Annotated in this window: 43 protein-coding genes, 1 pseudogene and 1 riboswitch (1 of these 45 only partly in view); of the genes and pseudogenes, 16 read left to right on the plus strand and 28 right to left on the minus strand. The window is 70.0% G+C overall.

Annotated features, from left to right (window positions below; all coding sequences use genetic code 11):
• The 3 genes from ABT254_RS13260 to ABT254_RS13270 all read left to right on the plus strand — a co-directional run.
• Positions 1-339: the 3' end of a cupredoxin domain-containing protein gene (locus ABT254_RS13260; RefSeq protein ID WP_351467928.1), read on the plus strand. 675 nt of this gene lie to the left of the window's left edge; 339 of the gene's 1,014 nt are visible here — the last part of the coding sequence; its start codon lies beyond the left edge, outside the window; the stop codon is at positions 337-339.
• Positions 340-459: 120 nt separating this feature from the next.
• On the plus strand, positions 460-975 hold the full coding sequence (locus tag ABT254_RS13265) for a hypothetical protein (RefSeq protein WP_351467931.1): 516 nt from the start codon (positions 460-462) through the stop codon (positions 973-975).
• Positions 963-1,646, plus strand: coding sequence for a cupredoxin domain-containing protein (locus ABT254_RS13270; protein ID WP_351467934.1), 684 nt, complete (start codon positions 963-965; stop codon positions 1,644-1,646). Before ABT254_RS13265 ends, ABT254_RS13270 begins: the two co-directional genes overlap by 13 nt.
• 19 nt (positions 1,647-1,665) lie before the next feature.
• On the opposite strand, the gene ABT254_RS13275 is transcribed toward ABT254_RS13270, so the two are convergent.
• On the minus strand, positions 1,666-2,076 hold the full coding sequence (locus ABT254_RS13275; protein ID WP_351467937.1) for a hypothetical protein: 411 nt from the start codon (positions 2,074-2,076) through the stop codon (positions 1,666-1,668).
• Positions 2,077-2,272: 196 nt separating this feature from the next.
• Here ABT254_RS13275 and ABT254_RS13280 point away from each other — a divergent pair, with 196 nt between their 5' ends.
• The 4 genes from ABT254_RS13280 to ABT254_RS13295 all read left to right on the plus strand — a co-directional run bounded on the left by ABT254_RS13280 (position 2,273) and on the right by ABT254_RS13295 (position 6,582).
• Complete coding sequence (locus ABT254_RS13280) at positions 2,273-2,710, plus strand: Fur family transcriptional regulator (RefSeq protein WP_351467940.1); 438 nt, start codon at positions 2,273-2,275, stop codon at positions 2,708-2,710.
• Between the two features lie 24 nt (positions 2,711-2,734).
• A complete protein-coding gene (gene katG, locus ABT254_RS13285) occupies positions 2,735-4,930 on the plus strand; it encodes a catalase/peroxidase HPI (protein ID WP_351467943.1) in 2,196 nt (731 codons plus the stop codon).
• A gap of 196 nt (positions 4,931-5,126) precedes the next feature.
• On the plus strand, positions 5,127-5,573 hold the full coding sequence (locus ABT254_RS13290) for a hypothetical protein (RefSeq protein ID WP_351467946.1): 447 nt from the start codon (positions 5,127-5,129) through the stop codon (positions 5,571-5,573).
• Positions 5,574-5,703: 130 nt separating this feature from the next.
• A complete protein-coding gene (locus tag ABT254_RS13295; protein ID WP_351467949.1) occupies positions 5,704-6,582 on the plus strand; it encodes a DUF8832 domain-containing protein in 879 nt (292 codons plus the stop codon).
• 300 nt (positions 6,583-6,882) lie between these two features.
• Here the strand turns inward: ABT254_RS13295 and ABT254_RS13300 are convergent, their stop codons facing one another.
• The 3 genes from ABT254_RS13300 to ABT254_RS13310 form a co-directional block, all read right to left on the minus strand.
• Complete coding sequence (locus tag ABT254_RS13300) at positions 6,883-7,158, minus strand: hypothetical protein (protein ID WP_351467952.1); 276 nt, start codon at positions 7,156-7,158, stop codon at positions 6,883-6,885.
• A 782-nt stretch (positions 7,159-7,940) separates the two neighbouring features.
• Positions 7,941-8,336, minus strand: coding sequence for a hypothetical protein (locus ABT254_RS13305; RefSeq protein WP_351467954.1), 396 nt, complete (start codon positions 8,334-8,336; stop codon positions 7,941-7,943).
• Positions 8,336-9,673, minus strand: a complete 1,338-nt coding sequence (locus ABT254_RS13310; RefSeq protein ID WP_351467957.1) for an AbeC-like domain-containing protein — start codon at positions 9,671-9,673, stop codon at positions 8,336-8,338. The genes ABT254_RS13305 and ABT254_RS13310 overlap by 1 nt, the downstream gene beginning before the upstream one ends.
• A gap of 801 nt (positions 9,674-10,474) precedes the next feature.
• On the opposite strand from ABT254_RS13310, the gene ABT254_RS13315 reads away from it, so the two are divergent.
• The gene (locus ABT254_RS13315; protein WP_351467959.1) at positions 10,475-13,051 is read left to right on the plus strand and encodes an ATP/GTP-binding protein; all 2,577 of its coding nucleotides are present in this window, start codon (positions 10,475-10,477) and stop codon (positions 13,049-13,051) included.
• Between the two features lie 633 nt (positions 13,052-13,684).
• Here ABT254_RS13315 and ABT254_RS13320 read toward each other — a convergent pair.
• The 3 genes and pseudogenes from ABT254_RS13320 to ABT254_RS13330 all read right to left on the minus strand — a co-directional run bounded on the left by ABT254_RS13320 (position 13,685) and on the right by ABT254_RS13330 (position 15,061).
• On the minus strand, positions 13,685-14,098 hold the full coding sequence (locus tag ABT254_RS13320; RefSeq protein ID WP_351467961.1) for a hypothetical protein: 414 nt from the start codon (positions 14,096-14,098) through the stop codon (positions 13,685-13,687).
• Between the two features lie 382 nt (positions 14,099-14,480).
• Positions 14,481-14,651 (minus strand): annotated as a pseudogene (locus ABT254_RS13325) (FAD-dependent oxidoreductase); the annotation flags it as partial.
• Positions 14,648-15,061, minus strand: a complete 414-nt coding sequence (locus ABT254_RS13330) for an arsenate reductase ArsC (protein ID WP_351467964.1) — start codon at positions 15,059-15,061, stop codon at positions 14,648-14,650. The pseudogene ABT254_RS13325 and the gene ABT254_RS13330, both read right to left, overlap by 4 nt.
• A 91-nt stretch (positions 15,062-15,152) precedes the next feature.
• Between ABT254_RS13330 and ABT254_RS13335 the strand changes: the two genes are divergently transcribed.
• Positions 15,153-15,461 (plus strand): ArsR/SmtB family transcription factor, encoded by a 309-nt coding sequence (locus ABT254_RS13335; RefSeq protein ID WP_351467967.1) that lies wholly within the window; start codon positions 15,153-15,155, stop codon positions 15,459-15,461.
• Positions 15,458-16,246, plus strand: coding sequence for an aquaporin (locus ABT254_RS13340; protein ID WP_351467970.1), 789 nt, complete (start codon positions 15,458-15,460; stop codon positions 16,244-16,246). The genes ABT254_RS13335 and ABT254_RS13340 overlap by 4 nt, the downstream gene beginning before the upstream one ends.
• A gap of 16 nt (positions 16,247-16,262) precedes the next feature.
• Here ABT254_RS13340 and ABT254_RS13345 read toward each other — a convergent pair whose 3' ends face one another.
• From ABT254_RS13345 to ABT254_RS13355, 3 genes are all read right to left on the minus strand, one after another.
• Positions 16,263-17,360, minus strand: coding sequence for a magnesium and cobalt transport protein CorA (locus ABT254_RS13345; RefSeq protein WP_351467972.1), 1,098 nt, complete (start codon positions 17,358-17,360; stop codon positions 16,263-16,265).
• Between the two features lie 270 nt (positions 17,361-17,630).
• Positions 17,631-17,809: riboswitch (M-box (ykoK) riboswitch) on the plus strand.
• 304 nt (positions 17,810-18,113) lie between these two features.
• Positions 18,114-18,362 (minus strand): hypothetical protein, encoded by a 249-nt coding sequence (locus tag ABT254_RS13350; protein WP_351467975.1) that lies wholly within the window; start codon positions 18,360-18,362, stop codon positions 18,114-18,116.
• 91 nt (positions 18,363-18,453) lie between these two features.
• Positions 18,454-18,768, minus strand: a complete 315-nt coding sequence (locus tag ABT254_RS13355; RefSeq protein WP_351467978.1) for a hypothetical protein — start codon at positions 18,766-18,768, stop codon at positions 18,454-18,456.
• A gap of 64 nt (positions 18,769-18,832) precedes the next feature.
• Between ABT254_RS13355 and ABT254_RS13360 the strand changes: the two genes are divergently transcribed.
• Both ABT254_RS13360 and ABT254_RS13365 read left to right on the plus strand, forming a co-directional pair.
• Positions 18,833-19,498 (plus strand): magnesium transporter MgtE N-terminal domain-containing protein, encoded by a 666-nt coding sequence (locus ABT254_RS13360; protein WP_351467981.1) that lies wholly within the window; start codon positions 18,833-18,835, stop codon positions 19,496-19,498.
• On the plus strand, positions 19,495-20,790 hold the full coding sequence (locus tag ABT254_RS13365) for an NRAMP family divalent metal transporter (RefSeq protein ID WP_351467984.1): 1,296 nt from the start codon (positions 19,495-19,497) through the stop codon (positions 20,788-20,790). Before ABT254_RS13360 ends, ABT254_RS13365 begins: the two co-directional genes overlap by 4 nt.
• A 169-nt stretch (positions 20,791-20,959) precedes the next feature.
• Here ABT254_RS13365 and ABT254_RS13370 read toward each other — a convergent pair whose 3' ends face one another.
• Together ABT254_RS13370 and ABT254_RS13375 are read right to left on the minus strand one after the other, a co-directional pair.
• Positions 20,960-21,499: a DinB family protein gene (locus ABT254_RS13370; RefSeq protein ID WP_351467987.1), complete on the minus strand. Its 540-nt coding sequence runs from the start codon at positions 21,497-21,499 to the stop codon at positions 20,960-20,962.
• Positions 21,500-21,534: 35 nt separating this feature from the next.
• Positions 21,535-21,903: an ArsR/SmtB family transcription factor gene (locus ABT254_RS13375; protein WP_351467990.1), complete on the minus strand. Its 369-nt coding sequence runs from the start codon at positions 21,901-21,903 to the stop codon at positions 21,535-21,537.
• 180 nt (positions 21,904-22,083) lie between these two features.
• On the opposite strand from ABT254_RS13375, the gene ABT254_RS13380 reads away from it, so the two are divergent.
• The gene (locus tag ABT254_RS13380) at positions 22,084-23,466 is read left to right on the plus strand and encodes an NAD(P)-binding domain-containing protein (RefSeq protein ID WP_351467992.1); all 1,383 of its coding nucleotides are present in this window, start codon (positions 22,084-22,086) and stop codon (positions 23,464-23,466) included.
• A gap of 68 nt (positions 23,467-23,534) precedes the next feature.
• Here the strand turns inward: ABT254_RS13380 and ABT254_RS13385 are convergent, their stop codons facing one another.
• From ABT254_RS13385 to ABT254_RS13405, 5 genes are all read right to left on the minus strand, one after another.
• Positions 23,535-24,257, minus strand: coding sequence for a cation efflux transmembrane domain-containing protein (locus tag ABT254_RS13385; protein WP_502971970.1), 723 nt, complete (start codon positions 24,255-24,257; stop codon positions 23,535-23,537).
• Entirely contained in the window at positions 24,248-24,583 is a 336-nt protein-coding gene (locus tag ABT254_RS13390; RefSeq protein WP_351467998.1) for an ArsR/SmtB family transcription factor, read from the minus strand. Before ABT254_RS13390 ends, ABT254_RS13385 begins: the two co-directional genes overlap by 10 nt.
• Before the next feature lie 306 nt (positions 24,584-24,889).
• Complete coding sequence (locus ABT254_RS13395; protein WP_351468000.1) at positions 24,890-25,297, minus strand: hypothetical protein; 408 nt, start codon at positions 25,295-25,297, stop codon at positions 24,890-24,892.
• Between the two features lie 266 nt (positions 25,298-25,563).
• On the minus strand, positions 25,564-26,898 hold the full coding sequence (gene lysA, locus ABT254_RS13400; RefSeq protein WP_351468003.1) for a diaminopimelate decarboxylase: 1,335 nt from the start codon (positions 26,896-26,898) through the stop codon (positions 25,564-25,566).
• A 14-nt stretch (positions 26,899-26,912) separates the two neighbouring features.
• Entirely contained in the window at positions 26,913-27,248 is a 336-nt protein-coding gene (locus tag ABT254_RS13405) for an SAV_915 family protein (protein ID WP_351468006.1), read from the minus strand.
• A 276-nt stretch (positions 27,249-27,524) separates the two neighbouring features.
• Between ABT254_RS13405 and ABT254_RS13410 the strand changes: the two genes are divergently transcribed.
• Entirely contained in the window at positions 27,525-28,091 is a 567-nt protein-coding gene (locus tag ABT254_RS13410; RefSeq protein ID WP_351468009.1) for a universal stress protein, read from the plus strand.
• 5 nt (positions 28,092-28,096) lie between these two features.
• On the opposite strand, the gene ABT254_RS13415 is transcribed toward ABT254_RS13410, so the two are convergent.
• The 8 genes from ABT254_RS13415 to ABT254_RS13450 all read right to left on the minus strand — a co-directional run bounded on the left by ABT254_RS13415 (position 28,097) and on the right by ABT254_RS13450 (position 38,122).
• Complete coding sequence (locus tag ABT254_RS13415) at positions 28,097-30,640, minus strand: DUF4118 domain-containing protein (RefSeq protein WP_351468012.1); 2,544 nt, start codon at positions 30,638-30,640, stop codon at positions 28,097-28,099.
• Between the two features lies 1 nt (position 30,641).
• Positions 30,642-31,325 carry a response regulator gene (locus tag ABT254_RS13420; protein ID WP_351468015.1) on the minus strand — a complete coding sequence of 228 codons (684 nt, stop codon included), beginning with the start codon at positions 31,323-31,325 and terminating at the stop codon, positions 30,642-30,644.
• Between the two features lie 132 nt (positions 31,326-31,457).
• Positions 31,458-32,126, minus strand: coding sequence for a potassium-transporting ATPase subunit C (locus ABT254_RS13425; protein WP_351468018.1), 669 nt, complete (start codon positions 32,124-32,126; stop codon positions 31,458-31,460).
• A gap of 5 nt (positions 32,127-32,131) precedes the next feature.
• On the minus strand, positions 32,132-34,264 hold the full coding sequence (gene kdpB / locus ABT254_RS13430) for a potassium-transporting ATPase subunit KdpB (RefSeq protein ID WP_351468021.1): 2,133 nt from the start codon (positions 34,262-34,264) through the stop codon (positions 32,132-32,134).
• Entirely contained in the window at positions 34,261-35,925 is a 1,665-nt protein-coding gene (gene kdpA, locus ABT254_RS13435; RefSeq protein ID WP_351468024.1) for a potassium-transporting ATPase subunit KdpA, read from the minus strand. The genes kdpB and kdpA overlap by 4 nt, the downstream gene beginning before the upstream one ends.
• Before the next feature lie 8 nt (positions 35,926-35,933).
• Complete coding sequence (kdpF, locus tag ABT254_RS13440) at positions 35,934-36,023, minus strand: K(+)-transporting ATPase subunit F (RefSeq protein WP_016434100.1); 90 nt, start codon at positions 36,021-36,023, stop codon at positions 35,934-35,936.
• Positions 36,020-36,265 carry a hypothetical protein gene (locus ABT254_RS13445; protein WP_351468027.1) on the minus strand — a complete coding sequence of 82 codons (246 nt, stop codon included), beginning with the start codon at positions 36,263-36,265 and terminating at the stop codon, positions 36,020-36,022. Before ABT254_RS13445 ends, kdpF begins: the two co-directional genes overlap by 4 nt.
• Before the next feature lie 15 nt (positions 36,266-36,280).
• The gene (locus ABT254_RS13450) at positions 36,281-38,122 is read right to left on the minus strand and encodes an APC family permease (RefSeq protein WP_351468030.1); all 1,842 of its coding nucleotides are present in this window, start codon (positions 38,120-38,122) and stop codon (positions 36,281-36,283) included.
• Between the two features lie 283 nt (positions 38,123-38,405).
• Between ABT254_RS13450 and ABT254_RS13455 the strand changes: the two genes are divergently transcribed.
• Positions 38,406-38,972: a hypothetical protein gene (locus ABT254_RS13455; protein WP_351468033.1), complete on the plus strand. Its 567-nt coding sequence runs from the start codon at positions 38,406-38,408 to the stop codon at positions 38,970-38,972.
• A gap of 3 nt (positions 38,973-38,975) precedes the next feature.
• Here the strand turns inward: ABT254_RS13455 and ABT254_RS13460 are convergent, their stop codons facing one another.
• Together ABT254_RS13460 and ABT254_RS13465 are read right to left on the minus strand one after the other, a co-directional pair.
• Positions 38,976-39,779 (minus strand): DUF4118 domain-containing protein, encoded by an 804-nt coding sequence (locus tag ABT254_RS13460; protein WP_351468036.1) that lies wholly within the window; start codon positions 39,777-39,779, stop codon positions 38,976-38,978.
• A complete protein-coding gene (locus ABT254_RS13465; protein ID WP_351468039.1) occupies positions 39,779-42,274 on the minus strand; it encodes an ATP-binding protein in 2,496 nt (831 codons plus the stop codon). Before ABT254_RS13465 ends, ABT254_RS13460 begins: the two co-directional genes overlap by 1 nt.
• Positions 42,275-42,509: 235 nt before the next feature.
• Here ABT254_RS13465 and ABT254_RS13470 point away from each other — a divergent pair, with 235 nt between their 5' ends.
• Positions 42,510-44,087, plus strand: a complete 1,578-nt coding sequence (locus ABT254_RS13470) for a Na+/H+ antiporter (protein ID WP_351468042.1) — start codon at positions 42,510-42,512, stop codon at positions 44,085-44,087.
• On the opposite strand, the gene ABT254_RS13475 is transcribed toward ABT254_RS13470, so the two are convergent.
• Positions 44,084-45,454: a GlnX family signal transduction membrane protein gene (locus ABT254_RS13475; RefSeq protein WP_351468045.1), complete on the minus strand. Its 1,371-nt coding sequence runs from the start codon at positions 45,452-45,454 to the stop codon at positions 44,084-44,086. The genes ABT254_RS13470 and ABT254_RS13475 overlap by 4 nt on opposite strands.
• Between the last annotated feature and the right edge of the window lie 717 nt (positions 45,455-46,171).

The raw sequence follows: 46,171 nt of genomic DNA on the forward strand, positions 1-46,171 counted from the left end.
CAGCAGGTCCTGCTGCCGATCCTGCAGCACATCAACAAGGCCCACCTGGAGCAGTCCCCGGGCCAGCAGGTCCAGGACGCGCTCAAGCTGGACAGCTACCTCAAGATGCACACCGTCTGGCTGGAGTCGATCCTCACCCCCGCGGTGAACGGCACCGGGAGCGTCGCCGACGACACCCTCGGGGTGCTCCTGCAGCACATCAACAAGGCGCATCTGGAGGAGTCCCCGGGCCAGCAGCTCGCGGACATCCTCAACCCCGACGCCTACGTGAAGATGCACACGGTCTGGGCCGAGCACCTGCTCGCGCCGACCGAGAACTACGTCACCAACTCCTGCTGAACCAACTCCTGTTGGCTTCCCCCAGCAGGACGCGGCGGGCCGGCCGAGTCGCAGTCGGCCGGCCCGCCGCTCGCTCCATTCTCCCCGCCCCTCACTCCGCTCGCCCATCGAGGTGCCGAGATGACCACCGAGACCCGTCCCACCGCCGTCCTGCCCCCGCCCCTCCCGGGCCCCGACTGGCTGCCCGACCCCGGCACCTACGGGGCCGCCCCGGACCGCTGCATCGTCGAACTGACCGCTCGCTTCGGCCCGTTGACCACCCTGCGCCGCCGGCTCACCGCCCTGGACGCGACCCTCACCGTGGCGCCCGACTCCGACGACTGCGTGCTGAGCCTGGAGGTGGCCGGCCGGCCGCTGGGCGGCAGGGTGCTCACCTTCGTCAGTACCAGCCTCACTCCCACGGACGAGGCCACCCGGCTGCACGTCCCCGGCGAACTGGCCCTGGCCGGTGATCCGGCCCCGGCCCTCTTCGGCTTCCGTGTCGTCGAGCGCACCGCCGACCGGCTCCTGGTCCTCGGCACGCTCCGGCTGCCGTACCGCCCGCTGCGCCGTGCGACCGGTCTCACCCTGCCCCGCATCCGTCCCGCAGACCGCATCCGGCTGCTCGTAGCCGCGGAGTTCACATGCCCCGTCTGACCGCCCTCCTCGGCGCCCTCTTCCTGGCGGGTGCCGCGCTCGTCCTGCCCGCCCCCGCGGTGCAGGCGGCCGCCGGCCACCAGGTCCTCATGTCCGGCTACGCTTTCTCGCCCCGCACCCTGACCATCACCGCCGGGGACACGGTCACCTGGACCAACCAGGACCAGGCGCCGCATGACGTCGAGACCACCTCCGGCCCCGCCTCCGTCCACTCCCCGATGCTCAACAAGGGCGGCAGCTGGAGCCACACGTTCACCACGCCGGGGACCTACGGCTACCTCTGCACCGTGCATCCGGGCATGACGGCCCGGCTCGTCGTGGAACCGGCCGCCGCGCCGGCGCCCACCGTCCATCAGCACCAGCACCCGACGGCCGCCGCACCCGCCACCCGGTCCGCCGGCGCGATGCCGTCGTCCATGCACAAGGGCCACAGCGCCGAGGCCGCCGCCCCCGGAAGCGCCAGGACGCCGTCCCCCTCCCCCACGGCCGCAACGTCCGCCCCCGCGGTGGCTCAGCCCGCCGTGGACGAGGCCGCCTCGGCCAGCCGTCCCCTCAGCCCCCTCCTTCTCCTCACCGGCGTCGTCGCGGGCGTGGCCGTCCTGTGCCTGCTCCTGGTCGGGTCACGCTCGGCCGCCGCCGCGTCCCGGAACGAGGGGCCGGGTACGAGCTGACCTCGCATCGGGCCGGGCCTCACGCCCGGCGCAGCACCACCAGCACGACCAGCAGCACGGTCGCGCCCGCGCTCGTCCCGTGGGCGACGACCGCCGTCAGCGGAAAGTGCCGCTCGGCGGTCCGTCCGCCCCGGGAGTGCCGTCCCGAGCTGGGCAACCAGCGCAGCAGCATCATGAACCCGAACGCGGCGACCACCAGCACCACGGCACAGGCCGCCCAGGCCGTGCCCCGGACCGCGCCCGCGAGGTAGGCCGTCCAGCAGACCAGACCGGTGACGGCCAGCACGACATGCCCCACGACGAGCCACAGCGGCAGCCGCGTCACCCCCGGCGTGCGCTGCCGCAGGCCGCCGTGGCGGATCCACACCGAGGCCAGATAGCCGCCGAGCCCCGCGGTCAGCAGCCACGCACACAGAACGAAGACACCCACGCGCTCCAGCACAGCGCAGCGAACCGGCGCAGGCCGGACATCCATTCACTGATTCACCCGTAGGCGTGAACAGTGGTGCGAATCCCTTGCCGGCCCTTGATCTGCGGGGATTCCCCGGGACGTCATCGACCGGCCACCAAACCTGTCTCGTTCGTTTTCTTGAATCATTCGTGTTTGTGCGGGTAGCTTGGGTCGCATGACTTCACCCCAGACTCCGACCACCGCCGAGGAGCTGCGCGGTGCCGGCCTGCGGGTGACGGCCGCCCGCGTCGCGCTGCTCGAGACCGTCCGCGAGGGTGACCACCTCGGCGTCGAGGCGATCGCCTCGGGTGTGCGGGACCGCGTGGGCCACATATCCCTGCAAGCCGTGTACGAGGCGCTGCACGCGCTGACCACGGCCGGACTCGTACGTCGCATCGAGCCGCCGGGCAGCCCGGCCCGGTTCGAGGGCAGGGTCGGGGACAACCACCACCACCTGGTGTGCCGCTCGTGCGGTGCCGTCCTGGACGTCGACTGCGCGGTCGGTCATGCCCCCTGTCTCACCGCTTCGGACGACCGTGGCTTCGCGATCGACGAGGCCGAGGTCATCTACTGGGGCCTGTGCCCCGACTGTTCCACCGCTCGCACGGCCTGAGCACCAAACTCCGGAAGGATTCCCATGTCTGAGAACAACGCCGCTGAAGCGAAGTGCCCGGTGGCGCACGATCGCGCTCTGCACCCGACCCAGGGCGGCGGCAACCGCCAGTGGTGGCCGGAGCGGCTCAACCTGAAGATCCTTGCCAAGAACCCTGCCGTGGCGAACCCCCTCGGTGAGGAGTTCGACTACGCCGAGGCGTTCAAGAGCCTCGACCTGCCGGCCGTGAAGCAGGACATCGCCGAGATCCTGACGGACTCCAAGGACTGGTGGCCGGCCGACTTCGGGCACTACGGCCCCTTCATGATCCGTATGGCCTGGCACAGCGCGGGCACCTACCGCATCAGCGACGGCCGCGGCGGCGCGGGCGCCGGTCAGCAGCGCTTCGCCCCGCTGAACAGCTGGCCGGACAACGGCAACCTGGACAAGGCCCGCCGGCTGCTGTGGCCGGTGAAGAAGAAGTACGGCAAGAGCTTGTCCTGGGCCGACCTCATGATCCTCGCGGGCAACGTGGCGCTGGAGTCCATGGGCTTCAAGACCTTCGGCTTCGGCGGTGGCCGTGAGGACGTATGGGAGTCGGAGGAGGACGTCTACTGGGGCCCCGAGAAGGTCTGGCTCGACGACCAGCGCTACACCGGCGACCGTGAGCTGGAGAGCCCGCTCGGCGCGGTCCAGATGGGTCTGATCTACGTCAACCCGGAGGGCCCGAACGGCAACCCGGACCCGATCGCCGCGGCCCGCGACATCCGCGAGACCTTCCGCCGCATGGCGATGGACGACGAGGAGACCGTCGCCCTCATCGCCGGTGGCCACACCTTCGGCAAGACCCACGGCGCGGGCCCGGCCGACCACGTCGGCGCCGACCCCGAGGCCGCCCCGATCGAGGACCAGGGCCTCGGCTGGAAGAGCACCTACGGCACCGGCAAGGGCGGCGACGCGATCACCTCCGGCCTGGAGGTCACCTGGACCGCCACGCCGACCCGGTGGAGCAACGGGTTCTTCAAGAACCTCTTCGAGTACGAGTACGAGCTCACCGAGAGCCCGGCCGGCGCGAAGCAGTGGGTCGCCAAGGACGCCGAGGCGATCATCCCCGACGCCCACGACGCGTCGAAGAAGAAGCTCCCGACGATGCTCACCACCGACCTGTCGCTGCGCTTCGACCCGGTCTACGAGCAGATCTCGCGTCGCTTCTACGAGAACCCCGACCAGTTCGCGGACGCCTTCGCGCGCGCCTGGTACAAGCTGACCCACCGTGACATGGGCCCGAAGTCGCTGTACCTCGGCCCGGAGGTCCCGGAGGAGACCCTGCTGTGGCAGGACCCGCTGCCGGAGGCGGAGGGCGAGCCCATCGACGCCGCCGACGTCGCGGCGCTCAAGGCCAAGCTGCTCGACTCGGGGCTGTCGGTCTCGCAGCTGGTGTCCACCGCGTGGGCGTCGGCCTCGACGTACCGCAACAGCGACAAGCGCGGCGGTGCCAACGGCGCCCGTATCCGGCTGCAGCCGCAGGCCGGCTGGGAGGTCAACGAGCCCGACCAGCTGGCTCAGGTGCTGCGTGTCCTCGAGGGCGTCCAGGCGGAGTTCAACGCGAACTCCGGCGCAAAGAAGGTCTCCCTGGCCGACCTGATCGTCCTCGGTGGTGCCGCCGCCGTGGAGAAGGCCGCCAAGGACGCCGGTCACGACATCGAGGTGCCCTTCACCCCGGGCCGTGTGGACGCCACGGAGGAGCACACCGACGCGGAGTCCTTCGCCGCGCTGGAGCCCACCGCCGACGGCTTCCGCAACTACCTGGGCAAGGGCAACCGCCTGCCGGCCGAGTACCTGCTGCTCGACAAGGCCAACCTGCTGGGCCTGAGCGCCCCCGAGCTGACCGTCCTCGTCGGCGGTCTGCGCGTCCTCGGCGCCAACTACCAGCAGACCGCGCACGGCGTCTTCACGGACACCCCGGGCAAGCTGACGAACGACTTCTTCGTCAACCTGCTCGACCTGGGCCACACGTGGACGCCGGTCTCCGAGGACCAGACGGTCTTCGAGTGCCGTGACGACGCGACCGGCGAGGTCAAGTGGACCGGTACCCGTGCCGACCTGGTCTTCGGCTCGAACTCCGAGCTGCGTGCGCTCGCCGAGGTCTACGCGGCCGACGACGCGAAGGAGAAGTTCGTGAACGACTTCGTCGCGGCGTGGGTCAAGGTGTCGAACGCGGACCGCTTCGACATCGCCTGATCCGCACGGTGACCGGGCTCGGTCACTGAGCCCGGTCACCGAGCAGGCCACTGACGTCCGGGCCGTCCCGCGAGGGGCGGCCCGGACGTCGCCTTTTCGGCCAGCACTGACCCTTTTACGCCAATACGTCACCGCTTGCGCCGTGCCCGCCCCGCCGCATGACGGCGCAGTGCGCGCGCCTGCGTAAGGTGAACCCGTGATTGCCACGCAGCCCGCCCCGAGCACGGCCGGGGCCCGCCACCGCAGAGTGGTGCGGCCGGCCGTGCTGGTCGCGGTGCTGCTCGGGCTGTTCCTCATGCACGGCGGCCCGGCCGCGGCCGGCGGCGGCTGCCACGGGGGCATGGCGAACACGGGGGTGACGCAAACGGCCCCGGACACGATGGCGGCGCACTCGGCCGACCACTCCAGGACCGCGGGCGACAAGGCGACCACGCGCGCCGACGAGACCATGCGAGGCGCGCTGTGCCTGGCCACCCCGCCCCGCTCGGCGATCCCGCTGCCGCCGCTCGCCGTGGCCGCCCTGATTCTCCCGGCTGCCGCCCTCTTGCCACGGGCCCCGCGGGCGTACATGGGCACCCGGCGCAGGGGACCACCCACGGGCGGACGCGCACTACTCCTCCAGGCGTGCGTCGCACAGACGTGACGAGACCCCCGGACACCGGCTCACCGCCGCCGTCCGGCACAGGTCCCGTTCGTCACTCGCGCCACATCGCGGCGCCCACCTGGAAAGACCCTTCATGTCCCAGCGCTCTCGAACGTCCCGCCGCCTTCTCATGACGGCTGCCACCACCTCGGTACTCGCCCTGGGTCTGGCCGCCTGCGGCTCGGACTCCGGCCACGGCTCGTCCATGCCCGGCATGAACCACGGCAACGCGCCGTCCTCCTCCGCACCGGCCGACGCCATGGAGTCGATGCCCGGGATGGACACCGCCGCCACCGGCAACGGCCTGGCCGCTGCCCGGGACGGCTACCGCATGACCTCCCCCACCACCGGCCTCCCCGCCGGCCGGTCGGCCGACTACCGCTTCACCGTCACCGGCCCGGACGGCAAGCCGGTCACCGGCTTCACCGTCGACCAGACCAAGCGGATGCACTTCTACGCCATCCGCAACGACCTCACCGGCTTCCAGCACCTGCACCCGGCCATGGCGAAGAACGGCACCTGGACCGCGCCACTCGCCGCGCTGAGGCCGGGCACCTGGCGGCTCTACACCTCGTTCACGCCGGCCACCGGCTCCGGCAAGGGCAAGGACCTCGTCCTCAGCCGCACCGTGAAGGTGTCCGGCATGCCGATGACCACGTCGCTGCCCAGGGCGTCCGGCACCACCACAGTCGACGGCTACACGATCGCGGTGAAGGGCGATCTGAAGGCCGGCACGGCCCGCCGGCTGACCGCCACCGTCACCAAGAACGGCGAGCCGGTCACCGACCTCCAGCCCTACCTGGACACCTACGCCCACCTCACCGCCTTCCACCAGGGCGACCTCTCCTTCGCCCACCTCCACCCGGAGACCAGGGCGGACGGCGACCACGGCGGGCCCGCGCTCACCTTCCACGCCGAGTTCACCCAGTCCGGAAACTGGCGGCTCTTCCTCCAGTTCCAGACCGACGGCAAGCTGCACACCGCAGCGCTCACCCTCCACGTGAACTGACCGCCGAAGGCCGGGCCGTCCCCCTGCTGGAGGGACGGCCCGGCCCAGGAACGAGCGCCTCGCCCAACGGTCCTCACGACGCAGGCGGCCCCAACCCCGCCACAGAAACACCAGATCAGGGGCCTGATCCACTGTCGTGGATCAGGCCCCTGACTGGTTTGCGGGCCCGGTCAGTACCGCCCGCCAGACACCGGTGTGCTTCCATCAGCGGACCAACCCACGGACCGTCTGCCACAGCCCGTGCTCCACCGGTTGGTCTCGCCCCTGGTCCGCACCCGCCTGCCCGGTCTAGGACACGACCTAGAAGGCTCTGTCGTTGCAACCCATGGACGAGCCGATGTGAGAGTTCTGCCCACCCGCGTTGCCCTCGCCGTTCAGCGCGTTGCCCAGGGCGCCGTTGAGGACGCCGACCTGGCCGAGGACGTCGACATTCAGGTCGTGCGACCTGCAGTGGGCGCTCTGCAGGACGTTGCCGCCGTGCCCGTCGCCCCCGTCGGCAGTGGCGGTGCCGGCGTTCAGGAGTCCGACGCCACCAAGGGCGACGGCCAGGACGACAGCCTTGCGAAGCTTGCGCATGACATCTCCGATGGAGTGAGGTGGGTGCGATCCGTGAGGGATCGACTTCGTACAGTTACCAGACGATAGTATGAAGAATGGCGATATGGCTGTTATGACGCGCCGGGGTTCGTGATCACCTGAGGAAGCGTCCCGGATCCCCTGAAGAAGCGCCCCGGACAACCGCATGGCCTTCCGGCACCGCACACTGATCCTCCGTCAGATCGCCCACGGGTTGACCTCGTACGGCCTGGGCAAGCCCGGCATTCAGCCGAGCACCGGGCGGTTGCGGCGAGTGTTCGACGATCACGGCCGGTCAACTGCCGCTCAATTCCTGGTGGGCTGAGGTCATGAGTGAGGGAGAGAAGATGTTTCCAACTTGTGCGGCTGAGCGACCTTGAGAACGAAGTCGTCATCACTGTCCTCTCACCTGTGGGCTCCCCTTACTCGGAGGCGCGGATCGAGGTGACCAGCACGTTCGTCAAAGGGGGCGTTCGCAGAACATCGGTTCTTGAAATGAGGAGCTACGTCCGGGTGATATCCGGAAGCGGCAATTGACACCTCGCCGAGCGACCGAGCATTTCGGCTCAGCTGAGTCGAAACCCCATCGGTCGCCCGCGGTGGGCTGCCCGTTGTGCGTCTGTCACTCACGGTCGAGGACGATGGGCTGGCAGGATGACCGCCGACATGGGCTCCGCCCACCTGGTCCTGTGCCAACCCGAGCCCGCGATCTGGATCGGCCGCAGTCGGCACCCGGATCGGCTGATCCCGTATCCGTCGTGCCTCCCGCATGGTTCAACGCCTCAGCTCAGCCATCCCGCAATGGCGTTGGCGAGGGCATTACCGCCATGCTGAACCACGGTTCCCGCCACCAGGGCGGGAAGTGCCTGGGCGATCCCTCGAAGTACGCCGGCCTGTGCGTCGGGTGCAGCCAGCGAGGTGTCGACGGTGTCCGCCATGGCACGCAGGACCGCCGCGTTGGCCAGGCCCGCCTCGTTGCGCTCCACATCGGCGCGGAACGAGGCGAGGAGATCTCGTACAGCCTCCGTGTCGACTGCGACCTGGGCAGACGCGGACTGATATACGTGCGAGATGCTCTGCCCCACGACGTTCTGATTCGGGGCGTTGTTGTTGCCACCGATGCTGATGCCCGAGCCGTGTCCCTGCTCCGGTTCGGGGCGACGCCGTCCCACCATCATCACTTGCCTCCCTGGTTGCCGTTGCTCTGGCCGACGCCGCGGATGTCGCTGCCCGCGACGTTCTGGATGGGCGCGTTGTTGTCGCCGTACACCTGGATGTTGGTGATGACCGCGGCCACCTGACGCTCGTACGGGTCGGTGTCCACGCCCAGTTCGTCGAGGTACTCGGCGACGGTCCGGAAGATGCAGGTCTGCATCAGCACGACGTGCCGTTTGGCGTCGTCGCTCTGGTGCATGTCGGTAACTTCTTCAGTGGAGTATCGATCTCGCAGGCTGACCGGATCCTTCTCCTCAGCGCGGCCGTCCTCGGCTTGCTCGCCGCGCCCAAGCCGCGTAACGAATAACCACAGCGCGAGGGGGCCCGCAGCAGCGTCCAGGAGCGACTGCGTTACGACCCAGCCGAGGAGCCGTGTGCCGCGCTTGGCGAGGGGCGTGTCGGTCACCCGCAGCTCGTTGTACAGAGGAGTCATCACGTGAGGCCGCACGGTGAGGCGTAGTTCGCCCGCCTCCAGAGCAGCGTGCACGAACACGCTGACCACGACCTGCCCGTCCCAGCTGACGCACTGCGCCCGCAGATACAACCGGTCCGGCACGCTGGACGGCGACTTGCGTCCCCGGCCTCTCAGGTCCGGCAGCTCCAGCTTCGCCGCGCGGGTGCGCCGCAGCCAGAGCGCCGACGGCAACCCCTTCACCTCCGTGACGGAGAACCCGGGCAGCGGATCAGTGATCTCCCGGGCCCCGCGCCCCAGCTCCCGCAGCGCCGCGCCCATCCGCCGCAACAGGTCTGCCTCTCCGAACGACTTGACCGAGACCTCCGGGTCCTTCGGCTTCAAAGGGATGTCGATGTCGGCAGATCCCCACACGTCACGCCCGGCGCCCACGAAGTTTTCGGGCTCGTCGTAGGGCAGCTCCCGCCTCGCCTGTTCGTTGCCCAGGCGCGCCATCCGGCGTGCGCCCTTCGGAGCGGCCCAGGGCAGCCGATCAGACGACACGCCATCCCGGACGAGCCGGGCCAGCGCCGCCCGCGCCGCGAGGCGGTCACCAACACACACCAACGCGGCCCCGACCAGCAGCGCGAACGGCAATACGAGAAGCCCGATCCGCAGGGCGACGACCTCGCCACCGACCGGCTCGTACGGGACAACCGCGAGCACCCATGGAATGCACAGCACGAGATACGCCCCCCGGGGCGAACTGGCCAGCCGCGACTTTCTTCCCTTGCGTATCGCCCGGTACGCAGCCCACCGCATCAAGAGAGCCACTAGGACGACCACAACCCAGACGACGGCCGCCCGCGGCGCCGCGTACATCACGAGGGCAGCCAGGAACAGCACCATCGACCGTCGTGCCCACCGACGTCGCCGGGCACGCAGACTGTGTGCCATCACTGGTATGAGGTCGAATCCGTATGACGGGACAGGCAGCGGCGGCCCGTGCAGCACGTGATCCACTGCCCACTGCGCCACAGGCTCACCCAGCGGCGGGCAGTCGTCACTGCCCTCCAGGTAGATGCGTCTGCGAGTGCTGCGTCGAGGCTTGTTCGGCTTCTTGCCCTTGCCCCGGAACTTGCGCCACCACGCCTTGACCTCTCCCACTCGGTCAGAACGCGCGTAGACGGCTTGGCACAGCAACCTGGTCACCTCGGAAGAGGTTGGGTCCACCTCACTGGCACGGTCCGCACCAGAGTTCGTGGGGTCGACCTGAATCGGCACCGCCGGCCCCTCGACCCCCCCCTCCCGCCCGCCCCTGGGCCCGCAGCCCCCACCCCAACGCCATGCCGCCCCCGTTCGCAGATCCGGCGGGCATCATCACGGTGAAGTTGGAGAACCACCAGGTCGCAAACGCGACAATGCGCTCAACCTGCAAGTAGAGAGCAGGGATTGACCGAAATCCGCTCCCTCAGAAGGGGGCTGCTGATGAGGTTCCAGTGCTCAACTACGGTGTTCCAGACGCCGCGGCTTGCCTACCATGCCTGAATGCGCGCTTGTCAGCCTGCCCTCAAGGGAGCATAGATTGGCTCCAGTTGATCGTCAGGGGGAGCAGTGGCAGGGCGGGATCTTCGAACGCTGTTCAGCTCGAACGACCGGAGCATCGCCGCCAATGAGGCGTTCACGAACCGGCAGGCACAGTGGCAAGCAGTGACGACCGGCCTCACCGAGCACGTACGGCACATGATCCGTGCGGACTTCGATGTGGAGGACCTGGAGGCTCCCCGCCGCAACGTCCTCGTGTTCCACGGGGTGGGCGGGATCGGTAAGTCCACGCTCTCCCGCAAGATCGAGGCGTCGCTCGCCAACAGCAAGCACCGGCCCGTGCAATGGGAATCGTCGTCCCACCCCGAGGAGCGGACGCTGCCGGTCCGCATCGACCTCGCGCGCGCCGCGGGTATGAACTTCGAGCGCGTCATCCTCACCATCCGCCTCGCCGTCGCCACGCTCGGCCGGCCGATGCCCGCCTTCGACCTCGCTCTGCGCCGCTACTGGGAGCACAACCACCCGGGCGAACCGATCGAGGACTACCTGCGCCGGGGCGGGCTGCTGAGCCGCTTCAGCGCCGCGGCCGCCCTGCCACAGCAAATGGAGTCCGCCCTCAGCGACGTCGCCCAGGCCCTGCTCCTGCCCGGCACCGTCGGGAACGCACTCGGTCACGGGGCCGGAGCGCTCATTAAGGCGTTACGCGAACGGCACCAGTCCGTACGCGCCCTCGCCGGCTGCTCCCGTCTGGCCGATCTCCTGGAAGCCGAGCCCGACCTGGACGCCCTCAGCTTCTACCCGCACCTTCTCGCCTGGGACCTGGCCCAAATCCCGGCCGCCAAGAGCGCACTACCCGTGATCCTGCTGGACACCTTCGAGGACACCGGCGACCGCACCAACCGTGACTTCGAGCGCCTGCTCCAGCGCATTGTGTGGCTGATGCCCAACGCGTTCTTCGTCGTCACCGGACGCAACCGCCTTCAGTGGGCGGAGACGAGCCTCGAAGGGCAACTCGACTGGACCGGGCCAAACGCCTGGCCCGGCCTCGTCCCCGAAACAGCACACGCCGGGTCGGGCGCATCCGGCCGCCAGATCCTGATCGGCGACTTCTCCCCTGAAGACTGCGAGGAGTACCTGGCCCGCAGGCTCAACCGCGACGGGCAGCCAGTCATCGACGAACCGATCCGCCGGATCATCGCCGAGCGCTCCCACGGTCTGCCGCTGTACCTGGACCTGTCGGTCATGCGCTACCTGGAGCTTCGGCGCATCGGCAGTCAGCCACAGGTCGCGGACTTCGAGCACGACTTCCCGGTCCTGATCGCCCGGACCCTCAGAGACCTGACGTCCGAGGAACGCCATGTACTTCGCTCGGTCAGCCTGCTCAGCTCGTTCTCCGTGCCCCTGGCCACCCAGGCCGCCGGCATGCAGCACGACGCGCCTGCTCTACGGCTGACCCAGCGCCCCTTCATCAGGGAGTCCCCCTCCGGGGTGTGGCCCTTCCATGTCCACGACCTGATCCGCGCCGCGATTCGCCATGCGGACGACGGCAGTGACGACCGCTGGTCGGAGCAGGACTGGCAGCGTGCGGCCCAACGCGCCTTCCACGCTCTGGAAGCGCAGTGGCGCCAGAACCTGCGACGGGATCGCGCCTTCCTGGTCGGGTGCCTCCAGCAAGGGCTGCTCCTCGCACGGGACTTCGATCTCGATCTCGGCTGGCTCGCCGATGCGGCATTCCAGTACGTAGGGGACTCGATCTGGGAACCGCTGGTGCTCCCCGCCGCCGATACCGCGTCGGCGAGGAGCGTGCGGACTGCTGCGGATGCCCTGGTGGAAACGCTCAGTGCCATCGCCCGGCGCCAGCATGAACACCGTGAACGCACCGTCAGTCGGCTCGCCGCCGTCCTTGCATCGGGGTTGCTCCCTGATGGCCTGCTCGAACTGCCCGCGTATTACCAGGCGAAGGCCCAGCGAGACCTCGGACTGACCCACGATTCTCGCCAAGGCATGCAGCGTGTCGCATCCGCCGGCGGTCGGCTCGCTTCCGCCGCTCGACGGGGCCTGGCGCATCTGAGCCGAGTGTCCGGAGATTTCCCTGCGACGGTGGAGGCTGCCGGAAGTCTGGGCTGGGCTGGACGGCACCATCGGGTGCTTGGGGACGTGTGGTGGGTGCAGGGAGACATGGAGCGGGCGGCAGCCGCCTATCTGGCGGCCCGGAGCGACGCCGAAGAACACGGTGTGGTCGGCGAGACCGCCGTGGCCCAGGCACATCTCGCCTTCGCCGTATCCTTCGTCGACCCGCTTCGAGCCGACGACGAACTCGACCTCGCGGACCGGCTACTGTCGCCCCTCAGCCTGCGCTCGAACGAGATGACGGCTCGCATCGCCACACTCGTGCGCGATGCAGGATTCGCCCCAGACCTTCCTGACCGGGCGGCCGTCCAGCTCGCAGAAATCGGCGTCTCCGGCATCTCCTACGCCACAGCCAAACTGCAACTGGCCCTGTGCTTCCACCACGCAGTCCTGGATGCCCAGGACAACCTCGCGGCTGGCATTGCCCGCTTGCGCGAGCTCACACAAAACGGCTACTACGCCTACTACGTCGAGATCGCGCACTTCATGGGCGACCTCCCGCTCCCCCCGAACACCGTACGAGCACGGTGGATCGACGGAGAACGACAGACCCGCCGGCGCTGGCGCAATCTTGTTGCGACACGTCGCAATCACCTCGGAACGGCCCACTAACGAGCTCGTGGCTTGGCATTGGGCCTCCTCGCTGCGGCGCGAGCAGAATTCGCGTTGGCAGCCGCGTTAAGACGGGCCAGACGCGCACGTTGCGATACTTCGCCCCCATAAGAGGACCAGCCGTACAGAGACGCAAGGAGTTCGGCTGTAACAGCTGCCGCTGCCGTCATACCAGCCATGGCCCTGGACATTGATGCAGGGGGCCTGGCAACCAACCGACCTCGGCTTTGTGCAGCCGTGATGGCGCATTGCTCCGACCAGACCTCGAATACCTGAGAGAGGCGGGCGAAGAAGGCGGCGGCCGCAGCCAGGCAAATATAGAAGGCGACGAGCCCTACGCCAATGCGTGCAGCGATACCCGGAGTCGGTTCATGGTCGGTCCAAGGCCACCCCATGACCGCATAGACGACCGCCAGACCGGCTGAAGCAGCAATCCATGCAGACCCAAACAGAGATTCCAGGCGGTCCTCGTAGTCATCCTCCTCCTCGCCCTCCTGCTCGGGCCGGCGCTTCGTCGGCGCCGGTTTGCCGGACGTCTTCTTCCCGTAGGGCGGGAGAAAGACCTGCCAGAGGCCACCGTGGACGTCGCCGCCCACAAACGTGCCGGAGCCATGGTTGTGCTGCTCCCGGTGCTCAACGTCCGCCATCTGACGCCCCGCCGTAGTTGAACGTCATCCCACCGTGGACGTCACCACCGATGAACGTTCCAGAGCCCGTGTTGTGCTGGTTCCAGATCTTCGAGGTCGGCGGGGTGGGCACCGCGAGTTCGTCCACCTCGCTCATAGCCTCGCGGTGCTCGGCAAGGTATTGGGCGATGAGCTGTGCCCAGGCGGTCGCTGCCAGCGCCTGAGCGTCTGAAGAGGGCGAGGTGAGCTGTGCGGCGGTGTCATCCACTGCTTGGGCAGCCGCTCTCTGTTGATCCGGAGCGGCCCTGCGGAAGAAGTGCGCGACTTTCAAGCGCATCTTCTCAGCGCCCGACGTGGCTATGGCCGCGACGAGCGTGCCGGCCGCACCGGTGGCCACGGCCATTAATTCGGCGTCGTACATGATCGAGATGTCTCCCCGTTCGTGGTGGCGTGCCGCAGCAACCTACCGGGCACCACTAACACTCCGAGGGGACAATCCGCATACACAGGCTCCGAGAGACCACGCAGCCGGCCCGGCGACACCAGCTCCTGATCGGCACGTCGCGGGGACTCGAACGCGGCGCCTGACCAGGATGAACACCAGGCACCTTGGTCTCAGTTCTGGTCTCATTCACCCCCGTCCGGCGCCGTCCAAGAGCGCCGCGACCACCCACTCCGCCCCAGGTCAGAACACCCCCGTCCCCCACCGAACCCCCGGACGAAGACTTGGAAAGCGTGTTGGGGGCAACCCCTCACGAGTTCGAATCTCGTGTCCTCCGGCTCCGCCCATCAGGGCAAACGCAGCCGGGGAAGTTCTCCACCTCGGTCGTCTGCACCAGCGCGCCGCCGGCCGTGACCGCGCCCTCGAAGACCAGCGGCTTCAGCGAGGCGCGGGCGGTGTAGAGGGCGGCGGTGTAGCCGGCGGGACCGGAGCCGATGACGATGACGCTGCGTACGTCCCCCGCGGTGCTCATGCCTGGGGCTCCGGCGCGATCTCCTTGATCAGGCCATCGACCAGCACCTTGATCTCGTCCCGGATCGGGCGGACGGCCTCGACGCCCTGGCCCGCCGGGTCCTCCAGCTGCCAGTCCAGGTAGCGCTTGCCGGGGAAGACGGGGCAGGTGTCGCCGCAGCCCATGGTGATGCAGACGTCCGACTCCTTGACCGCGTCGACGGTGAGCATCTTCGGCACCTCGGCGGAGATGTCGATGCCGACCTCGGCCATGGCCTCGACGGCGGCCGGGTTGACGTTGGCGCCCGGGTTGGAGCCGGCGGAGCGGACCTCGACGCGGTCCCCGGCCAGGTGGGTCAGCCACGCGGCGGCCATCTGCGAACGGCCGGCGTTGTGGACACAGACGAACAGCACGGAGGGCTTGGCGGACATCAGAGGTCTCTCTTGTCTCACGAAGACATCAGGCGTGAATGACATCAGCACCTGGTGGTATCAGTCACCACTGATGTGACAGTATCAGCCCATGATGACGTCAGTCGACACTGATCTGATCCGGGTTCTGGCCGACCCGCTCAGGCTCCAGATCGTGACCCTCCTCGCCAAAGAGACGCTGTGCACCACCCACCTCGTGGAGGAGACCGGTGCCCGGCAGACCAACCTCTCCAACCACCTGAAGGTGCTGCGCGAGGCCGGGGTCGTCGAGACGGAACCATGCGGCCGCTACACCTACTACCGGCTCAAGCCCGACGTCATCGCCCAACTCGCCGGTCAGTTCGCCGACCTGGCCGAATCCGCTCGCGCCGCCGCAGAGAACAAGAGGGTCTGCCCATGACCGCCGCCGAAGCCACCACCGCCGCGGAGTCCCACCCTGCCGCGCCTGCGTCTGAGTCCGCGGCTCCCGCGCCGGGTGCCACCCCGGCACGCACCCCGCTGGTCGCCCGTGCCGCCGCCGAGCTCATAGGCACCGCCCTGCTGGTGGCCGTCGTGGTCGGCTCCGGCATCCAGGCCACCGAACTGACCAAGGACGTCGGCCTGCAGCTGCTGGCCAACTCCACGGCCACCGTCTTCGGCCTCGGCATCCTCATCCTCCTGCTCGGCCCGGTCTCCGGCGCCCACTTCAACCCCGTGGTCACGCTGGCCGAGTGGTGGACCATGCGCCGCGGCGGCGCCGGTGTCACGCCGCGCCAGGTGGCCGTCTACGTGCCCGCGCAGATCGTGGGAGCCATCGCGGGCGCGATCCTGGCGGACGCGATGTTCGGCGAGCCGCTGGTTAAGTGGTCCACGCATGACCGCTCGGCGGGCCATCTGCTCCTCGGCGAGGTCGTCGCGACGGCCGGCCTGATCCTGCTGATCTTCGGCCTGGCCCGGGCGAACCAACTGCGCTTCGCGCCTGTCGCGGTCGCCTCCTACATCGGCGCCGCCTACTGGTTCACCTCGTCCACGTCCTTCGCCAACCCGGCGGTGACGATCGGCCGCGCGTTCACCGACACCTTCGCGGGCATCGCCCCCGGCTCCCTGCTGGGCTTCATCGGCATGCAACTCGTCGGCGGGGTGGTCGGACTGGCCCTGGTGGCCCTCATCTTCATGCCGGGGCGTGCGGCCGACTCCGAGGTTTGATGCCCGAAGCTGTGGCTTACAGCCAGCCGTTGCGCTTGAAGCCTCGGTGGAGGAGAAAGCAGGCGGTGGCGATGACGGAGAGGACGAGCGGGTAGCCGAAGGTCCAGCGCAGTTCGGGCATGTGGTCGAAGTTCATGCCGTAGACGCCGCACACCATGGTGGGTACGGCGATGATCGCCGCCCAGGCGGTGATCTTGCGCGCGTCGTCGTTCTGGGCGACGGCGACCTGGGCGAGGTGGGCCTGGAGGATGGAGTCGAGCAGGGCGTCGAAGCCGGTGATCTGCTCGGTGACGCGGGCGAGGTGGTCGGCGACGTCGCGGAAGTAGGCGCGTATCGCGGGGTCGATGGTGCGGGGCGGAGTGGTGACGAGCGCGTCCAGGGGGCGGCCGAGCGGGACCACGGCCCGCTTGAGTTCCAGGAGTTCGCGCTTGAGCTGGTAGATGCGGCCGGCGTCCGCCGTCTTCGCGCCCTGCGGGGAGAAGACCTCCGTCTCGACCGCGTCGATGTCGTTCTGGACGGCGTCGGCGACGCTCACGTAGTCGTCGACGACGTGGTCGGCGATGGCGTGCAGCACCGCGGAGGGGCCCTTGGCCAGCTGTTGCGGCTCGGCTTCCAGGTCCTCGCGCAAGGGGCCGAGGGAGCCGTGGCGGCCGTGCCGGACGGTGACGACGAAGTCGGGGCCGGTGAAGACCATGATCTCGCCGGTGTCGACGACCTCGCTGGTGGCGGTGAGCTGCTCGTGCTCGACGTAGGTGACCGTCTTGAAGACCGCGAACAGGACGTCGTCGTAACGCTCCAGCTTGGGCCGCTGGTGGGCCTGTACCGCGTCCTCGACGGCGAGCGGATGCAGGTCGAACAGCTCGGCGACCCGCGCGAACTCCGTATCGCTGGGCTCGTGCAGGCCCAGCCAGACGAAGCCGTCACGGTGCCTACGGACCCGGGCAACGGATTTCTCGACCGTGGGGGCGGTGTCCTGGCGGACGCCCGCGCGGTAGATGACGCAGTTGACGACCGAGGATCCGAGCGGGGAGCGGGCCGGGTGGCTGAGGTCCACGCGGCGGCGGTTGCGCCGCGTGAGGCGGGCCACTTTGCGCAGGTTGCCGACCATCGACATGCGGGACTCTCCTTTCCCCTGGTCCGGCCAGTGTGCCAGCCGGATGGAACAGGTCAGAGCCGGTACCCGTGGGCGGCGCTTATTCCATGGGCTGACGGGCCGGAGAGCGCCGCATCCCCGGTGTGAGCTCGGTATGAGTCCGGTGTGACGACGGCGGCTCCGCCGACTGCGCGGGCCGCGACGGCTGGTCGGGCGGGCGTCGCAGCGGGCCGCGACGGTAAGTGCGGGTTGGTGGCGGGGACGGCGGCGGGCGTATGCTCTGCGTTGTTTGAGGCACCTCGTTCGGTGAGGCGTCTTCACGGACACAGGCCACTGACCCGACGACGTCGAGAGACGCCCAGGTTCAGGACACCTCTCCCCGGCCTAAGGGGTGAGGCCAAGTGGCTTCCCGCCCAAGAGGGCGAGATTACGCCGTGGAGTGCCAAAGCTCTGACGAGTTGGGGTGTACCAGGAGCATCGCGTCCTGGTCCGCTCCTTGCCGAGTCGTGGTGACACCCATGGGTGTCCCGGCCGGAGGGAGGCGAGAGATGGACAGTAGTCCGGGCCATAGTCGGCCCCATTCCGCGTTGCCGTCGTTCTTGCCGTCCAGCCGCGGCACGAGGCAGCCGATCGCTCCCTGACCATTCCAGTCGTCCGGCACCGTCGCCGGCCGCCCGTCACGCCTGCCCAAATGCAGTGTCGTGCGCGGATTTTCCCTGGTCAGGGCTGATGGCGCTGCCCGCTGCCGCCTTGTGCCCCGCCGACTCGTCGGGGCTAGGGGGTGTTCACCTTGGCCACCAACACTCTGCTCATGTCCACCACCGCCCGCCTGCGCGGCCGCCGCGTCCAGCTGGAACGCCGGGCCACCGCCTCCAAGGCCGTACGAGCCTCCCTGGTCTCGCTGGCCGGGCTGATCGGCGGCCCGGTCACCAACCAGGCCGGGGAGGAAGTCGGCCGGGTCGTCGACGTCGTCGCCCGGCTGTACGGCGCCGAGCCGTATCCGCCGGTGACCGGCCTGGTCATCCGGGTCGGCCGGCGTCACGCCTTCCTGCCCGCCGACACGGTCGAGAAGGTCCACGCCGGGCGGATCGCGCTCCGCACCGCTCGCCTGGACCTACGCGAATACGGGCGCCGCCCGGGTGAGGTGCTGCTCGCCCGCGACGTGCTCGACCACCAGCTCGTCGACGTCGACGGAGTGCAGGTCACCCGCGCCGCCGACCTGTACCTGGCCCCGCTGGCCGACCGCGTCGTGCTGGTCGGCGTGGACGTCAGCCTTCCCACCCTGCTGCGCCGTCTCGGCCCGCGCCGCTGGCAGGTTCGCCCGACCCCGGAGCGGGTGCTGGACTGGCAGTCCGTCGCCCCCTTCGCCGAGCACGCCACCGACGGGCCCGCCCAGGTCCAACTGCGCGCCTCGCGCCAGGGGTTGCACCAGCTGCGCCCCGGCCGACCTGGCCGACCTTCTGGAAGACCTCGGCCGCGCCGAGCGCCAGCAGTTGCTGCACATGCTGGAACCCGCCGCCGCGGCGGACGCGCTCGAGGAGATGGAACCGGCCGAGCTGGAGAACCTGCTGCGCGAGGCCGAACCCGAGCACGCGGCCCAGCTGGTGGAGGCGATGGAGCCGGACGAGGCGGTGGATGCGCTGCGCGACCTGCACGACGACGAGCGCGAGCGCCTGCTGGACCGTATGCCCACCGCACGGGCCGGGCACCTGCGCCGCCTGCTTGCCTACCCGGAGGGCACCGCCGGCGGCGCCATGACCACGCTCCTGGTCACCGCCCGCAGCGAGCAGAGCATCACCGAGGTGCGGGCGGTGCTGGCCGCCCAGGCCGAGCACCGCACCGAGATCGACGCGATCGCCGTGGTGGACGACGACGGGCGGCTGGTCGCCGACGTCGCCCTGTTCGACCTGGCGGTGGCCGAGGACGCCACCAAGGTCGGCGAACTGACAGGCTGGCTGGCCCAGTTCGGCCCGCCGGTGACCGTGCATCCGGACACCCGGCTGTCTGAGGCGGCCGAGCAGTTGGTGGCCGCGCGTGTGTCCTCCCTCCTGGTCGTCGACGACACCGGCCGCCCGCTGGGCCGCATCCTCGCCGACGACGTCCTCGACACCCTGCTGCCCGAGCGCGGGCGCCTGCACTTCCGGAGGTTCCTGCAGTGACCACCCGCGACCTCGACACCTCCACGGCCGCGCCCGCCACTGCCCCCGTCTCCCGACGCCGGGGGCTGGGCCGCCTCGCGGTGATCGCCGCGATCGCCGGTCCCGGGCTGGTCGCCGCGAACGCCGGCAACGACGCCGCCGGCATCGCCACCTACGCCTCCGCCGGCTCCCAATTCACCTACGGCACGCTGTTCTTCATGGTGCTGGTCACCATCGCCCTGGTCATGGTCCAGGAGATGGCCGTACGCCTCGGCGCCCACACCGGCAAAGGGCTCGGCGCCCTGATCCGCGAACAGTTCAGCCTCCGCCTGACCGCGCTCGCGGTGTTCTGCCTGCTGCTGGCCAACACCGGCCTGGTCGTCTCCGAGTTCGCGGGCATCGGCGCCGCCTTCGAACTCCTCGGCGTGCCCAAGTGGGCGGTCATCCCGCCGGCCGCGATCCTGCTCTGGTCGCTCGTCCTCTTCGGCTCCTACCGATGGGCCGAGCGCATCTTCCTGATCATGTCGCTGGCGTTCTTCGCCTATCCCATCGCGATGATCCTCGGCCACCCGCACTGGGCCGATGTCGGCCACCACCTCGTCATCCCGCACATGGAGCCCAGCAAGGACTTCATCCTGCTCGCGGTCGCCCTGATCGGCACCACCGTCAGCCCCTACATGCAGTTCTACGCCGCCGCAGGCGTCGTGGACAGGGGCGCGAAGCCGGAGGACTACAAGCTCATCCGCGCGGACGCCGTGCTCGGCGCGGTGTTCGCCTGCATCATCAGCCTGACCATCATCATCGCTACCGCATCGGCCATCGGCGGCACCGGCCCGCTCAACTCCGCCGCCCAGGCGGCCGAGGCCCTCAAACCGGTCGCCGGCCAGAACGCCGAACTCCTCTTCGCCCTGGGCCTGATCGGCGCCTCCGCCCTCGCCGGCGCGGTCGTGCCCCTCTCGGCCAGCTATGCCATAGGAGAGGCGGCAGGCGTGGAACGCTCCGTCTCCCGCAGCTTCCGCGACGCACCCCTGTTCCTGGGCCTGTTCACCGCGCAGATCGTCCTCGGTGCGGCCGTCGCGATGACCCCGGTCGACGTCATCCAACTCCTCATCGGCACCCAGGTCCTGCAGGGCCTGATCAACCCCGTCGTCCTGGTCTACCTGCTCGTACTCACCAACCGCCGCTCCGTGCTCGGCACGGCGGCCAACGGGCCCCGCTACCGCATCGCCGCCACCGCCGTGGTCGTCGGCGTCGGCAGCATGTCCACGATCCTGCTCATCCAGACCGTCCTCGGCTGGTTCGGCCTCGGCTGACCCGGCCCCAGTACACGAAGAGAAGGTTCCACGATGAAGAAGTACGGGCCCTACCTCGTGGCCGCCGCGCTGCTCACCTGGATCACCACCCTGGTCGTACTGATCGCCCTCGACCCTCAGCCCGTTCCCTGACAGCGCGCTCCGGCCGGCAGGACTGGCACTTCCCGTGTCAGCGGTGCTCGTCGGCCAGGGTGAGCTGTCGGCGGTGGAAGTCGAAGTGCCGGGTCGGGTAGCGGTAGAGGTCCGCGATGGTCATGACGTCGTGGAAGAACGGGTCCCAGCGGGTCGGATAGTGCATGCCGAGCGCGAGATCGGGCTCCCGTTCGGCGTCGAGGCGGCGGTGCAGTGAGGCGATCACGCGGTCGAAGGCCCAACCCATCCGGCGGCGTCCGAACACGCGCGCCCCGCCGACCGGGCCCAGGTAGTTGACGACGTCGAAGGGCCTGGTGCCGGTGTTCAGAAGTCGGGCGAAGCCCCGGCTGACGCCAAGCGGGAGTCGTCCGAAGATCCGCAGCAGGACCAGCAGCGGGCGGATCAGGATGTAGCCGAACAGCATGTGGAACAGCATCTGTTCGTTGGTCCAGCGGGTGCCGTCGGTGGGCCCGCGCAGGTCGGCCCCGGTGGCGTCGTCGAGGAGTCGGTGGAACGTCGCACGGGTGCGCTCCAGTTCCTCGTGGATCGCCTGACGGTCAACAACTGCGTTGCTCATCGGACTCACCCCTGCCCGCGGCCCGTCCAGTCGGTTCAGCCCAGGCCGCTGAGCATCTGCCCCATCGCGGCCACCACCGATGGCTCCACCCGGTAGTACACCCAGGTGCCGCGCCGTTCGGAGGTGAGCAGCCCGGCCTCCTTCAACTTCTTCAGGTGGTGGGAGACCGTCGGCTGGGAGACCCCGACGTCGGAGATATCGCACACGCACGCTTCGCCACCCTCGTGCGAGGCGACCAGCGAGAACAGCCGCAACCGGACCGGATCGCCGAGTGCCTTGAACTTCCGGGCGGTCTTCTCGGCCTCGTCGGCGGTCAGCGGTCGCTCGGTGAGCGGAGGGCAGCACGGCACCACGACATCGGGGACCTCGGGTTCCAGGAGTGGCAGCGCCGTCGTATTCGACATGCATCTATGTTGACATACGTCGAACCAGAATGGCGAGGGGCGGTTCACCCCAGGCGAGGGGCGCACGGCCAGGCGACCCTCGCCTGGGAATTCGATGAATGTCTATGTTGACGCTTGTCGATTCAGGTGCCATCCTGGCCGCACAAGACATCGACAAACGTCGAAACAAAGGGGATCCTCGTGGCTGCGTCCACTAACAGCGTGCTCACCACCGACCAGCTGCCCGTCGTGGTCATCGGAGCCGGCCCGATCGGACTGGCCGCCGCCGCCCATCTCGTCGAGCGCGGCATCGAACCCCTGGTCCTGGAGGCCGGCCCGGCAGCTGGCAGCGCCGTACGCGATTGGTCCCACGTCCGTCTCTTCTCGACCTGGGGCGAGCTCATCGACCCGGCCGCCGAGAAGCTCCTCGCTCCGACCGGCTGGGTCCGCCCGGACGCCTCCGGCTACCCGACCGGCGGCGACTGGGCCGAGCGCTACCTCCAGCCGCTCGCAGACGTCCTCGGCGAAACGGTCCGCTACGGCACGACGGTCACCGGTGTCGCCCGCACCGGCCGAGACCGCATCGTCGACGCCGGCCGCGACGAGCAGCCCTTCACCGTGCACCTCCAGTCCGCCGACGGCCACGAGGAGCGGATCACCGCCCGTGCCGTCATCGACGCCTCCGGCACCTGGTCCATCCCGAGCCCGATGGGCGCCGACGGCCTGCCCGCCCTCGGCGAGAAGTCGGCCGCCGACCGCATCTCCTACCGCGTCCCGGACCTGAAGGACCCGGCCGTACGGGCCCGTTACGCGGGCAAGCGCACCGCCGTCGTCGGCTCCGGAGCCTCCGCCTTCACCGCCCTCGCCCTCCTCGCCGACCTCGCGAAGGAGGAGGACGGCACGCACGCGGTGTGGATCCTGCGGCGCGGCATCGGCGCGAACACGTACGGCGGCGGCGAGGCCGACCAGCTCCCCGCCCGAGGCGCCCTGGGCCTGCGCGCCAAGGAAGCCGTCGAGGCCGGCCACGCGAGCGCCGCCATCGGCTTCCGCACCCAGGCCGTGGAACGCGACCGCAACGGCCGGCTCGTCCTCATCGCCGAAGGCGGCCGCCGCCTCGACCCGGTCGACGAGGTCATCGTCCTGACCGGCTTCCGCCCCGACCTGTCTTTCCTCTCCGAACTCCGCCTCGGCCTCGACGAACGCCTCCAGGCCCCCACCGCCCTGGCCCCGCTGATCGACCCGAACGTCCACTCCTGCGGCACCGTCTACCCGCACGGCGTGAACGAGCTCTCCCACCCCGAGCAGGGCGTCTACCTGGTCGGCATGAAGTCCTACGGCCGCGCCCCGACCTTCCTCGCCATGACCGGCTACGAGCAGGTCCGCTCCATCACCGCCGCCATCGCGGGCGACCAGGAGGCCGCCGAACGCGTCGAACTCACCCTCCCTGAGACCGGAGTCTGCGGCGGCGCGGGCCTGTTCGACGCCCCCGACGCCGCCCAGAGCGGTGAAGGCGGCGGCTGCTGCGCCGCCCCGGCCACTCTGCAGATCGACATCGGTGCCCCTGCCACCTCTGGTGGCTGCTGAACGCCCCATCCGCCCAAGGCGGTTCGCAGTCATACGGAGGATCAGGGCCCCTCCGCTTCTACGGACAGTCAGTTGCAGCAATCGCAGCCTGAGCGGCAGCCGCACGCGGCAGCCGCCTCAGCGTCGACGGCCGGGCCCCCTACCGAGGAGGGCGCGCAACAACCCTTGCCCTGCCAGGCGTCACGGCCTTCCTTCGTGGCAACGGCGGCAATGACGAGGGCGGCGATGGGGTCGGCCCAGGACCAGCCGAGGGTGGCATTGAGGACCAGGCCGACCAGGAGCACGGCCGAGAGGTACGTGCACAGCAGGGTCTGCTTGGAGTCGGCGACCGCGCTGGCGGAACCGAGTTCACGGCCCGCGCGGTGTTGAGCTGTTGACAGGAACGGCATGACCGCGAGAGAGAGGGCGGCGAGCACGATGCCGGGAATGGAGCGCTCCGCCTCCCCTGTGCCTGTGAGCGCGCGGACGGCATCGACAGCGACGTAGGCGGCGAGCGCAAAGAAGGACAGCGCGATGATCCGCAGGGTTGTCTTCTCTCGCGCCTCGCGCACTGCGTGCTCACGGGCGGAGAACTGCCAGGCCACCGCGGCAGCGGAGGAGACCTCGATGACCGAGTCCAGGCCGAAGCCGACCAGGGCGGTGGAGGAGGCGAGCGTGCCGGCGGTGATGGCGACGATCGCCTCGACGACGTTGTAGGAGATGGTCGCCGCGGCCAGAAGACGTATCCGGCGGGCGAGCGCATCCCGGCGGGCCGGGGACGGGCCGAGGGATATCGCGGTCATCAGCAGCATCCCTTCTCGTCGGCGTCGGCACAGGTGCGGTCGGTCTCGACAGCCACCACAGCGGCGCGAAGGTCGTCCAGCGCGTGACCGAGACGCTCGTCCGCCAGCTCGTAACGGGTGCGGCGGCCGTCAGGCACGGTGACCACCAGACCGCAGTCGCGCAGGCAGGCGAGGTGGTTGGAGAGCCGGGTCCGCGAGATGCCGAGGGCATCGGCGAGATCGGCGGGATAGACCGGCGCCTCCCGCAGCGCAAGCAGGACCCGGCAACGGATGGGGTCGGCGAGCGCACGACCGAACCGGGCCAGCACGTCGATGTCGGAGGCAACAGTCAGCACAGCACGACAGTACATAGATTCCTGAATTCAGGAAAGCCTGGATCGTCAACGCGGTAAACCTGCCCCGCAACGGGCAAGTGGGGTGCACGGCCCGGTCGAGGGTGTGCACGGCGCCGGCACGATCGCCCTGCGGGCACAGGCCGCGCGTCAGTCGGCATCCAGCAGTTGGCCCCTTCGATGCCCGTCGGCATCACCTCGGTCGTCTCCCGAAAGGTCTGCCGCGCTCCCAGGCGCAGGAGCATCGACCACAGAGACCGACGAACGCTCTTCACCTCGCACGACCGGAGCATCCCCGCCAATGAGACGTCACGAACCGGCAGGCGCAGTGGAAGGCAGTGACGGCCGACCCGCCAGTTCCCCGATCCGGGCCACCGTCGCTCCGGTCTTCGGGCACGCCCACACCGCTGTGTCCGCCACGACCGTCGCCGTCAGGGGATGCGTGTCCGGGTGGGCCGGGCAGTTCGGCCATACCGCCGGTGCGCCCTCGGACCACAGCGCTTCCACCGCCCATTCCTGGGCCTGATCCGCGAGGTTCGCCAGCCGCTCCGCGGCGGTGCCGCCCTGCGGCGAAGTCAGGCCCTGGCCCGAGCCGTCCGGGGCATGGAGCATGATCCCGTATTTGTCGTCCACGCGGATGCGCGGCCGCACCGCGCACTGCGCCCGGAGGTCCCGAAGTACCGTCTCCAAGCCTTCGGCGAATTCCACGTCGTCCACAGAGGCGCCCCGATCGCATCGCGTAGGACTGTCTGTCCTGGCTTCCACTATGCCGCCGACCGCAGGAGCCAAGAACGCGGTGCCGCTGGATCCGGACAGCGCGGGATCGGCGGTCGCCGACGGTCCGACCACCTGGCCTCGGCCCCAATCCACCGCTCGGTTCCAATACAGGCCCGGGCGGGTCGGTGGCGTGGGTGAGGGAAGACCGGCCGGCCCGGGAGCTCACGGTCGCTGGGGCAACCTCGACGATCAAGCGCTGGCGCGGGCTACAGGCTCACGTCGCGGCTGCGGATGTCGTCCAGGGACTCGCGGCGTACGAGGAGACGGGCGCAGCCGTCACGTACCGCGGCCACCGGTGGGCGGCCGACGAGGTTGTATCCGGACGCCATGGACAGGTGGTACGCACCCGCCACGGGCACGGCCAGCAGGTCTCCGGGGCGTACGTCGCCGGGGAGTTCGACGTCTGCAGCCAGGATGTCTCCGGCCTCGCAGTGTCGGCCCACCACCGTCACTCGGGCCGGGTCGGCGAGGCCGTTCCGGCCGATGAGGCGGGGGGCGTATCGGACGCCGTACAGGGCCGGGCGCGGGTTGTCGCTCATGCCGCCGTCCACGGCGACGAAGACGGTGTCGCCCGAGCGCTTCACGGACAGGACGCGGTACAGGGCGATGCCTGCGGGGCCCGCGATCGCCCGTCCCGGTTCGATGATCAGGCGAGGTACGGGGAGTCCGGCCGTCGCACAGGCGTCGGTGAGTTCGGTGCCGACCCTACGGGCCAGTGACGTCAGGTCCAGGGCCTGCTCGCCGGGGCGGTAGGCGATCCCGTGTCCGCCGCCGAGGTCGAGTTCGGGCAGGACCAGGCCGTACTGTTCGTGCAGCCGGGCCATCAGGCCGACCATGCGGCGCACAGCGGCAATGTACGGCTTGACGCTCGTGATCTGCGACCCCAAATGACAGTGCAGACCGGTCAGTTCGAGTTGCGGCTGGTCGAGTATGCGGGCGATGGCGTGCTGGGCGTAGCCGTCGGCGATGGACAGGCCGAACTTCTGGTCGTCCGTGCCGGTGCGGATTTTGTCGTGGCCGCCGGCGCTGATGCCGGGCACCACCCGGACCATCACCTTCTGGTGGCCGCCGGGTCCGACGGCCGCGGCGAGCCGGGCGATCTCCGACGGGCTGTCGATGACGATACGGCCGACGCCCAGACGCAAGGCAGTGTCCAGGTCGCGCGGGGACTTGGCATTGCCGTGCAGGGTGATCCGCTCCGGCGGGAAGCCGGTGGTGACGGCGAGTTCGAGCTCTCCGGCCGAGCAGACGTCCAGGCCGAGCCCCTCCTCCTCGACCCAGTGGGCCATGGCCCGGCACAGGAACGCCTTGGCCGCGTACAGGACTTCGGCCTCGGGGAAGGCATCCCGGTAGGTGCGGCAGCGGTCGCGGACCTCGGCCTCGTCGAGGACGTAGACGGGGGTGCCGAAGCGGTCGGCGATCTCCGCGAGCGGTACGCCGCTCACCGCGAGGTCGCCCGGACGGGGCTCGGTGGTCGAGGCGGGCCACACCGACAGTGCGGCGGACGCAGTAGTGGCAGTGGGTTCGTGAACAGTGGTCATCGTGTGCGCCCCTCTCAGGCGATCCGCAGCGCGGGGACAGGAATGGCGGGCTCGACCGGTGCGGGAGCCGATGCCGAGAACTGCGGGTCCACCGTGATGGTGGTGATGCCGAGCGGGGCGGTCAGTGTGCGCAGGGCCGGCTCGGCGAGGCGGATCCACGCCTGGTCGGAGCCGAGCGTGGCGGTCAGGCGCTGTGCGGAGGTGAAGCCGACGGCCGTACGGTCGCCGAGCGGGGTGCGGAAGAGCCGGGCCGCACAGCCGGAGGGGCCCGGCCGGACCGGGACGTACAGGAGTCCGGCCGGGAACCGATCGGAGGGCTCGGGGTCTTCGTCGTAGGGAAGCTCTGTCATGGAATGCCTCCGGAGGGGCGGGGAGCGAGTGGTCTTGAAGGCCCCGGACGCGGGGAGGCGGACCAGGGCTCGCCTTCGACGTTATGCCCGGTGTCCCCGGCTCCCGGAAGTGCCCTGACGGGACGCTGACGTCGATCCGGACGACCTTGACGGAGCGCTGACGCTGCTGGTGAAAGGGGGTGGAAGAGGCCGTCAGAAGGGCGCCAAGAAGTGGCGCGAAGGGTGGTCGGAAGCCTCGGAACGGGGGTGAGATGGAGGCGTTCCGAGGAGGATCCAATGTCCGAGTTCCACCTGCCGTCGACCGCTCGCCTCGTGGTGGGAGTGAGCGGTTCGCCGGGCAGTCTCACCGCCCTGGTCCGGGCTGCCGAAGAGGCCAGGCGCCGTGGCGCCGAGCTCTGGCCGGTGCTGGCCTGGGAGCCGCCCGGCGGTGACCTCGCGGCCCGCAGGTCCCCGGCTGCAGCCGTCATGGTCCCTCAGTGGGAGCGGATGGCGCGGGAGAGGCTGCTCAAGGCGTTGCGTGACGTGTTCGGCGGCACGGACTCCGGGCTGCCTGGGCAGGCCCTCGTCGCCCGAGGCACCCCGGGACGGGTGCTGGTGCAGCTCGCCGACCAGGAGCGCGACGTGATCGTGGTCGGCACCGGACGGCGAGGCTGGCTGCACCGCGCGTTCTGGCCGTCAGTCAGCCGTTACTGCCTGGCCCACGCTGGCTGCCCTGTCGTCGCGGTGCCACCGTCCCCGCTCCAGGCAGCGCTGGAGACCGCACACCGCCGGAACCTCCTGCGGCTGCGGCTGGACACCGGGCGACTTGAGCGGGAGTTCGACACCGTGCCGCCCGGCGCCTGAACGCTTCAGGACGTGGTCGCGGCCGGCAGGTCTGGCTGTTGCGGCAGTCGTTCGGGGGCCGTCCGTACGGCGAGCACCATGGTGAGGCCGCCCCCGGGCGTGTCCTCGGCGTGCAGCGTGCCGCCGACGGCCTCGGTGAAGCCGCGGGCGACCGCGAGGCCGAGGCCGACACCCGCGCCGCGGGGTGAGTCGCCGTAGCGCTGGAAGGGTTCGAAGATGCGGTCCTTGGCCTCGTCCGGGACGCCGGGTCCGCGGTCGACGACCCGGACCTCGACCCGGTCGGCGATGGCGCTCGCCGACACCAGGACCTTCTCGCCGGGCGGGCTGTACTTGACGGCGTTCTCCACGACGTTGGCGACGGCCCGCTCCAGCAGCCCCCGGTCGACGTGGACCATCGGCAGCGTCTCGGGGATGTCCAACTCCACGCTGTCCTCCGGCACTCCGCCGAGCGCCATGGGCACGACCTCGTCGAGGTCGGTCTCGCGGATGATGGGGGTGACGGTCCCGGTCTGGAGGCGGGACATGTCGAGCAGGTTGCCCACCAGGAGGTCGAGCCGGTCGGCGCCCTCCTCGATGGCCTGGAGGAGTTCCGTCTGGTCCTCTTCGGACCACTCGACGTCGTCGGAGCGCAGCGAGGTCACAGCGGCCTTGATGCCGGCGAGCGGGGTGCGCAGGTCGTGGCTGACGGCGGCCAGCAGCGCCGTGCGTATCCGGTTGCCCTCGGCCAACTCCTTGGCGCGGTCCGCCTCACGCTGCAGCCGCTGGCGGTCGAGGACGACGGCGGCCTGCGCGCCGAACGCGGCCAGCACCCGGCGGTCGGCGGCCGGCAGCACGCGGCCACGCAGGGACAGGGCCATGTGGTCGCTGATGGGTACGTCGACGTCCGCGTCGTCCGGATGCTCGGCGGGCCCGGAACCCACACTGCCGGCACAGGTCCAGGGGGCCGTTTCGCCGGTCCGCTCCAGCAGGGCCACCGACTCCATGCCGAAGGTCTCCCGCACCCGTTCCAGCAGGGCCTCCAGCGAGGTCTCGCCGCGCAGGACGCTCCCCGCGAGATAGGAGAGGATCTCCGACTCGGCGCGCAGCCGCGCCGCCTGGTGGGTGCGCCGGGCCGCGAGGTCGACGACGGAGGCCACCGACACGGCCACCCCGACGAAGATCGCGATGGCGACGATGTTCTTCGGGTCGTCGATCGTCAGGGTGTGGACGGGCGGGGTGAAGTACCAGTTCAGCAGCAGGGAGCCCACCGCTGCGGAGCCCAGTGCCGGGAACAGGCCGCCCAGCAGCGCCGCCGCCACCGTCAGGGTCAGGAACAGCAGCATGTCGTTGGCGAGGCCGACGTCCGGGATGGCGCTGGTCAGCAGCCAGGTGAGCAGGACGGGGCCCAGCACACCGACGAGCCAGCCCCAGATGACCCGGGAGCGTCCCAGGCGTGCTCCGCGCGCCACGGGCAGTCCGCGGCCCTTGCCCGCCTCGTCATGGGTGATGAGGTGGACGTCGAGGTCGGGCCCGGAGTCGCGGGCGACCGTGGCACCGACACCCGGACCGAAGATGTTCTGCCAGCTCCTGCGCCGCGAGACGCCGAGCACGATCTGGGTGGCGTTGACCCCGCGCGAGAAGTCCAGCAGGGCCACGGGAATGTCGTCGCCGACGACCTGGTGGAAGGTGCCGCCGAGGTCCTCCACGAGGGTGCGCTGGACGGCGAGTTCCTTCGGGGAGGCGGCGGTGAGCCCGTCGCTGCGGGATATGTAGACGGCCATCACTTCGCCGCCTGCGCCCTTCTCCGCGAGGCGGGCGGCCCGCCGGATCAGCGTCCGCCCTTCGGGGCCGCCGGTCAGACCGACGACGATCCGCTCGCGCGAACCCCAGATGGTCGAGACCTGGTGCTCGCTGCGGTACTCGTTGAGATACGCGTCGACCCGGTCGGCCACCCACAGCAGCGCCAACTCCCGCAGGGCGGTGAGGTTTCCGGGCCGAAAGTAGTTGGAGAGAGCCGCGTCGACCTTGTCCGACTTGTAGATGTTGCCGTGTGCCATACGGCGGCGCAGGGCCTGCGGCGACATGTCGACCAGCTCGATCTGATCGGCTCGCCGTACGACCTCGTCCGGCACGGTCTCCCGCTGCCGTACCCCGGTGATCGACTCGACGACGTCGCCCAACGACTCCAGGTGCTGGATGTTGACGGTCGAGACCACGTCGATACCGGCGGCCAGCAGTTCCTCGACGTCCTGCCAGCGCTTGGCGTTGCGGGAGCCGGGGATGTTGGTGTGGGCGAGTTCGTCGACCAGGGCCACCTGGGGCCCGCGGGCCAGGACGGCGTCGACGTCCATCTCGGTGAAGGTGGTGCCCCGGTACTCGATCTCCTTGCGCGGGATCTGCTCCAGGCCGTGCAGCATCACCTCGGTGCGCGGCCGGTGGTGGTGTTCCACGAAGGCGACCACGCAGTCCGTACCGCGCTCGATACGGCGGTGTGCCTCGGAGAGCATCGCGTACGTCTTGCCGACGCCCGGTGCCGCACCGAGGTAGATCCGAAGTTTGCCGCGTGCCATGTCATCCCTCGAAGCGGTAGCCCATGCCGGGCTCGGTGATCAGATAGCGGGGGTGGGAAGGGTCCGTCTCCAGTTTTCGGCGCAGCTGAGCCATGTAAACCCGCAGATAGTTGGTCTTGTTGCTCTGGGTGACCCCCCAGACCTCCTGGAGGAGGTGCTTCTGCGTGATCAGCCGGCCGGGATTGGTCACCAGGATCTCCAGCAGGTGCCACTCGGTCGGCGTCAGCCGCACGTCCCGCCCGCCCAGGACGACTCTCTTCGCGAGCAGGTCGATGCTGAAGTCCGCCGTCTCGACGAGGACCGTCTCGGGGACGAGCGGCGTGTCCTCGGTGCGGCGGACGGCCGCCCGCAGCCGGGCCAGCAGCTCGTCCATGCTGAACGGCTTGGTGATGTAGTCGTCGGCGCCCGCGTCGAGCGCGGCCACCTTCTCGTCGGACCCCTGCCGGGCGGACAGGACCAGGATCGGCACACGGGTCCATCCCCGCAGGCCCTTGATGATGTCGACGCCGTCCATGTCCGGCAGGCCCAGGTCGAGCATGACGACATCGGGCTGCCGCGCGGCGGCGAGCCTGAGGGCCGTGGCGCCGTCGGGGGCGGCGTCCACTCCGTACTTGCGCGCCTGCAGGTTGATGACGAGGGCCCGTACCAGCTGCGGGTCGTCCTCCACCACGAGCACCCGGGTCATGGGTGTGTGCCTCTCCTGTTGTACGTCGGGCCGTGCGCGCCGTCAGCGGGGGACCGACTTCATGGCGGTGGGAGCCGGCGGATCCGGGATGGTTTCCCGGCCGTCGGCTCCCCTCTGGGTCTCGTAAGGCCGTCACTTCTTCGCTACGAGGTCCTTGAGCGCGATGTTGAGTTCGAGGACGTTCACGCGAGGCTCGCCGATGAAGCCGAGGGTACGGCCGTCGGTGTGCTCGTCGACCAACTTCTGTACCTGGGCGACGGTCACGCCGTTCTTCTCGGCGATCCGGTGGACCTGGAGGTCGGCGTAGGCCGGGGAGATGTCCGGGTCCAAGCCGGAGCCGGAGGACGTGACCGCGTCGGCGGGCACCTCGGACGCCTTGACCGTGTAGCCGGCCACCGAGTTGTCCTTGATGACGGCGGCCTTGGCGTCCTCGACCTGCTTGATCAGGTCCTTGTTGTCGGCGGACAGGTTCGTGGCCCCGGACAGCAGCAGCTTGTACTGCGTGTTGACGCTGTTGGCACCGAGCCCGTTGGCCGGACGGCCCTGGAACCACTTGAGGTCCGGGTCCGGGGTCTGCTGGCCCTTCTTCAGCGGCAGGTTGTACGACTGCCCGATCAGCGAGGAGCCGACGACCTTGCCGCCCGACTTGATCTCGGAGCCGTTCGCCTTGTTGTGGAACAGCGCCTGGGCCACGCCCGTGACCACCAGCGGGTAGATGACGCCGGTGACGAGGGTCAGCACGAGCAGTGCCCGCAGGCCCGCCCCGAGCAACCGGGCTGTGTTGGTTACGGAGTTGTTCATGGCGATCAGCCGATCCCGGGGATGAGGGAGATGAGCAGGTCGATGAGCTTGATGCCGATGAACGGCGCGATCAGCCCGCCGATGCCGTAGATGGTCAGGTTGCGCCGCAGCATCTTGTCCGCGCTCACCGGCCGGTACTGCACGCCCTTCAGGGACAGCGGCACCAACGCGATGATGATCAGCGCGTTGAAGATCACCGCGGACAGGATCGCGGAGTCCGGCGAGGACAGGCCCATGATGTTGAGGTCGTTCAGGCCCGGGTAGACGGCCGCGAACAGCGCCGGGATGATCGCGAAGTACTTCGCGACGTCGTTGGCGATGGAGAACGTCGTCAACGCACCCCGTGTGATCAGCAGTTGCTTGCCGATCTCGACGATCTCGATCAGCTTGGTCGGGTTGGAGTCGAGGTCGACCATGTTGCCGGCCTCCTTGGCGGCCGACGTACCGGTGTTCATCGCCACACCGACATCCGCCTGGGCCAGCGCGGGCGCGTCGTTCGTACCGTCACCGGTCATCGCGACGAGCTTGCCGCCCGCCTGCTCCCGCTTGATGAGCGCCATCTTGTCCTCGGGAGTGGCCTCCGCTAGGAAGTCGTCGACGCCCGCCTCCTCGGCGATCGCCTTGGCCGTCAGCGGGTTGTCCCCCGTGATCATGACGGTCTTGATGCCCATCCGGCGCAGCTCGTCGAACCGCTCCCGCATGCCCTCCTTGACGACGTCCTTCAGGTAGATGACGCCCAGCACCCGTGCCCCGTCGGCATCTTCGACCGCCACCAGCAGCGGGGTGCCACCGGCCTCTGAGATCCGGTTGGAAACGGTGTCGGCGTCCTCGGCGACCGTGCCGCCCCGCTCCTGGACCCAGGCGATGACCGAACCCGCCGCACCCTTGCGGACCTTGCGGCCGTCGACGTCCACGCCGGACATGCGGGTCTGAGCGGTGAAGGCGATCCACTCGGCGCCCTCTAGTTCACCCTGGTGCCGCTCCCGCAGCCCGTACTTCTCCTTCGCCAGTACGACGATGGAGCGGCCCTCGGGCGTCTCGTCGGCCAGCGACGACAGCTGGGCGGCGTCCGCCACCTCTGCCTCCGTCGTCCCGCTGACCGGCACGAACTCGGCGGCCTGCCGGTTGCCGAGGGTAATGGTGCCGGTCTTGTCGAGCAGCAGGGTCGACACGTCACCGGCGGCCTCGACCGCCCTGCCGGACATGGCCAGGACGTTGCGCTGGACCAGGCGGTCCATGCCCGCGATACCGATCGCCGACAGCAGCGCACCGATCGTCGTCGGGATCAGGCATACCAGCAGCGCCACCAGCACGACCATCGTCAGATGCGTGCCCGCGTAGTCGGCGAACGGCGGCAGCGTGGCCACGGCCAGCAGGAAGACGATCGTCAAAGACGCCAGCAGGATGTTGAGAGCGATCTCGTTCGGCGTCTTCTGCCGGGCCGCCCCCTCCACCAGGTTGATCATCCGGTCGATGAAGGTCTCACCCGGCTTCGTCGTGATCTTGATGACGATCCGGTCGGACAGCACCTTCGTACCGCCCGTGACGGCCGAACGGTCACCGCCGGACTCGCGGATGACCGGCGCCGACTCACCGGTGATCGCCGACTCGTCGACGGACGCGACACCCTCGACGACGTCACCGTCACCGGGGATGATGTCGCCGGCCTCACAGACCACCAGGTCGCCGATCTTCAGCTCGGTGCCGGGCACCTGCTCCTCGGAGTCCCCCACGAGCCGCCGTGCCACGGTGTCGGTCTTGGCCTTGCGCAGCGTGTCGGCCTGCGCCTTGCCGCGGCCCTCGGCGACCGCCTCCGCCAGGTTGGCGAAGACCACCGTCAGCCACAGCCAGGCACTGATCGCCCAGCCGAACCAGTCGCCCGGGTCCTTGAAGGAGAAGACGGTGGTCAGGACGGAGCCGATCCACACCACGAACATCACGGGGGACTTGACCATCACCCGCGGGTCGAGTTTGCGGAAGGCGTCCGGCAGCGACTTGAGAAGCTGCTTCGGGTCGAAGAGGCCCGCGCCGACACGTCCTTCGGCGGGCTTGTGCCCGGTGGGTACGTCGCTGTGCGGCGCCCGGGTCGGGGTGGCTGTGGACATCGAGTCCTCTTGCTTCGTTACGTCGGTTGTCATGACGCCAGCCCCTCGGCCAGCGGACCCAGCGCCAGCGCCGGGAAGTAGGTCAGACCGGTGATGATGAGGATCGCGCCCACCAGCAGGCCGGTGAACAGAGGCTTTTCGGTCCTGAGCGTGCCTGCGGTCTCAGGGACGGGCTTCTGCTCGGCGAGCGAGCCGGCCAGCGCCAGCACGAACACCATCGGCAGGAAGCGGCCCAGCAGCATGGCGAGTCCGGTCATGGTGTTGAACCAGTCGGTGTTCGCGTTCAGGCCGGCGAAGGCCGAGCCGTTGTTGTTCGCGGCGGAGGTGAACGCGTACAGCACCTCGGAGAACCCGTGCGCACCCGAGTTCAGCATCGAGTGCGGCGGCGTCGGCAGCGCCATGGAGGCCGCCGTGAAGATCAGCACCAGCGCCGGCGTGATCAGGATGTAGCAGGCGGCCAGCTTGATCTCGCGGGTGCCGATCTTCTTGCCCAGGTACTCGGGCGTACGGCCGACCATCAGACCGGCGATGAACACCGCGATGACCGCCATGATCAGCATGCCGTAGAGGCCGGAGCCGGTGCCGCCGGGCGCGATCTCGCCCAACTGCATGCCCAGGATGGTGATGCCGCCGCCGAGGCCGGTGAAGGAGGAGTGGAAGGAGTCCACCGCACCGGTCGAGGTGAGCGTGGTCGACACCGCGAAGATCGACGAGCCGCCGATCCCGAAGCGGACCTCCTTGCCCTCGTATGCGCCACCCGCGGCCTGGAGCGCCGGTCCGTGGTGGGCGAACTCGGTCCACATCATCAGGGCGACGAAGCCCAGCCAGATGGTGAACATCGTGGCGAGGATGGCGTAGCCCTGCTTCACCGAGCCCACCATCACGCCGAAGGTGCGGGTCAGGGCGAACGGGATGACCAGCAGCAGGAAGATCTCGAAGAGGTTCGTGAACGGGCCGGGGTTCTCGAAGGGGTGGGCCGAGTTGGCGTTGAAGTAACCACCGCCGTTGGTGCCCACCTCCTTGATGGCCTCCTGGGAGGCGACCGCCCCGCCGTTCCACTGCTGGTGGCCGCCCATGAACTGGCCGACCTCGTGGATCCCGGAGAAGTTCTGGATGGCGCCGCAGGCGACCAGCACGATCGCGGCGACGACGGACAGCGGCAGCAGGATGCGTACGACGCCGCGCACCAAGTCGGCCCAGAAGTTGCCGAGCTCGCCCGTACGGGAGCGCGCAAACCCTCGCACGAGGGCCACTGCCACCGCGATGCCGACGGCCGCGGACACGAAGTTCTGCACGGCCAGACCGGCGGTCTGCACGACGTGCCCCATGGTCTGCTCGCCGTAGTACGACTGCCAGTTGGTGTTCGTCACGAACGAGACGGCCGTGTTGAACGATTGCGCCGGGTTGACCGAGGAGAAGCCGAGCGAGCCGGGCAGGATGCCCTGCAGGCGCTGGAGGAGGTAGAGGAAGAGGACGCCGACGGCCGAGAAGGCGAGGATCCCGCGCAGGTACGCGGGCCAGGTCATCTCGGTGTCCGGGTTGGCACCGATGCCCTTGTAGATCCACTTCTCGACGCGCAGGTGCTGCTTCGAGGAGTAGACCCGGGCCATGTAGTTGCCGAGGGGAATGTAGGCGAGGGCCAGCGCGCCGATCAGGGCGAGCAGCTGGAGGACGCCTGCAAGTACGGGACCCATGTCTTGGCTCAGAACCTCTCCGGGAAGATCAGGGCGAGGACGAGATAGCCCAGCAGGGCGACGGCCACGACGAGGCCGACGATGTTCTCGGCGGTCACAGCTTGGTCACCCCCTTGGCGACGAGGGCCACCAGCGCGAAACCCGCGATCGTGGCGAGGACGAAGGCCAGATCGGCCATCGCGAACTCCTGGAGTGAGGTTCGATGAACAGGGACGAGTAGAGGAAAGCGCCTCTTTGGCCGGATCGGGACGCCCGTTGACGGCTCTCTTACGGCGGCGCTGACGGCTTTGACGGGACTCTTACGCCCCGTGATCCATACCTGCGAGTAGGCGGCCGTCACGACCGGTGACCCGGCTCACAGCAGCCGGAAGCGGAGGCGGCAGATCACCGCGTCCGTCTCCTGCCGCACGGCGTGCGCGACGACCGCGCCCCGCTGGTTCTGCAGCAGCCGCTGCCAGAGCCGCTCCGGCTCCGTCTCCGGGATGAGCACCGTGACGCGCGTGCCCGGCTCGGCGGCCGACACGTCGCGGACGTAGGCGGCGATCGGACGGCCCAGGCTGCGCCGCTCGCAGGTCAGCCGGACGAGGGGGACGCCCGGGTCCCATGCGGCCCAGGCACGCTCCAAGGCGTGCAGGGCGGCCCGGTCCTCGGGGTCCGGGTAGCACACGCTCACCGCGCGCACCTCGTCACCGAGGGAGGCGGCGGCCGTCAGGGCCTCCGAGGTCAGCCTGGACAGGGTCGAGACGGGCACGATCACGAGCGAGCGCTCGCGGTGCGGGATTTCCGGTATGCGTCCGAGGCCGAGCCGTTCGCCGATCCGGCCGTAGGCGCGGTGCACGGTCTCGAAGGCGACCACGAGCAGAGGCAGGGCGATCACGATCAGCCAGGCGCCGTCCTCGAACTTCTCCAAGGTGACGACGACGGTCGCGACACCCGTGAGCAGCGCACCGAAGCCGTTGAGCAGCGCCTTGCCGCGCCAGCCCGTCCCCCGCTCCAGACGCCAGTGCCGGACCATGCCCACCTGGGCGATGGTGAAGCCGACGAAGACGCCGATCGCGAACAGCGGGACCAAGGTGTTGGTGTCGCCGCCGGAGAAGACCAGCAGGGTCGCCGAGACGAGCGCGAGCGCGAGGACGCCGTGCCGGTGGACCTGCCGGTCGGCCTTCAGGGCGAAGACGTGCGGCGCGTAGTTGTCACGGGCCAGCAGTTTCAGCAGCACCGGCAGCCCGCCGAAGGAGGTGTTCGCGGACAGCGCCAGCAGGATCATCGTCGCGAACTGGATGACGTAGAAGGCCCAGTTGTGGCCGAGCGAGGCGTCGGCGAGCTGGGCGAGGACGGTGACGCCCTCGACCGGCTGGAGGTGGAAGCGGCCGATGAGCACCGACAGGCCGATCAGCATCAGACCGAGGACGGCACCGAGGGCGACCTCCGCGCGCTGGGCCCGCTTGGCCCGCGGGACCCGGAAGGACGGGACGGCGTTCGCGATGGCCTCCACGCCCGTCAGTGCGGCACAGCCGGAAGCGAAGGCTTTCAGCAGAAGCAGGGCGCCGACGGTGGAAGCGTTGTCGGCGAGCACCGAGGCATGCCCGTCCGCGGTCACCGTGCTCACCGGGTGGGAGCGGAACAGCCCGACGGCGATGAGGACGAAGATCGAGCCGACGAAGACGACCGTCGGCACGATGAACGCCTTGGCCGACTCCACGATCCCGCGCAGGTTGACGGCGGTGATCAGGGCGAGCACCGCCAGGCACAGCCACAGCCGGTCGTCGAAGAGAGCTGGGAAGGCCGAGGTCAGGGCGGCCGCGCCGGCTGTGACGGCGACGGCGACGTTGAGGACGTAGTCCAGGACCAGGGAGGCAGCAGCCACCAGGCTCGTACGCGCGCCCAGATGCGTCTTCGCCACCGCGTACGAGCCGCCGCCGTCCGGGAACGCCGCGATCACCTGGCGGTACGAGGCGACCAGCACCGCCAGCAGACCCGCGATGGCCAGCGTGACCGGCATCGTGAAGCCCAGGCCATGGGCGCCCGCGGCCGCCAGGACGAGGACGATCGCCTCGGGGCCGTAGGCCACCGACGCCATCGCGTCCAGCGACAGGGCGGCCAGGCCCGTGACGGCGGTGAGCCGGTGGCGTTCACCGGTATCAGGCGGCTCCTCGCCGGCGGGGACGGCGTTCGGCTCGGTGGTCAGGACGGACATGGATGCGGGCTCCTTCTTGCCTCGGCCGCGCACGAGGGCTGGTGTGCGCGACTGCGTCCAGGTTCTGTCCGTTTCCGGTCACGTCCGACGGTTCCTTGCGGCTTCTTCGCGCCCAACCGGCCGACCTTGACGGAACATTGACGGGCGTGTGACGTGCACGACTTCCGGATGGCAGCGCCCTGACAGTCGCGTCGTGGTCGAGAAGTAGGGATTCCGCTGGATATCCGTCAGAGCCGCGTCAAGGTGTACCGATCGGATTCCCTGGCTCACTACCGTCGGCTCCATGGGACGCCGTGACGACGCGCGCGGAGGACCGCTCGACGCGCACACGGAGGAGCCCGATGGATCCGGTGTGGCGACGAACGACCTCGAGTGGATACAGGAGCTGTGGAGCGCCGTCCGCTGTGCGGGCATACTGCTCGCCCTCCTTCTCCTGGTCGACTGGGGTTCGGGGCGGTTCGCCATGTGGCGTGCCGCGTTGTGGCTCGCGCTCGCGGGGCTGCTGTTCGTTCTGCTGTATCCGGACCGGGTGTCCGCGGGCGCGAACTGGTTGGCCTCCCGCCGGTTGGTGCGTGAGCAGCGGGTGCGGACGGATCTGCTGGTGTCGGTCCGCTGCCTGGACGGCATCTCCCAACGGATCGTGCTGCGAGACGCGCTGGGGGGCCGCGTCGAGATCGACCCCGAGGTCCTGGTGCGCAATCCGCGGCTGTGGTCCCGTCTGAACGAGGGTGTACGGAAGGCCACAGCCGAAGGGATGCTGCTGTGCGGTGTGACCGTCCTGCGGCACATCTCCCGCCGCGTGGACCGCGAAACCGCCCGCGCCGTGTTCAAAGCCTCCGGCCTGGAGTGAGCGTCAGCCCCTACCCGCGGGGCCGGCTGTGTCCAGCGCCGAGCCCGTCTGGTCGGCCAGCGTCACCGCCACGAGCCGGGCCTGGAGCGGGGGTACCGGCCCCGGTCCGGGTGTCAGCATGAAGCGGCCGAGGTAGTGGCCGTTGCCGTAGGCCCGCAGTTCGATCTCGCCCTCGGGCCATCCGGCGGTGTCCACGTCCCACGAGCGCCTGCCCACCGTCACGCTGCCATCGCTCTGCAGGCGTGGCGGCTGTCCCAGCAGCGTGCCGTACTCGAAGCGGCACGCGCGCAGCCCGAGCAGGTCGGTGAGTTCCCGGCGGACGTGGTCGACCACGGTGTCCGCGGACTTGGCGGACTGCGCCAGGCCGGCCGTCCGGTGGATACGGGCGAGGTGGGCCGCGTCCGTGACTGTGACGACCTCCAAGTGACGTGCTCGGGCTGCCAGTTGGGACACGATCACGCCGACGGCCAACAGGAGCACCGCCGTCTCGATGTCGGCGGTCGCGGTGATGTCGAACGTCTCATACGGCCGGGTCAGGAAGAAGTCGAACCAGGCCGCCGCGGACAGCGCCGCGAGCACCCCGGCCGTACGGCTTCCCAGCGCGGCCACCGCGACGACCACCACGACGAGGACGAGTGCGGCGTTCGTGTGTGACAGGCCGGTACGGAACGGGACGAGTGCGAGGGCCACCAGGAAGGGGCCGAGGAGGCCCGCTGTCAGGGCGAACCGGTCCCGCAGCGGCCAGGTTCCGGGCGTTGTCCGGGTCCCGCCCTGATGCAGTTTCCACGCGCTGGTCACAGTGCTCATCACGCGCCTCCCACGTTCTGCTCCGTCGGTTCGGCATCGACGCTCTGCGCGGCGAGCGGCAGCGACACGACCATCGTGAGGCCGCCGCCGGGAGTGTCCTCGGGGGTGAGGGTGCCGTTCATGGCCTCGGTCAGGCCCCGGGCGAGCGCGAGTCCGAGGCCGAGGCCGGTGGTGTTGTCGGTGTCGCCAAGCCGTTGGAACGGTTCGAAGAGCCGTTCCCGGCCGTCGACGGGCAGGCCGGGCCCCCGGTCGACGACCCGCAGCTCCACCCGGCCTGCCAGGGCGCTGGCGGTGACCAGCACCTTCTTCCCATGTGGTGTGTGGCGGTCGGCGTTCCCGGCCAGGTTGGCGATCACCCGTTCCAGCAGCGGCGGGTCGGCGAGCACCTCCGGGATCTCTTCCATGTCCGCCACGTCCACGGCGGAGACGTCCGTCAGTGCCATGGGCAGGACCTCCTCCAGGGAGGTGGGGCGCAGGTTCAGCGTGAGGGCGCCCGCCTCCAGGCGGCTGAGGTCGAGGAGGTTCTCCACCAGGCGGTTGAGCTTGGCCATGGACTCGTCGGCGGTGGCGAGGAGTTCGTCCCGGTCCTCGGCGGAAAACTCGACGTCACGGCTGCGCAGCGAGGCGACCGCGGCCCAGCCCGCGGCGAGCGGGGTACGCAGGTCGTGGCCGACGGCCCGCAGCAGCGCCGTACGCAACCGGTCGGCGGCCTTCACCGGCTCGACCTCGGCGGCGGCTTCGGCGAGCCTGGCCCGCTCCACGGCGGAGCCGACGTGCGCGGCGAAGGCGGCCAGCACGCGCCGCTCGGACGACGACAGCGTGCGGCCGCGCAGGACGAGGTAGGCGCCGAGGCCCGCTGGAACGGCCGTCACTCCGGCCGCGTCGGGAGGCTCCTCCAGCAGGTCAGCCGACTCCATACCGAAGGTCTCGCGGGTCCGCTCCAGCAGGGCCGGAATCGTCGTCTCGCCCCGCACGATGCTGCCGGCCAGGGACGACATGGTCTCCGCTTCGGCCGTCGCGCGGGCGGAACGGCGCGACAGGCGCAGGGAGCGGTCCACGACCGCGGCCACGGTGGCCGCCACGACCGCGAAGACCGCCAGGGCCAGCAGGGCGTTCGGATCGTCCAGCGTGAACTGTCCGATGGGCGGGATGAACCAGTAGTTCAACAGCAGCGACGCCGTGATCGACGCGATCACCGCCGAGGCGACCCCGCCTATGCAGGCCACGCCCACCACGGCGAGCAGGAACAGCAGCGCCTCGCTGGTCAGGTTCAGCGTGCCCCGCAGCTGGGCGAGGACGGTCGTGAGGAGTACCGGCAGCACCAGCCCGGCCACCGGTCCGGCGATCAGCCGGGCCGTCGACAGCGTGCGCCGCCGCGACGGCAGCAGCGTGCCGCGTCCGGCCCGCTCATGGGTGACCCGGTGGACGTCGATGTCGCCGGACAGCTCGGTCACGGTCTCCCCCGTGCCGGGCCCGGTCAGGAACCGTGCCAGCCGGCCGCGACGGCTGGTGCCCAGCACCAGCTGGGTGGCGTTCTCGGCGCGGGCGAACTCCACCAGGGTCGTGGCGACGTCGTCGCCGACCACCGAGTGGTAGCTGCCGCCGAGGTCCTCCACCAGTCGGCGCTGTCGGGCGAGCGAGGCGTGCGAGACCCCGGCGGCCAGTCCGTCGCTGCGGGCCACATGCACGGCGAGCAGGTCGCCGCCCGCCGACCGGTCCGCGATACGGGCGGCCCGCCGGATGAGCGTGTCGCCTTCCGGACCGCCGGTGAGCGCGACGACCACCCGCTCGCGCGTCTCCCACACCCGGCCGATGCCGTGCTCGGCGCGGTAGCTGGTGAGCGCCTCGTCGACCCGGTCGGCCGTCCACAGCAGCGCCAGCTGGCGCAGCGCGGTCAGATTGCCGGGCCGGAAGTAGTTGGCGAGGGCCGCGTCGATCTTCTCCGGGGTGTAGATGTTGCCGTGCGCCATCCGGCGCCGCAGCCCCTCAGGCGGCATGTCCACCAGCTCGATCTGCCAGGCGCGCCGTACGACCTCGTCCGGAACCGTCTCATGCTGCGGCACCCCGGTGATCTTCTCGACCACATCGTTGAGGGATTCCAGGTGCTGGATGTTCAGCGCCGTGATGACATCGACGCCCGCGTCGAGCAGAGCCTCGATGTCCTGCCACCGCTTGGGGTTGCGGCCATCGCCGGGGACGTTGCTGTGCGCGAATTCGTCGACGATCACGACCTGCGGGCGGCGCGCGAGGACCGCGGCCAGGTCCATCTCCTCGAACCGTCCGCCGCGGTAGGTGCAGGACAGCCGGGGGACGGTTGCCAGTCCGTCGAGCATCGCCTCGGTGTGCGGGCGCCCGTGACACTCCGCGAATCCCACCACCACATCCGCCCCGCGCGCGGCGCGGCGGCGCCCCTCGTCGAGCATCCGGTAGGTCTTGCCGACCCCCGGAGCCGCCCCGAGGTACACCTTCAGTCGTCCGGGCCGTACGTCATTCATCGCCGCCGACGCACTCCACTCACTGATCCAACTCCCCTGTGCAGAAGGGTTCCTGCTCCAAAGGAAGCCCTTTCGCGGGACGGTCGGGGCGCTTGTTAGCGGTTCCTTGTCGCCGACCCCGGGGACCTTGACACTGTCTTGACGTGACCTGCGCCCGATAGAGTGAGTCCAGGTGTGCCGGGAAGTCTGGTCGGCCGGAAGCCACGGCGGTTTCCGTAAGCCCCAGGGGGACGGCATGCGCAGCGTCGGTACGGTTCTCGCCCTCGTGGTCCTCGCCACGCTGGTCGCCACCTTTGCGCGCCGGTGGCGCATCCCCGCTCCCTCCCTTCTCGTCGTCGCAGGTCTCGCCGTGGCCCTGCTCCCCGGCACCCCGCGAATCGAGATCAGTCCCGAGATCATCGGCCTGGTCGTGCTGCCGCCCCTGCTGTACGCGAGCGCGGAGGACATGTCCTGGCGGGAGCTGCGGGCGGTGTGGAAACCGGTCGGGATCCTCGCCATCGGCCTGGTGCTCGCCTCCGCGGCGGCCGTGGCGGCGGTGGCAGCACTGGTCACTCCCCTGTCCTGGCAGATGGCGTTCGTACTGGGCGCGATCCTGGCCAGCACCGACCCGGTGGCGGTCACCGCGCTCGGCCGACGGCTCTCCCTGCCGCCCAGGGTGCAGGTGCTGGTCCAGGCGGAGAGCCTGTTCAACGACGCGACCTCGCTGGTGCTGGTGCGGGTGGCGGCGGGCATCGCCGTGGCGTCGGCCGCCGCGAACTGGGGTGCGGCGGGCGGCGAGTTCCTGGTGCTCGCGGGTGGCGGCACGGTGATCGGAGCCGCGGTCGCCGGAGTGATCATGCTGATCCGGCGCCGTACCGAGGACCCGGTGCTGGAGACGGTGATCGCGCTGGTCACGCCGTACGCCGCCTACCTGCTCGCGGAGGTCGCGCACACCTCCGGGGTGACGTCCTGTGTGGTGGCCGGCGTGGTCCTGGGCGGTCGGGGCGAGAGGCTCACCAACGCCCGCATCCGCCTCCAGCTGCATGCCGTGTACGGCACAGTCGTCTTCCTTCTGGAGAGCGTGGTGTTCAGCCTCATAGGGCTGGCCCTCCCCGCCCAGGTGCAGGCGCTGGCCGACGGTGACCGGGCCTGGCCGCTGTACGCCCTAGCCGTCGCCGCCACGCTCGTCGCCGTCCGCATGCTGTGGCTGGCGCCCCTGTCGGCGGTCGTGCAGCGCAAGGGCGGACTGGGTCGGATGAACTGGCGGGTTCCGGTGGTGTTGACGTGGGCCGGCACCCGCGGCGTGATGCCGCTGGCCGCCGCCCTGTCCATCCCAGAGGTTATGAAGGACGGCACCCCGCTCGCCGACCGGCCGCTGGTCCTGGTCCTGACCACCTCGGTCGTGGTCGTCACCCTCGTTGTCCAGGGCTTCACCCTCGCCCCGGTCGTCCGGCGCTCCGGCATCGCGCTGGAGCCCGCGCACACCGCACGCGAGGAGGCCGAGGCCCGCTCGCGGCTGGCCCACGCGGGCCTGGCGCGCCTGGAGGAACTCGCGGAGCTGGAAGTCGTACCCGAGGTCGTCGTCGACCGCCTCCGCCGTGGTCTGACCGCCCGTGTGGACGACGCCCGCGACCGCCTTGCCGCGCACAACGGCGCCGACGGCGCGGCCACCGAGTCCGCCGACCGTGTCTACCGGCAGCTCCGCCGTGACCTGATCGCCGTGGAGACCACCGAACTGCAGCGGCTCTACGACGATCACGCCATCAGCGACACGACGCGGCGGCGGCTTCAGCGGGTACTGGATCTGGAGGAGGCCCGGCTCGCCGATGCCTAACGGAACTCGGCCAGCCGGGGGCGCAGTCCGAGCAAGGTCAGCAGGGCAGCCGCCGCCAGCAACCCGCCCGCCCACGGAAGCAGTCCGTCCACCTCCGACCGGCCGGCGTCGACGGACGACGTGAAGTGGGCGCGGTTGATGCCCGCCACCTTGTCCAGCGCGGCCATCCACGCCCCGAAGTGGGCGTTGGACGTGCCCGCCTCCCACCCCATGCAGAACTCCACCGCCTTCTGCTCCTTCCCGGCGGCCAGCAGCGCGCGGATCTTCCGGTCGTCGCGCTGGTAGACGGCATACGTCTGGACCGTCTTCTCCGCCGCGGCCCGCTCGCCGGGGAAGGTGATGTTGTCCAGCTCCCGCCGGAACTCTCCGGTGAAGCGCAGGTCGCGGTGGTCGGACTCGTATGCCTGCCAGGTCGTGGTCAGTTGGGAGTCGTACGTCGAGAGGGTCGCGCCCTTGATGCCGTACAGCTGCTGCGACTTGGTGAGGAAGGAGTCGGCGTACTGCCCGCGCCGCTGCGGGTCGAGCAGGTAGCGGCTCTCGTCGGCGTTGGCGTCGTAGGCGATGGCGCGGGCACGGGAGAGGGCGACGACGGAGTCGAAGGCATCGTGACGGGCCACGCGCAGGTGGGCGGTGGAGGAGGACAGGAGCTGCGTGCCGAGGACCACCGCGAGCAGTGTGCAGACGGTGGCCGCCAGCACTCCGGGGTTCAGGATGCGCCGGAAGCTGCGGGCGAGGTACCACTGCACAACGCCGAGCACGGCGAGCAGCAGTACGCCGAGGGCGAGGACGGCGGCAAGCTGGGTGTTCAGGGTGGAGCGTGCCGAGAAGTAAGCGGCGTCGAAGGCCGCGTTGTTCGAGGCCACCAACGTGCGTGCGGCAGGCAGGAGTTGGGTGCGCAGCAGGTCGGTCGCACGGCGGTAGTCGGCTAGGGCGGCCGTCCTGCCGCCGTGGTGGCCGTCGTTCTCCAGCGACCGGCCGATCAGCTCCTGGTACTCCGCGAAGCCGTCGGTCAGCGACTCGACCGTCTTCTCGTCGGTCCGGCTGCCCTGCGCGGCGACGGCGAGGGTGCGCAGGTCGTGCCCGATCTCGCGCCGGGCTTCGCCGTGGAAACCGGCCGCCTTCTCGTACGGCGTCTGCAGGCGTCCTCGTCCCGCGTCGCCGTTGGACAGCAGGAGGTTGGCGGCCTGGGCGTCCATGTCGTTCAGGGCCAGGTCGAGATCGGCCGCGCTGGTGGTGCGGGGCGCGTCGCGGTCGGCTGTGCTGCTCCAGGTGCCCAGAGTCGTGAGCCCGGCCACCAGCAGCAGCACGGCGAGGGCGCCGGTGAGCAGGACCGTGGCCGCGCGCAGAAGGCGCAGCCGCGCGGGCACGGAGGCCCAGTAGCGACGGCGCAGAGCGGCCCACGCGGCCTCGGCCTGCTGTCCTGGGCGGTGCCCCGGACCGCCCGTCCGCGACGCCCCTCGCCGCCGCGGTCCGGGGCTTCCCCCGGGCGGGGCGACCGCCGGCTGCACCTGCTGCGCGCCGGCCTGCGGCCGAGGTCTGTGCGATGTACCGGCCGTGATGGTCACGGTCCCTCCCACGTCATGCCACGGACGGTTGCCCGTCCCCCCGTTGCCGCTCAGTCTGCGACCGGATTCGGCCAGGGGCGGCTTGCGTTGACGCCCTTCTGACGGGGGGCCAGGCATGTTTGACGGGACCTTGACGGCGTGCGCGCCCGGCCCGTATGAATGCCGCAAATTCCGTGCTGAGCAGGGTGGTTCGACCGTCCGTCACGGATAGGTTCATGTAGTCCGCCGCCGAGGCCGTCGCGTCAACGGCCTCGCCGACTCCGGAGTCCCCAATCCGGACGCGGCTCGCGGCGGCCGGGTGCGTGCCCCGAAGGCAGGCACCAGCGTGTGACGTCCCGTCGTCTTCCCGCGCCGACGTCCGCGCACCACCCGTGGGGGGGGGGGGGGGCCCCCCCCCCCCCCCCCCCCCCCGGCCCCCCACAACCCCCCCCCCCCCCACCCCCACCCCCCCCCCCCGCCCCGGGCCCCCCAACCCCCCCCCCCACGGCGCCCCCCCCCCCCCAGCGGGGGCCCGCGCGC

It is taken from the genome of Streptomyces sp. NPDC001137 (assembly GCF_040298885.1).
GTDB lineage: Bacteria > Actinomycetota > Actinomycetes > Streptomycetales > Streptomycetaceae > Streptomyces.

Coding starts and splice junctions, on each gene's coding strand:
- ABT254_RS13455 (WP_351468033.1), top strand. CDS start 38,406: ATGGGACGCCGTGACGACGCGCGCGGAGGACCGCTCGACGCGCACACG.
- ABT254_RS13385 (WP_502971970.1), bottom strand. CDS start 24,257: ATGCTGCTGATGACCGCGATATCCCTCGGCCCGTCCCCGGCCCGCCGG.
- ABT254_RS13410 (WP_351468009.1), top strand. CDS start 27,525: ATGTCCGAGTTCCACCTGCCGTCGACCGCTCGCCTCGTGGTGGGAGTG.
- ABT254_RS13340 (WP_351467970.1), top strand. CDS start 15,458: ATGACCGCCGCCGAAGCCACCACCGCCGCGGAGTCCCACCCTGCCGCG.
- lysA (WP_351468003.1), bottom strand. CDS start 26,898: ATGACCACTGTTCACGAACCCACTGCCACTACTGCGTCCGCCGCACTG.
- ABT254_RS13405 (WP_351468006.1), bottom strand. CDS start 27,248: ATGACAGAGCTTCCCTACGACGAAGACCCCGAGCCCTCCGATCGGTTC.
- ABT254_RS13345 (WP_351467972.1), bottom strand. CDS start 17,360: ATGTCGATGGTCGGCAACCTGCGCAAAGTGGCCCGCCTCACGCGGCGC.
- ABT254_RS13465 (WP_351468039.1), bottom strand. CDS start 42,274: ATGAATGACGTACGGCCCGGACGACTGAAGGTGTACCTCGGGGCGGCT.
- ABT254_RS13330 (WP_351467964.1), bottom strand. CDS start 15,061: ATGTCCGCCAAGCCCTCCGTGCTGTTCGTCTGTGTCCACAACGCCGGC.
- ABT254_RS13305 (WP_351467954.1), bottom strand. CDS start 8,336: ATGATGGTGGGACGGCGTCGCCCCGAACCGGAGCAGGGACACGGCTCG.
- ABT254_RS13350 (WP_351467975.1), bottom strand. CDS start 18,362: ATGACCAGGCCGGTCACCGGCGGATACGGCTCGGCGCCGTACAGCCGG.
- ABT254_RS13460 (WP_351468036.1), bottom strand. CDS start 39,779: ATGAGCACTGTGACCAGCGCGTGGAAACTGCATCAGGGCGGGACCCGG.
- katG (WP_351467943.1), top strand. CDS start 2,735: ATGTCTGAGAACAACGCCGCTGAAGCGAAGTGCCCGGTGGCGCACGAT.
- ABT254_RS13370 (WP_351467987.1), bottom strand. CDS start 21,499: ATGAGCAACGCAGTTGTTGACCGTCAGGCGATCCACGAGGAACTGGAG.
- ABT254_RS13420 (WP_351468015.1), bottom strand. CDS start 31,325: ATGACCCGGGTGCTCGTGGTGGAGGACGACCCGCAGCTGGTACGGGCC.
- ABT254_RS13415 (WP_351468012.1), bottom strand. CDS start 30,640: ATGGCACGCGGCAAACTTCGGATCTACCTCGGTGCGGCACCGGGCGTC.
- ABT254_RS13450 (WP_351468030.1), bottom strand. CDS start 38,122: ATGTCCGTCCTGACCACCGAGCCGAACGCCGTCCCCGCCGGCGAGGAG.
- ABT254_RS13280 (WP_351467940.1), top strand. CDS start 2,273: ATGACTTCACCCCAGACTCCGACCACCGCCGAGGAGCTGCGCGGTGCC.
- ABT254_RS13295 (WP_351467949.1), top strand. CDS start 5,704: ATGACGGCTGCCACCACCTCGGTACTCGCCCTGGGTCTGGCCGCCTGC.
- ABT254_RS13300 (WP_351467952.1), bottom strand. CDS start 7,158: ATGCGCAAGCTTCGCAAGGCTGTCGTCCTGGCCGTCGCCCTTGGTGGC.
- kdpB (WP_351468021.1), bottom strand. CDS start 34,264: ATGACAACCGACGTAACGAAGCAAGAGGACTCGATGTCCACAGCCACC.
- kdpA (WP_351468024.1), bottom strand. CDS start 35,925: ATGGGTCCCGTACTTGCAGGCGTCCTCCAGCTGCTCGCCCTGATCGGC.
- ABT254_RS13470 (WP_351468042.1), top strand. CDS start 42,510: ATGCGCAGCGTCGGTACGGTTCTCGCCCTCGTGGTCCTCGCCACGCTG.
- ABT254_RS13310 (WP_351467957.1), bottom strand. CDS start 9,673: ATGGTGCTGTTCCTGGCTGCCCTCGTGATGTACGCGGCGCCGCGGGCG.
- ABT254_RS13265 (WP_351467931.1), top strand. CDS start 460: ATGACCACCGAGACCCGTCCCACCGCCGTCCTGCCCCCGCCCCTCCCG.
- ABT254_RS13320 (WP_351467961.1), bottom strand. CDS start 14,098: ATGTACGACGCCGAATTAATGGCCGTGGCCACCGGTGCGGCCGGCACG.
- ABT254_RS13335 (WP_351467967.1), top strand. CDS start 15,153: ATGATGACGTCAGTCGACACTGATCTGATCCGGGTTCTGGCCGACCCG.
- ABT254_RS13270 (WP_351467934.1), top strand. CDS start 963: ATGCCCCGTCTGACCGCCCTCCTCGGCGCCCTCTTCCTGGCGGGTGCC.
- ABT254_RS13425 (WP_351468018.1), bottom strand. CDS start 32,126: ATGAACAACTCCGTAACCAACACAGCCCGGTTGCTCGGGGCGGGCCTG.
- ABT254_RS13375 (WP_351467990.1), bottom strand. CDS start 21,903: ATGTCGAATACGACGGCGCTGCCACTCCTGGAACCCGAGGTCCCCGAT.